At 33.9% G+C, this 57,671-nt stretch carries 58 protein-coding genes; 26 read left to right on the plus strand and 32 right to left on the minus strand.

Going from position 1 to position 57,671, the window contains the following annotated elements:
- Window positions 1-197 precede the first annotated feature (197 nt).
- The gene (locus tag AC1RRQ_RS22505) at window positions 198-512 is read right to left on the minus strand and encodes a GIY-YIG nuclease family protein (protein WP_493025251.1); all 315 of its coding nucleotides are present in this window, start codon (window positions 510-512) and stop codon (window positions 198-200) included.
- Window positions 513-606: 94 nt separating this feature from the next.
- On the opposite strand from AC1RRQ_RS22505, the gene AC1RRQ_RS22510 reads away from it, so the two are divergent.
- The gene (locus AC1RRQ_RS22510; RefSeq protein ID WP_493025252.1) at window positions 607-1,371 is read left to right on the plus strand and encodes an MBL fold metallo-hydrolase; all 765 of its coding nucleotides are present in this window, start codon (window positions 607-609) and stop codon (window positions 1,369-1,371) included.
- A 1-nt stretch (window position 1,372) separates the two neighbouring features.
- Here the strand turns inward: AC1RRQ_RS22510 and AC1RRQ_RS22515 are convergent, their stop codons facing one another.
- The 5 genes from AC1RRQ_RS22515 to AC1RRQ_RS22535 all read right to left on the minus strand — a co-directional run bounded on the left by AC1RRQ_RS22515 (window position 1,373) and on the right by AC1RRQ_RS22535 (window position 7,426).
- Window positions 1,373-3,577, minus strand: a complete 2,205-nt coding sequence (locus AC1RRQ_RS22515; RefSeq protein WP_493025253.1) for a B12-binding domain-containing radical SAM protein — start codon at window positions 3,575-3,577, stop codon at window positions 1,373-1,375.
- A gap of 161 nt (window positions 3,578-3,738) precedes the next feature.
- Window positions 3,739-5,103 carry an alpha/beta hydrolase family protein gene (locus tag AC1RRQ_RS22520; protein ID WP_493025255.1) on the minus strand — a complete coding sequence of 455 codons (1,365 nt, stop codon included), beginning with the start codon at window positions 5,101-5,103 and terminating at the stop codon, window positions 3,739-3,741.
- Between the two features lie 26 nt (window positions 5,104-5,129).
- Window positions 5,130-5,792: an SdpI family protein gene (locus tag AC1RRQ_RS22525; protein ID WP_493025257.1), complete on the minus strand. Its 663-nt coding sequence runs from the start codon at window positions 5,790-5,792 to the stop codon at window positions 5,130-5,132.
- A 2-nt stretch (window positions 5,793-5,794) separates the two neighbouring features.
- A complete protein-coding gene (locus AC1RRQ_RS22530) occupies window positions 5,795-6,049 on the minus strand; it encodes an autorepressor SdpR family transcription factor (RefSeq protein WP_026984867.1) in 255 nt (84 codons plus the stop codon).
- 99 nt (window positions 6,050-6,148) lie between these two features.
- Entirely contained in the window at window positions 6,149-7,426 is a 1,278-nt protein-coding gene (locus AC1RRQ_RS22535; protein WP_493025258.1) for an MFS transporter, read from the minus strand.
- A gap of 270 nt (window positions 7,427-7,696) precedes the next feature.
- Here AC1RRQ_RS22535 and bshC point away from each other — a divergent pair, with 270 nt between their 5' ends.
- The 3 genes from bshC (at window position 7,697) to AC1RRQ_RS22550 (ending at window position 11,358) form a co-directional block, all read left to right on the plus strand.
- Window positions 7,697-9,286 carry a bacillithiol biosynthesis cysteine-adding enzyme BshC gene (gene bshC, locus AC1RRQ_RS22540; protein WP_493025260.1) on the plus strand — a complete coding sequence of 530 codons (1,590 nt, stop codon included), beginning with the start codon at window positions 7,697-7,699 and terminating at the stop codon, window positions 9,284-9,286.
- A gap of 166 nt (window positions 9,287-9,452) precedes the next feature.
- The gene (locus AC1RRQ_RS22545) at window positions 9,453-10,724 is read left to right on the plus strand and encodes an acyltransferase family protein (protein ID WP_493025261.1); all 1,272 of its coding nucleotides are present in this window, start codon (window positions 9,453-9,455) and stop codon (window positions 10,722-10,724) included.
- 214 nt (window positions 10,725-10,938) lie between these two features.
- Complete coding sequence (locus AC1RRQ_RS22550; protein ID WP_031456090.1) at window positions 10,939-11,358, plus strand: nucleoside-diphosphate kinase; 420 nt, start codon at window positions 10,939-10,941, stop codon at window positions 11,356-11,358.
- Between the two features lie 171 nt (window positions 11,359-11,529).
- Here the strand turns inward: AC1RRQ_RS22550 and AC1RRQ_RS22555 are convergent, their stop codons facing one another.
- Both AC1RRQ_RS22555 and AC1RRQ_RS22560 read right to left on the minus strand, forming a co-directional pair.
- Window positions 11,530-11,826: a DciA family protein gene (locus AC1RRQ_RS22555; protein ID WP_493025263.1), complete on the minus strand. Its 297-nt coding sequence runs from the start codon at window positions 11,824-11,826 to the stop codon at window positions 11,530-11,532.
- Window positions 11,807-12,247, minus strand: a complete 441-nt coding sequence (locus AC1RRQ_RS22560; RefSeq protein WP_493025264.1) for a hypothetical protein — start codon at window positions 12,245-12,247, stop codon at window positions 11,807-11,809. The genes AC1RRQ_RS22555 and AC1RRQ_RS22560 overlap by 20 nt, the downstream gene beginning before the upstream one ends.
- Before the next feature lie 367 nt (window positions 12,248-12,614).
- Between AC1RRQ_RS22560 and AC1RRQ_RS22565 the strand changes: the two genes are divergently transcribed.
- Window positions 12,615-13,127 carry a hypothetical protein gene (locus tag AC1RRQ_RS22565; RefSeq protein WP_493025265.1) on the plus strand — a complete coding sequence of 171 codons (513 nt, stop codon included), beginning with the start codon at window positions 12,615-12,617 and terminating at the stop codon, window positions 13,125-13,127.
- A 262-nt stretch (window positions 13,128-13,389) separates the two neighbouring features.
- Here the strand turns inward: AC1RRQ_RS22565 and ftsY are convergent, their stop codons facing one another.
- From ftsY to AC1RRQ_RS22620, 11 genes are all read right to left on the minus strand, one after another.
- Entirely contained in the window at window positions 13,390-14,343 is a 954-nt protein-coding gene (ftsY, locus tag AC1RRQ_RS22570) for a signal recognition particle-docking protein FtsY (RefSeq protein ID WP_253788696.1), read from the minus strand.
- Between the two features lie 266 nt (window positions 14,344-14,609).
- On the minus strand, window positions 14,610-14,762 hold the full coding sequence (locus tag AC1RRQ_RS22575; RefSeq protein WP_071634818.1) for a DUF4295 domain-containing protein: 153 nt from the start codon (window positions 14,760-14,762) through the stop codon (window positions 14,610-14,612).
- Window positions 14,763-14,835: 73 nt separating this feature from the next.
- Window positions 14,836-15,018 (minus strand): 50S ribosomal protein L33, encoded by a 183-nt coding sequence (rpmG, locus tag AC1RRQ_RS22580; RefSeq protein WP_008253902.1) that lies wholly within the window; start codon window positions 15,016-15,018, stop codon window positions 14,836-14,838.
- 27 nt (window positions 15,019-15,045) lie between these two features.
- A complete protein-coding gene (rpmB, locus tag AC1RRQ_RS22585; RefSeq protein ID WP_008468080.1) occupies window positions 15,046-15,282 on the minus strand; it encodes a 50S ribosomal protein L28 in 237 nt (78 codons plus the stop codon).
- A gap of 71 nt (window positions 15,283-15,353) precedes the next feature.
- The gene (locus AC1RRQ_RS22590; protein ID WP_493025267.1) at window positions 15,354-16,607 is read right to left on the minus strand and encodes a competence/damage-inducible protein A; all 1,254 of its coding nucleotides are present in this window, start codon (window positions 16,605-16,607) and stop codon (window positions 15,354-15,356) included.
- A gap of 212 nt (window positions 16,608-16,819) precedes the next feature.
- Window positions 16,820-17,164, minus strand: a complete 345-nt coding sequence (locus tag AC1RRQ_RS22595; protein ID WP_012026948.1) for an Hpt domain-containing protein — start codon at window positions 17,162-17,164, stop codon at window positions 16,820-16,822.
- On the minus strand, window positions 17,164-17,775 hold the full coding sequence (locus AC1RRQ_RS22600) for a fumarylacetoacetate hydrolase family protein (RefSeq protein WP_493025268.1): 612 nt from the start codon (window positions 17,773-17,775) through the stop codon (window positions 17,164-17,166). Before AC1RRQ_RS22600 ends, AC1RRQ_RS22595 begins: the two co-directional genes overlap by 1 nt.
- A 78-nt stretch (window positions 17,776-17,853) precedes the next feature.
- Entirely contained in the window at window positions 17,854-18,624 is a 771-nt protein-coding gene (locus AC1RRQ_RS22605) for an exonuclease domain-containing protein (protein WP_483096718.1), read from the minus strand.
- A gap of 217 nt (window positions 18,625-18,841) precedes the next feature.
- Window positions 18,842-20,173, minus strand: coding sequence for a dihydrolipoamide acetyltransferase family protein (locus tag AC1RRQ_RS22610; protein WP_493025270.1), 1,332 nt, complete (start codon window positions 20,171-20,173; stop codon window positions 18,842-18,844).
- Window positions 20,174-20,257: 84 nt separating this feature from the next.
- Window positions 20,258-21,421, minus strand: coding sequence for a glycosyltransferase family 2 protein (locus tag AC1RRQ_RS22615; RefSeq protein WP_493025271.1), 1,164 nt, complete (start codon window positions 21,419-21,421; stop codon window positions 20,258-20,260).
- 31 nt (window positions 21,422-21,452) lie between these two features.
- Window positions 21,453-22,634, minus strand: coding sequence for a hypothetical protein (locus AC1RRQ_RS22620; protein WP_493025273.1), 1,182 nt, complete (start codon window positions 22,632-22,634; stop codon window positions 21,453-21,455).
- Between the two features lie 119 nt (window positions 22,635-22,753).
- Between AC1RRQ_RS22620 and AC1RRQ_RS22625 the strand changes: the two genes are divergently transcribed.
- On the plus strand, window positions 22,754-23,335 hold the full coding sequence (locus AC1RRQ_RS22625; RefSeq protein ID WP_493025274.1) for a hypothetical protein: 582 nt from the start codon (window positions 22,754-22,756) through the stop codon (window positions 23,333-23,335).
- 71 nt (window positions 23,336-23,406) lie between these two features.
- Here the strand turns inward: AC1RRQ_RS22625 and AC1RRQ_RS22630 are convergent, their stop codons facing one another.
- Window positions 23,407-24,594, minus strand: a complete 1,188-nt coding sequence (locus AC1RRQ_RS22630; protein ID WP_493025276.1) for a DUF5009 domain-containing protein — start codon at window positions 24,592-24,594, stop codon at window positions 23,407-23,409.
- Between the two features lie 125 nt (window positions 24,595-24,719).
- On the opposite strand from AC1RRQ_RS22630, the gene AC1RRQ_RS22635 reads away from it, so the two are divergent.
- Window positions 24,720-25,457 (plus strand): tyrosine-protein phosphatase, encoded by a 738-nt coding sequence (locus AC1RRQ_RS22635; RefSeq protein WP_493025277.1) that lies wholly within the window; start codon window positions 24,720-24,722, stop codon window positions 25,455-25,457.
- Between the two features lie 3 nt (window positions 25,458-25,460).
- Here AC1RRQ_RS22635 and AC1RRQ_RS22640 read toward each other — a convergent pair whose 3' ends face one another.
- A complete protein-coding gene (locus AC1RRQ_RS22640) occupies window positions 25,461-26,873 on the minus strand; it encodes an undecaprenyl-phosphate glucose phosphotransferase (protein WP_493025278.1) in 1,413 nt (470 codons plus the stop codon).
- 127 nt (window positions 26,874-27,000) lie between these two features.
- On the opposite strand from AC1RRQ_RS22640, the gene AC1RRQ_RS22645 reads away from it, so the two are divergent.
- The gene (locus tag AC1RRQ_RS22645; RefSeq protein ID WP_493025280.1) at window positions 27,001-27,972 is read left to right on the plus strand and encodes a T9SS C-terminal target domain-containing protein; all 972 of its coding nucleotides are present in this window, start codon (window positions 27,001-27,003) and stop codon (window positions 27,970-27,972) included.
- Here AC1RRQ_RS22645 and AC1RRQ_RS22650 read toward each other — a convergent pair.
- From AC1RRQ_RS22650 to AC1RRQ_RS22665, 4 genes are all read right to left on the minus strand, one after another.
- Window positions 27,956-28,645, minus strand: coding sequence for a DUF4386 domain-containing protein (locus tag AC1RRQ_RS22650; protein ID WP_493025281.1), 690 nt, complete (start codon window positions 28,643-28,645; stop codon window positions 27,956-27,958). The genes AC1RRQ_RS22645 and AC1RRQ_RS22650 overlap by 17 nt on opposite strands.
- A 17-nt stretch (window positions 28,646-28,662) precedes the next feature.
- Window positions 28,663-29,094, minus strand: coding sequence for a DUF6326 family protein (locus AC1RRQ_RS22655; RefSeq protein ID WP_493025282.1), 432 nt, complete (start codon window positions 29,092-29,094; stop codon window positions 28,663-28,665).
- Window positions 29,095-29,325: 231 nt separating this feature from the next.
- Window positions 29,326-30,162, minus strand: coding sequence for an alpha/beta fold hydrolase (locus AC1RRQ_RS22660; RefSeq protein ID WP_493025284.1), 837 nt, complete (start codon window positions 30,160-30,162; stop codon window positions 29,326-29,328).
- A gap of 60 nt (window positions 30,163-30,222) precedes the next feature.
- Entirely contained in the window at window positions 30,223-31,365 is a 1,143-nt protein-coding gene (locus AC1RRQ_RS22665; protein WP_493025286.1) for a helix-turn-helix domain-containing protein, read from the minus strand.
- A 158-nt stretch (window positions 31,366-31,523) separates the two neighbouring features.
- Between AC1RRQ_RS22665 and AC1RRQ_RS22670 the strand changes: the two genes are divergently transcribed.
- From AC1RRQ_RS22670 to AC1RRQ_RS22690, 5 genes are all read left to right on the plus strand, one after another.
- Window positions 31,524-33,386, plus strand: a complete 1,863-nt coding sequence (locus AC1RRQ_RS22670) for an ABC-F family ATP-binding cassette domain-containing protein (protein WP_493025287.1) — start codon at window positions 31,524-31,526, stop codon at window positions 33,384-33,386.
- A 107-nt stretch (window positions 33,387-33,493) separates the two neighbouring features.
- Window positions 33,494-33,859, plus strand: coding sequence for a four helix bundle protein (locus AC1RRQ_RS22675; protein WP_493025288.1), 366 nt, complete (start codon window positions 33,494-33,496; stop codon window positions 33,857-33,859).
- Between the two features lie 113 nt (window positions 33,860-33,972).
- Entirely contained in the window at window positions 33,973-34,428 is a 456-nt protein-coding gene (locus AC1RRQ_RS22680) for an FKBP-type peptidyl-prolyl cis-trans isomerase (protein ID WP_493025289.1), read from the plus strand.
- Between the two features lie 23 nt (window positions 34,429-34,451).
- Window positions 34,452-35,243 carry an O-methyltransferase gene (locus AC1RRQ_RS22685; RefSeq protein ID WP_493025290.1) on the plus strand — a complete coding sequence of 264 codons (792 nt, stop codon included), beginning with the start codon at window positions 34,452-34,454 and terminating at the stop codon, window positions 35,241-35,243.
- An 81-nt stretch (window positions 35,244-35,324) separates the two neighbouring features.
- On the plus strand, window positions 35,325-36,293 hold the full coding sequence (locus AC1RRQ_RS22690; RefSeq protein ID WP_493025291.1) for a pyocin knob domain-containing protein: 969 nt from the start codon (window positions 35,325-35,327) through the stop codon (window positions 36,291-36,293).
- A 72-nt stretch (window positions 36,294-36,365) separates the two neighbouring features.
- On the opposite strand, the gene AC1RRQ_RS22695 is transcribed toward AC1RRQ_RS22690, so the two are convergent.
- A complete protein-coding gene (locus AC1RRQ_RS22695; protein WP_493025292.1) occupies window positions 36,366-37,025 on the minus strand; it encodes a DUF6565 domain-containing protein in 660 nt (219 codons plus the stop codon).
- Window positions 37,026-37,315: 290 nt separating this feature from the next.
- On the opposite strand from AC1RRQ_RS22695, the gene AC1RRQ_RS22700 reads away from it, so the two are divergent.
- The 8 genes from AC1RRQ_RS22700 to AC1RRQ_RS22735 all read left to right on the plus strand — a co-directional run bounded on the left by AC1RRQ_RS22700 (window position 37,316) and on the right by AC1RRQ_RS22735 (window position 46,605).
- On the plus strand, window positions 37,316-38,002 hold the full coding sequence (locus AC1RRQ_RS22700) for an ABC transporter ATP-binding protein (protein WP_493025293.1): 687 nt from the start codon (window positions 37,316-37,318) through the stop codon (window positions 38,000-38,002).
- Window positions 38,003-38,103: 101 nt separating this feature from the next.
- Window positions 38,104-38,673 (plus strand): cob(I)yrinic acid a,c-diamide adenosyltransferase, encoded by a 570-nt coding sequence (locus AC1RRQ_RS22705; RefSeq protein ID WP_493025294.1) that lies wholly within the window; start codon window positions 38,104-38,106, stop codon window positions 38,671-38,673.
- A 218-nt stretch (window positions 38,674-38,891) separates the two neighbouring features.
- Entirely contained in the window at window positions 38,892-39,113 is a 222-nt protein-coding gene (locus AC1RRQ_RS22710; protein ID WP_007138072.1) for a DUF2795 domain-containing protein, read from the plus strand.
- An 85-nt stretch (window positions 39,114-39,198) separates the two neighbouring features.
- Window positions 39,199-42,543: a preprotein translocase subunit SecA gene (secA, locus tag AC1RRQ_RS22715; protein WP_493025295.1), complete on the plus strand. Its 3,345-nt coding sequence runs from the start codon at window positions 39,199-39,201 to the stop codon at window positions 42,541-42,543.
- Window positions 42,544-42,849: 306 nt separating this feature from the next.
- Complete coding sequence (locus AC1RRQ_RS22720; protein ID WP_493025296.1) at window positions 42,850-43,227, plus strand: hypothetical protein; 378 nt, start codon at window positions 42,850-42,852, stop codon at window positions 43,225-43,227.
- A 115-nt stretch (window positions 43,228-43,342) separates the two neighbouring features.
- The gene (locus AC1RRQ_RS22725) at window positions 43,343-44,146 is read left to right on the plus strand and encodes an MbnP family protein (protein WP_493025297.1); all 804 of its coding nucleotides are present in this window, start codon (window positions 43,343-43,345) and stop codon (window positions 44,144-44,146) included.
- A 171-nt stretch (window positions 44,147-44,317) separates the two neighbouring features.
- Window positions 44,318-45,367, plus strand: coding sequence for a cytochrome-c peroxidase (locus AC1RRQ_RS22730; RefSeq protein WP_493025298.1), 1,050 nt, complete (start codon window positions 44,318-44,320; stop codon window positions 45,365-45,367).
- 278 nt (window positions 45,368-45,645) lie between these two features.
- Window positions 45,646-46,605, plus strand: a complete 960-nt coding sequence (locus AC1RRQ_RS22735; RefSeq protein ID WP_493025299.1) for a transporter family protein — start codon at window positions 45,646-45,648, stop codon at window positions 46,603-46,605.
- Window positions 46,606-46,766: 161 nt separating this feature from the next.
- Here AC1RRQ_RS22735 and AC1RRQ_RS22740 read toward each other — a convergent pair whose 3' ends face one another.
- The 4 genes from AC1RRQ_RS22740 to cysC form a co-directional block, all read right to left on the minus strand.
- Window positions 46,767-47,429 carry a TrmH family RNA methyltransferase gene (locus AC1RRQ_RS22740; protein ID WP_493025301.1) on the minus strand — a complete coding sequence of 221 codons (663 nt, stop codon included), beginning with the start codon at window positions 47,427-47,429 and terminating at the stop codon, window positions 46,767-46,769.
- 62 nt (window positions 47,430-47,491) lie between these two features.
- Window positions 47,492-48,460: a sulfotransferase family protein gene (locus AC1RRQ_RS22745; protein ID WP_493025302.1), complete on the minus strand. Its 969-nt coding sequence runs from the start codon at window positions 48,458-48,460 to the stop codon at window positions 47,492-47,494.
- Between the two features lie 9 nt (window positions 48,461-48,469).
- A complete protein-coding gene (locus AC1RRQ_RS22750; RefSeq protein ID WP_493025304.1) occupies window positions 48,470-49,153 on the minus strand; it encodes an aspartyl/asparaginyl beta-hydroxylase domain-containing protein in 684 nt (227 codons plus the stop codon).
- A gap of 126 nt (window positions 49,154-49,279) precedes the next feature.
- A complete protein-coding gene (gene cysC / locus AC1RRQ_RS22755; RefSeq protein WP_493025305.1) occupies window positions 49,280-49,801 on the minus strand; it encodes an adenylyl-sulfate kinase in 522 nt (173 codons plus the stop codon).
- Window positions 49,802-49,966: 165 nt separating this feature from the next.
- Between cysC and AC1RRQ_RS22760 the strand changes: the two genes are divergently transcribed.
- The 3 genes from AC1RRQ_RS22760 to AC1RRQ_RS22770 all read left to right on the plus strand — a co-directional run bounded on the left by AC1RRQ_RS22760 (window position 49,967) and on the right by AC1RRQ_RS22770 (window position 54,523).
- Entirely contained in the window at window positions 49,967-50,668 is a 702-nt protein-coding gene (locus tag AC1RRQ_RS22760; RefSeq protein ID WP_493025306.1) for an SIR2 family NAD-dependent protein deacylase, read from the plus strand.
- A gap of 135 nt (window positions 50,669-50,803) precedes the next feature.
- On the plus strand, window positions 50,804-52,150 hold the full coding sequence (purB, locus tag AC1RRQ_RS22765; RefSeq protein WP_493025307.1) for an adenylosuccinate lyase: 1,347 nt from the start codon (window positions 50,804-50,806) through the stop codon (window positions 52,148-52,150).
- 132 nt (window positions 52,151-52,282) lie between these two features.
- The gene (locus AC1RRQ_RS22770; RefSeq protein WP_493025308.1) at window positions 52,283-54,523 is read left to right on the plus strand and encodes a cation:proton antiporter; all 2,241 of its coding nucleotides are present in this window, start codon (window positions 52,283-52,285) and stop codon (window positions 54,521-54,523) included.
- 163 nt (window positions 54,524-54,686) lie between these two features.
- On the opposite strand, the gene AC1RRQ_RS22775 is transcribed toward AC1RRQ_RS22770, so the two are convergent.
- Both AC1RRQ_RS22775 and AC1RRQ_RS22780 read right to left on the minus strand, forming a co-directional pair.
- Window positions 54,687-55,325: a peroxiredoxin gene (locus AC1RRQ_RS22775; protein ID WP_493025309.1), complete on the minus strand. Its 639-nt coding sequence runs from the start codon at window positions 55,323-55,325 to the stop codon at window positions 54,687-54,689.
- Between the two features lie 111 nt (window positions 55,326-55,436).
- Window positions 55,437-56,348: an AEC family transporter gene (locus AC1RRQ_RS22780; protein WP_493025310.1), complete on the minus strand. Its 912-nt coding sequence runs from the start codon at window positions 56,346-56,348 to the stop codon at window positions 55,437-55,439.
- Between the two features lie 105 nt (window positions 56,349-56,453).
- Between AC1RRQ_RS22780 and AC1RRQ_RS22785 the strand changes: the two genes are divergently transcribed.
- Both AC1RRQ_RS22785 and AC1RRQ_RS22790 read left to right on the plus strand, forming a co-directional pair.
- Complete coding sequence (locus AC1RRQ_RS22785; protein WP_493025311.1) at window positions 56,454-57,020, plus strand: Crp/Fnr family transcriptional regulator; 567 nt, start codon at window positions 56,454-56,456, stop codon at window positions 57,018-57,020.
- Window positions 57,021-57,073: 53 nt separating this feature from the next.
- Entirely contained in the window at window positions 57,074-57,538 is a 465-nt protein-coding gene (locus AC1RRQ_RS22790) for a DoxX family protein (RefSeq protein WP_493025312.1), read from the plus strand.
- The last annotated feature ends 133 nt before the right edge of the window (window positions 57,539-57,671 follow it).

Genomic DNA, 57,671 nt, shown 5'->3' on the forward strand with positions numbered 1-57,671 from the left:
AAAGGCCGCATCAGGGAATTGATGGAAAAAAACCAATCGAAATGATAAATCCGTTACCGAAATAAGTAACTTTTACACTTCCGACGGAGGAGGAATCTCCACAAGTAACTCTACAAAGTTTGGCTTTTATTTCTATGCGGAATATTGTCGCGGAGATTCCTCCTCCGTCGGAAGGACATACTAGACGCATAGCTAAGCTACACGAATAAATAATCCAAAAAATCTAAATCAGGATTTATCGTTTTTATAAGCGTTATTTTCTTCTCTCTTCTCCATCCTTTAATTTCTTTTTCTCTGGCAATCGCTTCCTGAATCCAATTGAACTTTTCGTAATAAAGTAAAAATTCAACATTATATTTTGAGGCAAAAGTTTGATTATCAATTATAATATTTTCCTTGTGCTGACTTAAGCGAACTTTTAAATTATTGGTAACTCCAGTGTATAGAACTGTTTTAGCTTTATTGGTAATAATATAAATATAATAACTGTGAAATCCATCTTGTAAGTGCATATAATAAATAATAACAATTCTGCTAAAAATAAAGAAAAATCTGTAAATAGATTGTCAAAAATCTTTGTATTTTTAATTTCTAATTTTCCCAGATATGAAAATACATCATTTGCGAAATGCCACTTTGGTGATTGAGACAGAAGAGCATGTTATTCTGATCGATCCCATGTTAGGAAAACGAAAAACAATTGCACCTTTTACTATTTTTCGCTACAAGCCGAAACGAAATCCTCTTGTGGCGCTGCCAAAAAACAGCCGGGAAATTTTAAGTCGTGTAACGCATTGTTTAATTACACATTTACACCCTGATCATATTGATAAAGCGGGTGAAGTTTATTTAAGACGAAAAAGCATTCCTGTAATTTGCAGCGAAAAAGACGAAAAAAAGTTACAGCAAAGAGGCCTTAACATCATTCAAACCCTTAATTATTGGGATCCGAAGCCTTTTTTAAACGGAAAAATTATTGGAATCCCAGCTCGTCATGGTTACGGATTTATTGCCAAATTAATGGGAGATGTAATGGGTTTTTACATTGAATTGCCAAATGAGAAATCGGTTTACATTAGTTCTGACACCATTTTTACAGACGATGTACAAAAGGCTTTAATTGAACTAAAACCAGATATTGCAACTGTGGCGTGCGGAACAGCCAGATTAGATTTTGGACAGCCTTTATTAATGCGAATGGAAGATATTTTAAGATTTACGGCTCTTGCTCCCGGAAAAGTTTTTGCAAACCATCTGGAAGCTTTAAATCACTGCCCAACAACTCGCGAGCAATTACGTAAAGCTTTGACCGAAAACCATTTATTATCTAAAGTTGCTATTCCGAGTGACGGAACGAGTGTCGATTATTAGTTTACAAAACCAATAATCCAAATTCTCTTAAAGTATTAACAGGCTTTGAATACCAAAACAATTCAAAATCTTCTAGAGAAGTTTCGAAATCATTTTTTACTTCCTGAAAAGTATAGTTTTTAGCATTTGAAATGGAGATTTTACTTAAAATTTCAGTCAGCCATTCTCCTTCGTCTTTACTGGTTTGGATTGTAAAACTTTGCTTTTTATCATGAAAAGTTAAAGTCATCATTTCCCAGCTTCTTCCTTTTTTTGATTTTGTAAAAATTTCTGCCGAAGGTTTTCCGCCAAGCCAAACTACTTTTGCATTTGGTTTTGTATTGAAATCATTCTGCTCTTCAAGTGCATTAAAAATAAAATAGGGATGAATTTTCGTTTTCGGTATTTTAAAATCAAACCAATCTTGCAATTCGTAATCAAAACAGATTCCATGCATGAAATTAAAAAGCGATTTCTTTAATCCAAAACTGAACTTATCGTGATTGATTCCCGTTGAATCCGTATATTCAATATCGTTATTGGCAAAAGTTCCAATCGTTTCTGTTTTTTTGGTTACGCCAAATTGTTCCGGGTATAATCCAACCGGACTATGAGCGGTCAAAGCAAACTGATGCCAAAACCCTGATTGTAAAATTCCGGCTTCAAACAACTGCCGAACCATTTCGAGACTATCAATTGTTTCCTGAATAGTCTGTGTTGGATATCCGTACATTAAATACGCATGAACCATAATTCCGGCTTCGGTAAAATTGCGGGTTACTTTTGCAACTTGTTCTACTGTTACGCCTTTGTCAATTAATTTCAACAATCTGTCCGAAGCAACTTCTAAACCACCAGAAACGGCAATACAGCCTGAGGCTTTTAATAATAAACACAAATCTTTTGAAAAGCTTTTTTCGAAACGAATGTTAGTCCACCACGTAACAGCTAGTTTTCTTTTTAAAATTTCAAGAGCCAAAGCACGCATTAAAGCCGGCGGTGCAGCTTCATCAACAAAATGAAACCCATTTTGACCTGTTTGCAGCATCAATTCTTCCATTCGGTCACAAAGTAAACTTGCAGCAACAGGTTCGTAAACTTTTATATAATCTAATGAAATATCGCAGAAAGTACATTTTCCCCAATAACAGCCGTGTGCCATTGTGAGTTTATTCCAGCGTCCGTCGCTCCACATTCTGTGCATTGGATTTACGATTTCGATTACCGAAATATATTTATCCAAAGGCAGATCTGAATAATCAGGAGTTCCTACATAAGCTTGTTTGTAATCGTGCTTTAAAGAATTATTTTTATAGACTACTTCTCCGTTTTCTAATAAAAATGTCCTTTTATAAGAATTGGAATTTGGATTTTCTAAATTGAAAATTAATTCTTCTATTGGAACTTCACCATCATCTAAAGTAATGAAATCGAAAAATTCGAAAACACGTTTATCCGAAAGCGAACGCAATTCGGTATTTGGGAAACCGCCCCCCATTGAAATTTTAATTTCGGGATGATTTTGTTTTACCCATTGTGCACATCGAAATGCGCTGTATAAATTCCCCGGAAAAGGAACCGAAATCAAGAAAAACGTGGGTGCTACAGCTTCGATTTTTTCTTTTAAAATCGAAATTAAAATCGAATCAATATAAGTTGGTTCTTGCTGTAAGGCTTCATACAATTCATCAAAAGAATTGGCGCTTCGGCCCAAACGTTCGGCATATCGGCTAAAACCAAAATTCTCATCGACACATTCCACAATAAAATCCGAAATATCTTCGAGATACAAAGTAGCCAAATGTTTGGCTTTATCCTGTGTTCCCATTGTACCAAAAGCCCAATCGAGTTCTTCAAGCTGTGCAAAACGAGAAGCTTCGGGCAGAAAATCTTCCTGACAAATCTGCAAAGCCAAAGTTGGATTTTTTCCTTGCAAAAACTGAATTACAGCATCAATCGTTTTGATGTATTCATCCTGCAAAGCAAAAATACGTCTTGAGTTATCAGAAACATCAGAACCTGAAACTTCAAACCTAAAACTTGAAACTTCAAACAAATCTAAAAGACCTTTCTTCGAAAACAATTCTAAAATAACATCAATACCCAAATCTGCCTGAACCGATTCGATGTTTTTAGTATTCAGAAAACCTTTTATATACGCCGTTGCCGGATACGGGGTATTCAGTTGTGTAAATGGAGGCGTAATTACAAAAAGTTTTGTTTTCAAGTCGGCTTTATTTTTTTGCAAAAATACGAGATATTTAGAGACTTTTACTGTAAAGATTCAGCTTAAAGCTTTAACTTTTTTTTTAAATTCCCTGAATGCAAAAAAAATGAAGAAATCATCAACCTCGATATTGGACAGCATACATAAATTAAGCCTAATTTCTATTTCGTCTGCAAAACCATCCAGCTTGATATTTCTTCTAAAGCTATAGGAGAAAATGTCTGCTCAATTGTATCATATTCCATAGGAGAACCTGTTTTACATTCTTGAAACAAATGATTTAAACCAGGAATCTCTTTTATGGTTACATTTTTATTTGCTGCTTTGATCAAAGCATTTTTTATCGTTTCTAAATTAACAGCTGCCGGAACTTGCAAATCTTTACTGCCATTAAGAGCTAAAACAGGGCATTTTACTTTTGCCAAAGCTATTGCGGGATCAAGTCTTAAAAAATTGTACCACCATACATTTGTAATTTGATCTACAAATGATTTTGCAGTTTTATCATCAAACTGTGACTGAGCGTAGTGACTTAAATTATTTTTTAACTCTTCATTGTTTGCAGAAGAAGCCAAAATAATTTCATAACCTCCTTTAAAAATTTCCTGACCTTTTTGAATGTCATTTTCAGGAACACCAAATTGTCTTTCAAGCACTTCTTTTTGAAGTAACAACAATTTATCCCCACGAAGACCCGGCGCGGCTAATAAAACGATAAAGTCAATGTCTTTTGAATTTGCTGCAATAATTGGAGCGATTACTCCTCCCTCACTGTGGCCTATTAATCCTATTTTGGTTTTATTAATTTCTTTTCTTGTTTTTAAATAGTCAACTCCTGCCTGAACATCTCTCGCAAGATCTATTGTTGATGCTTTTGTATAATCACCAGTAGATTCGCCCGCACCACGATCATCAAAACGTAAAACAGCGATTCCTTTTTTAGTCAAATAATCAGACAAAACTAGAAATGGTTTATGTCTTAGTATTTCTTCATCTCTATTTTGTTTACCGCTTCCGGTAATTAGAACTACAGCCGGAAAATTACCTTCTTTTTTAGGTAAAGACAAAGTTCCTGCTAAAGTTACATGATCTGTTTTATTTTCAAACTTTACGTCCTCAGTGTAATACGGAAAAGGTTTTTGAGGTTCTTGAGGCCTTGCATAGACCTGTTTTTGAATTACTTCTTTTGATAAATTCATCTCGAAAGATTGCCCGCCCTGCGTAAAAGTACCTACAATAATATTGTCTTTATTTAATGTTCCCAGATAAGAAATTTGGGCACTTGGCATTTCTAATTTTAAAACTGAGTTCTCAAAAGCCGCTTTCTCTAAAGGAATCCCGGTTACTTTCTGGTCAGGACTATCCATTGTTGCCTTATAGCCATTTTCTGTTGGAGTCACATTAAACGATATTCTTAATTGAGTGCCCTGAACTTTTAAAGCGCCATTCCATTTTCCTGAAATCTCTTGTCCCATCACTAAAAAAGAGCTTAAAACTGTTATTAAAATGAGTATTATTTTTGTCATTTGTTTTGAATGATTGTGTAATTAAATTAATTTGATTTACGATCCCTCTTTTGTATTTGTTTGAATTTTATAAAAGAATAAGCTACGGGAATTAAAGCTAAAGCTACAGTGATAAAAACAAATACTTTACCAAATACATTGTTTAAAACCAAGCCTCCCAGCACTAGAACGAACCCTCCAATAACCCAAATTTTGCCTGCAAATACATGAGTAGCTTTCCATACTTCAATATTTTCCAGTGTCCATGGCGTACGTATTCCTATAAAATAATTAGGCTGAATTACTTTAAAATAATTTCCAAAAATTATCAATAAAACGCCCAACAATGCGAAGACTAGATTAGGATTATTTACAGATCGTTCTTTGGTTGTATAAACAATTAATAAGGCAACTACAGACATGAACAGCACCAAAAAAAACTTAAGTTGATAGAATTTTCCTCCCATTAAAGAAATTCTGTTTTTAGGATCTATTTTCGGAATAAATGTCATCAAAACGTACATTAAAACAGGCAATAGAAACAACATCAAAATAAGCGAAAACTTGTCGCCCCAATTATCAATTTCTCCTTTATAATTCCAATGTATTGGAACACGCTGAGGAAGGCTGTCCCAAATAATAGCTAAATACACAAAAGGTGTTAAAACAATTCCAATTATTGGAAGCTCTTTTTTCAGTTCTAAATTCATTTTTATTTTTTAAAGGTTAGTATCCATTGTAAAACATCTTCCATTATGGTGGTATTGATGGAGTAAATGATGAATTGCCCATTTTTTTCAGAAGTAATTAAATCGGCGCGTTTCAAAATATCCAAATGATGCGAAATACTCGGTTTTGAAATATTAAAAGCATCAGCAATTTCTCCGGCAGACAAATCTTTCTCTTTTAAAAGTTCAAGAATTTCTCTTCGGGTTGCGTCGTTTAATGCTTTAAAGATATCATTCATCATTTATATATTTAGACAAATATCTAAATACTTTTTAAACTAGCAAAAAAAAGCAGTAATTTTTTACATTACTGCTTTTTCATATTTTTAAAATGATCTTTAAAATTTATGTTCCTCTTTACTTATCACTAAAAATGAAATTAAGGATATAAAGGCTGCAATTGTTAAATACAAGCCTACATAACTAACACTATAAGTAGAGGCTAACCAAATGGCAATCATAGGAGCAAAAGCCGCTCCAAGAATTCCTGCCATATTAAAAGTTAAGGATGCTCCGGAATAACGAACGTTTGTTGGAAACAACTCTGACAAAAAGGTTCCTAAAGGTCCATAAGTGAATCCCATTAAAGACATTCCGATACAAGCAAAAATGGTAACCAAAACAATGTTTCCAGTACTTAAAAAATAAGAAAAGAAAAATCCGAAAACTGCAATAGCCGCTGTAGCGATAATAAGCATTTTACGGCGTCCTATTTTATCTGCCACTACAGCCGAAACCGGAATAAAAGCAGCAAAAAACAATACCGAAAATAATTGTATTAACAATCCGTCTCGTTTCACGATCCCTAAATCTGAAGTTGCCCAGCTTAACGTAAAAACAGTCATTAAATAGAAAACCAAAAAAGTTGTAATAGCAGCAAACGTTCCAAAAATCAACTGGTTTTTATATGATTTTACCAATTCTAAAAAAGGAACTTTAACTTCTTCCTGTTCTTTTTTAGAATTTTCGAAAGAAGGCGTCTCGGTGATTTTTGTTCGGATATAAAAACCTACTATTACCAATAATGAACTGGCAATAAACGGAATTCTCCATCCATAATCCATAAAAGCTTCATTGCTCATAGAATCGGTTAACAATAGAAAAGTTCCTCCAGAAAGTAACAAGCCTATTGGAGCGCCCAATTGCGGAAACATTCCGTACCAGGCACGTTTATTTGGCGGTGCATTTTCTATAGCCAGTAAAACAGCTCCTCCCCACTCGCCTCCTAAACCTACGCCTTGTCCAAATCGACAAAGCATTAACAATAAAGGAGCCGCAACACCAATACTGGCGTAACTTGGTAAAAAGCCAATAGTAACAGTCGAAATACCCATCGTTAATAAAGCAGCGACTAAAGTAAATTTACGCCCAATTTTATCCCCATAATGTCCAAAAAAAGCAGAACCTAAAGGACGCGATAAAAAGGCTATTGAAAAAGTGGCTAAAGATTCCAGAGTAGCCATAGTCGAATCGGAACTCGGAAAAAATAATTGAGGAAAAACCAATACGGCTGCATTGGCATAAATATAAAAGTCAAAAAATTCAATTGTAGTTCCAATTAAAGAACCAAAAAGAACATGTTTTAAGGAGTTCTTTTTTTTCGGGTTATTTTCCATGTAAAATAGATATATCTTTTTTTGATTACAAAAATATAGTTTCGCTATTAATATTTCACATTTAGATTCATTAGTTTCAAAACAACACTGCATTTTTAACAAATTTGATGTGTTTTATATTTTAAAAATCATCAAATCGCTTAAAATTAAAAACCTGATTATAGGCCGTTTAAAATAAAAAATAAAAATCAAATCATAAGCAATAGTTAAAACCGTTTTTAACTGTATATTTTCATTAAATTTACAGCTGTCAAAAATAAATTTAAAATTATGCCTACCGACTGTATCAGCTATCAAACCTCTGGATATTTCTCTAAATTGATACAAGATTATTTAGATCAAAAATCAGAATTAAAGCCGCTGTACAACAATTTCCCAACATTGGAAAACTTCGAAAAGCAGATTGCCGAAAAAGCAGCCAACTTTGATAACCGTAACCGAATTCCTTTGACCGCCACTTTAAAGAAACAATATCAAAGCATCGAAATCTCGGATTCAACCAAACAAAACATTGAGCTTTTAGCACTCGAAAATACGTTTACCGTTACAACGGGCCATCAGTTAAATTTATTTAGCGGGCCTTTGTATTTCTTATATAAAATCATTTCGACCATTAATCTTACTAAGGAATTAAAATCGAAATATCCATCAAACAATTTTGTCCCGGTTTATTGGATGGCGACAGAAGATCATGATTTTGAAGAAATCAATTATTTTAATTTTAAAGGAAAAAAATTCAGATGGAACAAAGAAAGTAACGGTCCCGTTGGCCGGCTTTCAACCGAAGGTTTAGCTGAGTTTTTTGAGATTTATTCTTTAGAATTAGGTTCAAGTACCAATGCCAATACTTTAAAAAAGCTTTTTGAAGACGCTTATTTAAAACACGATAATCTGGCCGATGCAACCCGATTTTTAGCCAACAGTTTATTTGCTAATCATGGTTTAGTTATTATAGATGCTGACGATGCCGATTTAAAACGTGCTTTTGTTCCGTATGCAAAAGAAGAACTGGAAAAACAGACTTCATACAAAGCCGTTCAGGAAACGATTGAACAATTAAAAGAATATACCGTTCAGGTAAATCCGCGTGAGATTAATTTATTTTATATTGAAGATAATCTGCGCGAAAGAATCATTTTTGAAGAAGATAAATACTTCGTAAACAACACGAAAATCTCATTTTCTAAAGAACAAATTTTATCTGAATTAGAAAATCATCCTGAAAAATTCAGCCCAAACGTTATTATGCGTCCGCTTTATCAGGAAATTATTCTTCCGAATCTATGCTATATTGGCGGAGGCGGAGAAATTGCTTATTGGTTGGAATTAAAATCTTTTTTTGATGCTGTAAAAATTACTTTTCCAATGATTTTGGTTCGTAACTCTGTTCTCCTGGCAACCGAAAAACAAGCTAAAAAAGCAGATCAGTTACAATTAAGCTGGAAAGACCTTTTTACCAAACAAGAAAATTTAGTAAACGCGATTACACATAAAATTTCTGCATTTCCAATTGATTTAACGCCTCAAAAAGAAATATTGAAAACCCAATTTCAATATCTTTACGAATTAGCCAATCAAACGGATAAATCTTTTTCCGGAGCCGTAAAAGCACAAGAAGTAAAACAGACAAAAGGTCTTGAAAATTTAGAAAAACGTTTATTAAAAGCGCAAAAAAGAAAACTGAGCGATCAATTGCAGCGCGTAACAGATTTACAATGCGAACTATTCCCAAATAATAGTTTACAAGAACGCCAAAGCAATTTTTCAGAATTTTATCTGGAAAAAGGAGAGCAGTTAGTACCGCTTTTATTGCAAAAATTAAAACCTCTAGAAATGAATTTTAACATTATAACAATTTAAAAAAGTTCGCCATGAATTCACGAATTTTTATTTAATGAATTCCTGGCTAAAAAAAATAAAAGTAATAATTCAAGAGAACCAAATAACCACCTATCTTCTCAAAATTATTATTTCAAACCAAATAGCGATTTTTAAAATTATTAACTAACCAATTTACCCAAAACCAATGGTAAAAGAACGCTTAATTTCGCTAGATGTCTTTCGTGGACTAACAATTTTATTAATGACTATCGTAAACAACCCCGGAGACTGGGGCCATGTTTATCCGCCATTATTACACGCCGAATGGCACGGCTGCACCCCAACCGATTTAGTATTTCCGTTTTTCATTTTCATAATGGGAGTTGCTGTTCCGCTTGCCATGCCGTATAAATTTTACGACGGTACTACATTCAACAAAATTTTAGTTCGTTCTCTGCGAATGCTTTGTTTGGGTATTTTCTTCAATTTTTTTGGAAAAATCCAGTTATTCGGGCTTGAAGGAATTCCGCTTCTTATAGGCCGACTTGTCATTACTATTGCAGTAGGTTATGCTTTAATGGGAACTTTCAGTTCAAAAGTCAAAAACGTTTTAGCCTTTTCAATTCTGTTTATTTATCTGTTTCTGGCTTACAGCGGTATCGAAGCCTATAGCGACGTAAGACTTCCGGGAGTACTGCAGCGAATTGCAATTGTCTATTTTGTTGTTTCTCTTTTATATTTAAAAACATCACAAAGAACTCAAATCATAACCGGAATTGTTTTATTATTGAGTTATTGGGCCATTATGACTTTAATTCCCGTTCCAGGAATTGGTGAAGCTAATCTTGACAAAGGGACCAATTTAGCTTCCTGGCTGGACAGCGTTTTACTAAAAGGACACATGTACCGCGGCACCGTAACCTGGGATCCTGAAGGCATTTTAAGCACTATTCCGTCAATTGTAAACGGAATTATTGGTTTACTAATTGGACAAGTTTTACAAGCAGATACAATAAAGATTCAAAAAGCGCAAAGAATGGGTATCATTGGTACGATATTGATCTTTTTTGGCTTAATTTGGGATATTGTATTTCCTATCAACAAATCACTTTGGACAAGCAGCTATGTTTTATACACAACAGGATTAGCAACTGTATTTCTTACTATTTTATATTACACCATTGATATTGCCAATTATAAAAAAGGATTTAAACCATTTTTAATCTGGGGTGTAAACCCAATGATCGTTTTCTTTACCTCGCAGATAATTCCGCAGGCTTTAGTTATGATTCAGTTTAAAAACCCGCATAATCCTGAAGAACAAATTAATCTTTTAAGCTATTTGTACAACTTTGGTATTGCACCATTTTTCAGCAATCCAATGACTGCATCGCTTGCCGGAGCATTGGTTTACGTGTGTATCTGGACGTTTATTTTATGGATATTCTATAGAAACAAATTAATATTCAAAGTTTAAATTTATTAACCATATATGTAGAGACGCACAGCAGTGCGTCTTTTTTTTATTAAATATTTATTTTGTGTTAGATGCACAGCAGTGCATCTCTACATATATGGTTTAAAAAAACTTTTCTTGACAAAACATCATTCTACTATGTTTTAATTACGAATTAATTAAAATCAATTCACAAAAAAAGTCTACTTTTGCACAAAATTTAATAAAATATAAAATGGCAACAAATAGAACTTTTACAATGATTAAGCCAGATGCTGTTGCAAACGGACACATCGGGAATATCTTAGCAATGATCACTAATGGTGGTTTCAAAATCGTTTCATTAAAATTAACTCAATTAACTGTAGCTGATGCTAAAGCATTTTACGCAGTTCACGCAGAAAGACCTTTCTACGGAGAATTAGTTGAATTCATGTCACGCGGACCAATTGTTGCTGCAATTTTAGAAAAAGACAACGCAGTAGAAGATTTCAGAACTTTAATTGGAGCTACAAATCCAGCTGAAGCTGCTGAAGGAACTATTCGTAAAGCATACGCAACTTCTATTGGAGAAAATGCAGTTCACGGATCTGACAGCGACGAAAATGCCGCTATCGAAGGTGCATTTCACTTTGCTGGAAGAGAGCAGTTTTAATTTATGATTTTAGAGTTCAGATTTTAGATTGCTGAACTATACCCATAAAACAAAAAAAAAAATCCATTTCACTTGAAATGGATTTTTTTTATACCGTAAAATCTAAAATCTAAAATCTAAAATCTAAAATCTAAAATCTAAAATCTAAAATCTAAAATCTAAAATCTAAAATCAACGAAGCACTACATCCGTCACTACTTCGCGTCTCAGTTCTTCATTAATCATTTTAACAATTTTCGATTTTCCGTGACTTAATTCTTCCCTTAAAACCGCCGAACCCAGCTCTACATACAACGTACTTCCCTTCAATATAACATTTTTGGTATACGTGTTTACTCCATTCCCCATCAACTGCCTCCAGGCTTCTTTTACATCAATCTGATCCATTCCGGCACCTAGCTTATTCACCTGGATAATCTGTTGCAAAACATCCCCAATCGTACTTTGATTATTTAGTCTTTTTGCCATCGTTTAAAATATTTATTGGTCCTGCTTTTTTATAATGATATTCTTTATTCTGATCGTTTTTTACCACAAACTCGTCATCCGAAATTGAAATCAATTCCTCAGTCCATTTTGCATAATCTGTATTGTAATCTAGAAAAGTTCCTTTATCAGTAAATCGAACCGAAACATTTTCAAAAGTATCAGTCGTTAAAAAAGTTCCATCCAGCTGTGCCATAACTTTTGTACGCGTTCCTTTGGTTCCTTTAATTTTAAAAAAATCAAAATTCTCGTTCATACCGTACGCCTTCTCCTCACCTTTATCAAAAACCACTTTTTCAATTTCCCAATAACCATTTAGTTTTGCAATATCTGCCGGTTTTATTTCCTGTTTACAGCTTACAAGCAAAAGCGATAAAACCAAAATCATAAAAGTGTTTTTCATAGTAATTTATAATATTAATAAGGAGCTCATCCTGCTGTCCGCTATATCTTTTATGCCGAACACCGGCATAAAAGGATGCCGCTCCCATCAGGGCTAGGACTTCCGTTTTCAAAAAGAAATTTAGTGAATTACAAAGGTAACCTTATAAAATTCAAAAGAAATATTTATCTCTTAATTTTTAAAAGATTCCCATTCAAAAAAAAATACTCAAAAAAAAAAAAAAAAAAACTTATCCTGATTATAATTAAACTTATTGAGACCATTCTATATTTTAATTTAAAACAACTTTGCACCAAAATACGAGGATCTTTTTTTACCACATAAACACCTAATTTCAAACGTCCTAATGTCTAAATGACAACCAAAAATGAAAAATATATTAATATTACTTCTTGGTTCAATACTAATATTTTCTAATTGCAGTAAAGCAAAACAAACGAAACAGCAAAAAACAAGTCAATCAATTCCAATCACGATTGACACTGTTTCTATAGCAAAAGATTCTACAGATAATCAAATTATAGAGATTTCACCCATAAAAATTTCATCAATCAGAATATCAGAAAATCAATACTCAGACCATAAAGATATTCGATTTACTTACAAAAATTTAGGAAAAAAAAGTATCAAGGCAATTAAATTTGAGTGGTATTGTGTAAACTCATTTGAAGAACCTGCCGCTAATGGAAGAAATTTTTATGCAGAAGGAAGATTTACCCTAAACGTAGTAGCCTTAATAAAATCCGGTCATAGCAAAACAGAATACTGGGAAGATTTCTCTACAGATGCAGACAAAGTTGTTAAAATAAGAGCCTATTATATTGTTTATACCGATGGTTCAAAATGGAGAACAAGCGAAGAAGATCAAATCCGCTTATAATTAGAAAGCCGTAATGTTAATACGGCCTTATTACAACTTTGATAATTTCTAAGTGTACTCAAATACAGCAAATAAATTACTGTTTCGTACGCAGTCTTTTAAGAACTCCCATAAAGAAGAAACCTATCCCTAGAACTAATAATACATAATAAAAAGACAGACTGTTATCTCTCAAAACATTTGCTAATACAAAACAGATAACGCTGGCGAAATAAAAAACAACCGCCGATATATTTTTAAAAGAAGAAAAATTCATTATAAATTATTTAAAGAAACTGTCAACGAATTCGTATTTATTAAAGACTTGCAAATCTTCAATTCCTTCGCCAACACCAATATATTTTACAGGAATTTGAAACTGGTCAGAAATACCAATAACAACACCGCCTTTTGCTGTTCCGTCTAACTTTGTTACTGCTAACGAAGTTACCTCTGTTGCAGCAGTAAATTGTTTTGCCTGCTCAAAAGCATTTTGACCTGTAGAACCATCCAAAACCAAAAGTACATCATGAGGCGCATCGGCAACGACCTTCTGCATCACACGTTTTACTTTCGAAAGTTCGTTCATCAAATTGATTTTGTTATGCAAACGTCCGGCAGTATCGATAATTACAATATCGGCATTTTGAGCCACAGCTGACTGCAAAGTATCAAAAGCTACAGAAGCAGGGTCGCTTCCCATATTTTGTCTTACGATTGGCACATCTACACGATCTGCCCAAACCTGAAGCTGATCGATTGCTGCAGCACGAAAGGTATCAGCAGCTCCTAAAACCACTTTGTAACCTGCTTTTTTAAACTGATAAGCCAGTTTACCAATTGTAGTTGTTTTTCCAACTCCGTTAACACCAACCACCATTAAAACGTATGGTTTTTTATCTTTTGGAATATCAAATTCAGTTGCCTCGCCTGTATTGGTTTCAGATAATAATCCGCCAATTTCATCGCGAAGAATCTGGTTTAGTTCTTCTGTTCCTAAATATTTATCTTCGGCTACGCGCTTTTCGATTCTTTCGATAATTTTCAACGTTGTGTTTACCCCAACATCAGAAGCCACCAAAACTTCTTCAAGATTATCCAAAACATCGTCATCGACTTTAGATTTTCCTGCAACGGCTTTGCTTAACTTAGAGAAAAAAGTAGTTTTTGTTTTTTCAAGACCTTTATCTAAAGTCTCTTTTTTTTCGGTAGAGAATAATTTTTTAAAAAAACTCATTTTTTATTTATTGTTAGTTTTAGGTTGTTTCTTAAGCGTTTAGAAACAATCCTGATGTTTATAGAATGCCTTTTGTTTTAATTTAACCCCGACAGGATCGATATCCTTTATCTGGCTTCTTTAGACAGGTAAAGATAAAGAGTATGGCGGGAACAATGTTTAAAAAAAACACAAATTGCTTGGTTTCTACAAAATTTTAAACAAATATAAAAAATAAAAAAGCTACTTCCGAATGAAAGTAGCTTTTCTATATATTGTAATTGTAATTATTTCTTTTTCAAGAAATTATCAACTTCTTCGGGAGCCATAATAGATTCTACGAATGTATATGCACCTGTTTTAGGAGATTTTACCATTTTGATGGCTTTTGATAATCTCTTAGAAGATGTTTGTAACGATGCTACGGTTTTCTTTGCCATGATTCAAATGTTTTGGAATTCAATAAATCTTCAAATGAAAAACCATTTGAGATTTTATCAAAATCTCTAATTATTACTTAATTTCTTTGTGAACAGTTACTCTTTTTAAGATTGGATTAAATTTTTTAATCTCTAATCTATCTGGAGTATTTTTTTTGTTCTTAGTTGTAATATATCTAGAAGTTCCTGGAACACCAGAAGTCTTGTGCTCAGTACATTCTAAAATTACTTGGATTCTATTACCTTTCTTTGCCATCTTGCTATATATTTATTTAGGAAAAGATTATTTGATAAATCCTTCTGACTGAGCTTTTTTCAAAACCGCAGTGATTCCATTTTTATTAATTGTTTTTATCGTAGATGCTGCTACTCTAAGAGTAATCCATCTATCTTCTTCTGGAAGATAAAAACGCTTTTTAACTAAGTTTACAGAAAACTTTCTCTTAGTTTTGTTCATAGCGTGAGAAACGTTATTTCCTACCATCGCTCTTTTACCTGTAAGGTCACAAACTCTTGACATTATACTTATCTTTTATCGTTATTCAAAATCAGGGTGCAAAGAAAAGAAAAATAAACCATTGTAGCAAAAAATTATTGCACAATTTTTAAAATTTCTTTTTGTAATATTTCTAAACTCTTAATCGTCGCTCTATCTATCACTTTTTCACGTGGTTGGCCAAAGTTAAATTCTTCGACGATTACACCCTCCGGTGTAGCCAAAGCGATGAAAACAGTTCCAATTTCAGCATCTGAGTCACCTTTTGATGGTCCGGCGTTACCAGTTGTCGCAATTGCATAGTCGGTTTTAAGTATCCCTTTCACATTCAAAGCCATAGCCGATGCGACCTGAGCGCTTACTACCGAAAATTCATCGACTAAATCCTGCGAAACCCCAAGAACATTAACCTTAGCTTCGGTTGCATACGAAACGACACTTCCTTTAAAATATCTCGACGCTCCTGGAACAGCCGAAATAAGCGACGCAATTTTTCCTCCGGTAAAACTTTCTGCCGTTGAAAGAGTTTTATTTTGTTTGGCCAGCAGTTTTCCAACTACAGACTCAATCGTTTCGTTTTCTTCATAACCTACTATAATATCATGAATTATAGCATCTAATGATTGTACGTTTTCTTCAATCGCTGTTTCCAGTTCTTCTTTATTAGTACCTCGGGCTGTTAAACGCAGACGAACTCGTCCGGGATTTGGCAAATAAGCAAGCTTGATAAAATCAGGCAGATTATTTTCCCAGTTTTCGATACGTTCTGCAACTAGACTTTCGCCCTGACCATAGGTTAAAATGGTTTTATGAACAATATACGGACGTTTGTATTCTTTTACAATTTTTGGAATTATCTCGTTTTCTACCAAATATTTCATTTCGTACGGAACTCCCGGCAGCGAAATAAATACGGTATCTTCTTTTTTCATCCACATTCCCGGAGCTGTTCCAACTTTATTAGGCAGGACGGTACATTTTGAAGGAACGAGTGCCTGATCTTTATTTAACTGCGAAATAGGTCTTTTGTAAAATCCTTCGATCAACTCCGTAACATGTGCCAAAACTTCCGGATCGACAACTAACTCGTCATCAAAATATTCACAGAAAGTTTTTTTAGTAACATCGTCCTTCGTTGGGCCGAGACCTCCGGTTATAATTACGACATCAACTTTGTTTTGCAATTGCGCAAAAGCGCTTAAAATATGCTGCTTACTATCACTTATCGAAATCATTTCATAAGTTTCAACACCAATTCGGTCGAGCTCTTTAGCTATAAAAATAGAGTTTGTATCTACAATTTGACCAATTAAAATTTCATCTCCAATCGTAACAATAACTGCTTTCATGTCAATTTTATTTTTACTTACTTTATGTAAGTTATTAGTAGAAGTGGTTCTTTTGCCCGAATTTGCGTGAGGGATAGAAACGGCATCCTTTTGCGATAAAAGTCTGGTCTCGTTTTACAAATTTTTCTGGAGCAAAAGATATAGTGGATAGCCCGACCTATTTCTTGTCCTGATTTTTTAAAGGACAAGAAATGGGTCACGCCCAAAAAAAACTACAAATCGAAGTCTTTTTTGATTTCTTTAATCGCGTCTTTTACCTGTACTTTTATACTTTTAAAAGTCTCGATAATATCTTTTTTCTTTCCTTCGGCCTTTGTCCAGGCTTCGACTTGCAGAATTTCTTCAAATGCCACATTTAACCCCATTAAATCTAATGTAGGTTTAATTTTATGCGCATAAGAATAAGCATATTTATGATCCTTCTTTTTGATTCCTTCTTTGATTTGTTTCAAATCTTCAGGAACTTCCGTAACAAATAATTTTAGAATTTCGTTTACGAATTCGGGGTCATTATCTGAAAGCGCATACACTTTCGAAAGGTTGTACTTTAAAGCCATTATTTTACTTGTATTCTGAATAATTTTTTATCTTCCAAAAAGCCCTCTAAAATATCATTAGGCTTAACCGGTGCAACACCTGCTGGTGTTCCCGTAAAAATTATATCTCCGATTTTTAATGTAAAAAACTGCGATACATACGAAACAAGTTCATCTATTTTCCAAAGCATAAAGCTTGTGTTCCCTATTTGAACTGTTTCAGAATTATTTTTGAGCTCAAACGTAAGATTTTCTAACGAAACAAAATCACTTTTTGGTAAAAAATCTCCAATTACCGCAGAACCGTCAAATGCTTTTGCTTTTTCCCAAGGCAGTCCTTTTGCCTTTAATTTATCTTGTAAATCCCTGGCAGTAAAATCAATACCTACACTTATATCATCATAATATTTGTGTGCAAACTTGGGTTCGATATACTTCCCTACCTTATTAATTTTCACAATTATTTCTAATTCGTGATGAACTTCCTGAGAAAATTCCGGAATTACAAACGGATGCTGCTTTAACAAAACCGCCGAATCCGGTTTCATAAAAACTACCGGCTCGTCTGGACGTTCGTTTTTTAATTCTTCGATATGATTGGTATAATTTCTACCGATACAAATGATCTTCATTTTTTTTATAGCTTCTAAGTTGCTGAGATGCTAAGATACTAAGAACTTAGCGCCTTAGAATCTTAGCATCTTAGAACCTTATTTTGTGTTTAATTTTCTTAATTTAATTCCAGTCAATACTTTTTTGGTATACAACGGAAAATCAGCGTTTTGAATCCAGCTGAAATATCCAGGTTCTGTTTCTAATACTTTTTCCACTTTTGCACCTTTGTGTTTTCCGAAAGTAAAAATTTCCTCGTCATCTTTATCAAAAGCAATCATTCCGGCAAAATCGGCTATTTTTTTACGAGTTGTAAATTCAGATAATGATTTCATATCGTTTTCTAATTCCGGATAACGATCTAACTGCGCTTTCAGAATCTCGTAAGTCGCCATTGTATCTGCTTCTGCAGAATGCGCGTTTTCAAGGCTTTTTCCGCAATAGAACTTCAAAGCTGCACTTAAAGTACGTTCTTCCATTTTATGAAAAATAGTCTGAACGTCTACCGAAACCTTATTTTTCATATCAAAATCGACTCCCGCACGAAGCAGTTCTTCTGCGAGTAACGGAATATCAAAACGATCTGAATTAAATCCGCCCAAATCACTGTCTTTAATCATATTATGAATAAGCGGTGCCAATTCTGTAAAAGTAGGCTCATTAGCTACTTTTTCATCTGTAATACCATGTACAGCCGTTGTTTGTGGAGGAATTGGAATTGTTGGATTAACCAGCCAGGTTTTACTTTCTTTATTTCCGTTTGGAAAAACTTTAAATATTGAAATTTCTACAATTCGATCTTTACCGATATCAATTCCAGTTGTTTCAAGATCAAAAAAGCAAATTGGTTTGTTAAGTTTTAATTCCATTTTTAATTTTTATAAGATTACAAATGTAATTTTTAAAGCCGAATTTTCCTCTCCTAATTTTACTTTTTTTGTTCAAAATGAGTCTAAATTCACGATTTTAACTTTTAAAATCACTCAAAAACAACATTGCAGGAAATTAATTTTGAGATTTTCACGCAAACAAAAAACCCGGAAACTTTTTCAAATTTCCGGGTTTTAATTTTATTTATAAATGGATTTAGAAATCTCTGTCTACATCAAAAGCTTCTAAATATTCTGCTACTCTTTTTACAAAACTTCCTCCTAATGCTCCATCTACTACTCTATGGTCGTAAGAGTGTGATAAAAACATTTTTTGACGAATTCCGATAAAATCACCTTCCGGCGTTTCGATAACCGCAGGCACTTTACGAATTGCTCCAAGTGCTAAAATTCCAACTTGAGGCTGATTGATAATTGGCGTTCCAAAAACACTTCCAAAAGTTCCCACATTCGTAACCGTATAAGTTCCGCCTTGCGTATCGTCTGGTTTCAGTTTTCCGGCTTTTGCACGGTTTCCTAAATCGTTAACCGCTTTTGCCATACCTACAAGATTTAACTGATCTGCGTTTTTAATTACAGGAACAATTAAATTTCCATTTGGTAATGCAGCCGCCATTCCTAAATTGATGTTTTTCTTTTTGATGATGTAATCACCGTCAACAGAAATATTCATTCCAGGGAAATCTTTTAAAGCTTTTGCAACTGCTTCCATCATAATTGGAGTAAAAGTCAGTTTCTCGCCTTCTCTTTTTTCGAAAGCCGTTTTAACTTTATCTCTCCATTTTACAATATTTGTTACATCAACTTCGATAAACGATTGTACGTGAGCCGAAGTTTGTACAGAAGCCGTCATATAACCCGAAATCAGTTTACGCATTCTGTCCATTTCGATGATTTCATCACCGCCATTTACAGAAACCGGAACTGCCTGCTGGCTTTTTTGTACAACTGGTTCTGGTTTTGGAGCCTGAACTATTGCTTTTGGAGCTTCTTCGACTGCTTTTGGCGTTTGAACAGCACCAGATTTGCGGTCTTCAATATATTTTAAGATATCATCTTTTGTTACTCGGCCGTCTTTTCCTGAACCCTGAATATTATCCAGTTCAGCAACAGAAACACCTTCTTCTTTTGCAATATTTTTTACTAAAGGAGAAAAGAATTTTTCAGATCCCGCGAAGTCTTGCGGAGCCGAAACTGTTTCTTTTACAGATTCGATTGTTTGTTCGATCTCAACAGCTTCTGCAGGCGCAGAAACGACAGCTGCAGGAGTCGCCTGCGGCGCATCACCTTCTGTTTCGATAATCGCAATAGTCTGCCCAACCTGAACTAAATCATCTTTGCCAAATAATTGCTCAACCAAAATTCCTGATACTTCGCTTGGTACTTCGCTGTCAACTTTATCAGTTGCAATTTCGAGTACAGCCTCATCAGCTTCAATTTTGTCTCCAACTTCTTTCAACCAATTTGTAATGGTTGCTTCAGCGACGCTCTCTCCCATTTTAGGAAGCTTTAATTCAAATCTTGCCATATTGTTATTCTAAAGGGTGATTTTGATTTTCAGATTGCGAAATTACTGAAATTTTTAAATATAAATTACACTTAATATAATTTTTTACTCAATTTTCACGATTTGCCCTCTGTCATTTCTCGAATTACTTCCAATAATAAAATTGGTATTTTTGGGGAAAATCTTAAAAGTAATGTTCTTATCTTTAAGAGTTTCTATGATATTGATACATTTTTTGAATGAAACATACTGATTATCCAAAATTATCTCTGTCTTTTTACCCTTTAAAATCAGGCACGAATTTACCATTTTTTCTTTTTTGAATTCTAAAAAACTAACTTTATTTTCTAAAACAGAAGCCAACTTTTCCGACAAATTCTCATTTTGGGAGTAAAAAACATAACTTTCCGGCAATGGTTTTTCTTTTAGCTTTCCCTGAAACATTTTAACAAAAGAAAAAAACCAGGTTCCTACTTGAATAAAAAAACTAAAAAACCATGATTTCTTAAAATGCTTTTGATAGAAAAAATTCATGGCTTCCTGAAAACGTTTCATATACAATTCGTCTTTTATCGTGCTTTCGCCTTTGTAATGTAAAACGGTGGTTTCGTGAAAATAATAATTATATTTTTTCTGCAGAAGTGCCCTGTATGACAAATCGATATCATCTGCATACATAAAACAGTTTTCGTCGAAACCGTTTAATTCCTCATACAAATCTTTTTTCAGCAGCATAAAAGCGCCAACTAGAATCTCAACCTCTCCGGTTTGGTTTTCGTTTAAATGTTGAGCATAATACCGATTAAAGAGTTTCGATTTTGGAAATATTTTATACAATCCGAAAATTTTCGTAAAAGCAACCCAGGGTGTTGGAATCCCTCGTTTGCTTTCGGGCAGAAAATCTCCTGTTCCGTCAATTAATTTACAGCCAATGATTCCGAGATTTTGTTTTTCTTCGGCGAAAGCCAAAATCTTTTTAAAAGTATCTTCGGCAACGACGGTATCTGGATTTAGAATACAAAGGTATTTGCCTTGGGCTTGTTCAACGCCAATGTTATTTCCTTTTGGGAAACCAAAATTCTCTGAGTTTTGAATGAGTTTTACTTCCGGAAATCGGGTTTTCATCATCAAACAACTGTCATCAGACGAATTATTATCGACTACAATAATTTCGGCATCAAGACCGGCAATTGCTTCCTGAACACTTAAAACACATTGTTCCAGAAAGTAACGCACATTATAATTAAGGATGACAACCGATAATTGCATGAAAAATTAGGAAATTTGATTTTTGGGGAAGTTAGAAATTTTCAGCCAAACCTAATCGCAAAGACCAGTCGTTTTTACTAATTCCGTAATCGAGAACAAGATTGCTGTTGTTTTTCTTATTCCATTTAATGCGCAATCCGGTTCCAATAGCGGGATTCCACTTTTTAAAGTCATACGTTTCTAACTTAGAAACCGAAGAAACATTGCTAAAAAAGACCAAACCCCAGAATCCGTTTTTAGAAATATCGGTTCGGTATTCGGCTTCAAAATAAATAAGTGCATTACTGCGGAATCTGTTTCGGGTAAAACCGCGTCCTGTTTTACCGTCTCGGTCCCAGCCAATACTCGGCAGATCTAAATAATGTGGTTTTCCTCCAAAAGTAGACCAATAAAAAGCCCGATAAGCCAAAATCCGGTGTTTGTATTTATGAAAAGAATGATATTTTCGGGCATCAAAATAAATAGAATTCCATCTTCTGCCGTCGACACCGCTTGTGTTCATTCGGTAATCAGCTTCCACGTATATTCCTTGTTCCGGATTTACGTTATTTTCCCGCGAATCATACAATCCCTGAATGGCAACTCCAAAGGAAGTTTCATCTGAAAAATCACCATTCATATATTTAAAATAATCTGTTTCGTCGTCGATATAGGAGTCTTCGGAAATATTTTGGTAATTATCAAATAATAGTCCAAGTCCAAGTCGGTAATTACCAATTACTTTTCGGGTTGCAAATTGATAAAAACGCCATTGCTGATAATCCAAAGTCGACATTTTTTTATCCGTATTATGTCCGCCCAAACCGTAAGTATCCTGCGGATAAATCATGTAGCGGTAATCGCCAATAAAATTCCAATTATTGTCTCTTGTATAAATATAGGACTGAACCGGAAAAACATATTGCTTGGTAAAACTAAAATAGGGTGAAAATGAAACCTGAGACATTTTGGTCGTTTCACTGTCGCCCAGATAAAAAGTAGTTAAAAATGAAACCACTAATCCTGCACTTTTATTTGCATCGAGCGGAACGGGAAGCAGAGAAAAAGCGATTTTTTTATCTTGATTTTTCCTTAAAGAATCATTTTTATTGAAAAGCTTATACAATACATCGAGAATATCTTTTTTGTCGTTATAAATAGAATCGTTCTGGCAATAGCAAAGATGCATTTGAAAAAAGAAAAACAATCCAAATAGTAACTTTGCATCTCTCATAACGTAAGCTTTTCAAAAACAATGTCTTACAAATTTAAAATTTTATTCAGAATAGACGTTCTTTTTAAATAATAAAAAAGAAAACTCTATTTTTGAATTGAACAAAAACATCTTTTTTAATGAAAGCAGCATCATTCTATTTAATTGGTTTTCTATTTCTTGTGTTTGCAACGTTAAGTTTCGCTTCCGCGGAACAACTTCTAAACGCAGATATTGACCTCATAAAAACTTCGACCTGGTATATTGCCGGACCAGCCAAGGAAAACCAAGAAACAATAAATACTATTCGAAAAGAAAAAAGAATTGTAAAAGTTACGGCAAAAGATAATCCCGTTGGAGAAATCGAACTCAATGTGATGGTTACTGAATCAACTTCTAATGATGGTAAGCCAACGAATTTATCTAAATATTCAAAATACCTCAGCATTACCTACAAATCATCGCATCTAATAAAATTACAGGCACGAGAAGGAAATGCAGACGGAACTGGCTGCGTTCACGGCAGCTCACATCCAAGGGTTGATTTACCTGTTTCAGCTAAAAAATTTTCCACAATAAAAATTCCGTGGACGGCTTTCAAACAAGACGGAGATCCAAACGGGAAAACATTGAATATCCATAACCTCTGTAAGTTTAATTTCGTGAATTACAATCCGATTGCAGGAGCTGTTTTAGAAATAAAATCTGTTGTTATTGAATAGTCATCAGTCGCAGTTTTCTGTCGCAGTTTGCGGTACGTTTAACTGAAAACTGCAACTGAAAACTGAGACTATTACAAATGCAGCTGAATTTTAAATCTGTTGAAGATTTTCATTACGTACAGCATTATAATCGAGAATACTAATGCCCATAAAATTCCGGGAACGCCTTCTCTAAAATACCCCGGAATGATATGAATATTAAAAGCTTTATAGAAATAGTAAATAACGCCCGGCAAAATATAAATCAATAACGGATTTGCTGCAGCCGGCATAAAAAATTCACTCCACTTGGTTTGTTTTTTAACTTCCATCAGCCAATACAAAAAGTAAAACAAGATTGTACAAATTCCGGCTGATAACATAGTCCAAGACGGTGTTCCGTGTATTTTTGAAATTCCGTAATACGGACGAAGGTAAAATCCAACGGCAAAAAATAAAATGATAAACCCTATTACCGACCAATTGATTTTATTTTCGATTTTTCGGTCAAAAAATAATAATGAAATTACGATTCCGGCAGAGACTAACGATGCGTGAGTTAAATGTCCGGTAATAAAACGAAGCCATTCCGGAATCGCTAAACCTTCGGTTAAATTAGCTGAATTTGCTGCTACACAAACTACCAAAAATGCAATCATAGCCCATAACCTGCCCGAAACCAGCCAGTAATAAATTACCGAAATTAGGTATGCCCAACCAATTAAACCCAGAATTCCCCACCATTTTGGCGTAATTCCTGTTGCTCCGGTTTCTTCCTGAACGTATAAGAAGTAAAGCGCAATTAAAACCAGGATTCCTCCATACTGAAGTATATTTTTTAATAAAACTGAAAAGTCTTTAGGATATTTATTCCAGATAGGAATTGGCATTGAATACGCTAAAAGTCCCCAAAAAGCAGGTGCAATTATCATTTTTGAAGCATCATAACCGTATTCGGAATTTACCATATAAACTCCAATAATGATTAAGGCCAATGCACGTTTTAAGGTATGTGCCCAGATTACTTTTGGACTGTCGCCTTTTATTAATCTGGCATTAAAAGCAAACGGAACCGACATTCCTACAATAAACAAAAAAGCAGGGAAAACTAAATCTACAAAGGTCATTGCATCAGCGTCCGCGGGCATGTGTTTCATCCACTGGGGTACATTTTGGATACTTGCCAATTCATTTACAAATATCATTACAAAAATGGTAATTCCGCGTAAAGCGTCAATCGAAATAATCCTTTGATTATATAAATTCTCTTTAATTTTCATAAAATACTACTTTTTTATCAAATATAATATATTTATAAAAAGCAGGTTACATTGTTACATTTTTTATTTTGAAGTAATTTTTTCAAGCATAAATAAAAACAAGATCAATTCTTTACTTTTGCAGCATGTTAGCATTCTTTAAATCAAAACCATTTTTAAAAGATCTTTTGGCGGGCGATTATGTGGATATTCATTCGCATTTGCTTCCGGGAATTGACGACGGCGCCAAGACTATTAAAAAAACAGCAAAACTGGCAAAATCTTTTCAAGAATTGGGAATTTCTCAATTTGTTACTACTCCGCATATAAGTCATTATGTCTGGAACAATTCTGAGCAGGATATTTTGAGTAAATTAAATGAAACGCAGTTTTTATTAAAAGAAGAAAACATTACTATTCCGTTTAAGGCTGCAGCCGAGTACTTTATGGATGACTGGTTTGAAAATCATATAAAAACCGAGAAACTCCTGACTTTAAAAGACAATTATGTTTTAGTTGAAATCTCGTATTTAAGCCCGCCCCTGAACTTATATAAAATTATTTTTGATGTACAACTGGCAGGATATATTCCGGTTTTGGCACATCCGGAAAGGTATTTGTATTTTCACAAAAACTTTGGTGAATACGAAAAATTAAAAAAAGCCGGCTGTTTATTTCAGCTCAATTTGCTGGCTGCAGTTGGTTATTATGGCAGCGAAATCACTAAAAATGCGGCGCTTTTACTAAAAAAAGGAATGTATGATTTTACAGGAACAGATGTTCATCATAACAATCATATTGAGTCTTTGCATCAAAAAATTAAAATTGACGAAATGGTTAATTTAAAAGAGGTTATTTCCAATAATCACTTCTTTAAATTTTAATCATTAATACGCATTCTCTTCGCCTTTAAGGACATTTATTATGGTTCTTACAATGATTTTGATGTCGAGCAGTAAACTCCAGTTTTCGATGTACCAAATATCGTATTCTACTCTATTTTCCATATCAACGAGTTCTTTAGTCTCCCCACGGAAACCATTTACCTGCGCCCAGCCCGTTATTCCGGGTTTAGCAAATTGGCGTACTAAATAATTATTAATCAATTCGCTGTATTCATTTGCGAGATTAACCATGTGCGGTCTTGGTCCAACCACTGACATATTGCCCCAAAAAACATTAAAAAACTGAGGCAGTTCATCAATACTAGTTTTGCGCATAAAAGCACCAAACTTCGTTATGCGGCTATCTCCTTTTCCGGCTTGTTTGTTATCTGCCAGGTCATTAATGTACATGCTTCTAAATTTCAGACATGTAAAAGGTATATTATCGCGGCCTGCACGTTTTTGCTTAAAGAAAACCGGACCTGGTGATTCTATTTTAATGAGCACCATTACAATTGGAAACAGCCACGGAAAAATCAATACAATTACCAAAGCCGAAAAACAAACATCAAATGCTTTTTTAAGAAGTTTGTTTACCGCAAATTCCAGAGGTTCCCTGCGAAGCATTAATACGGGAGTGTTTTCGTAAAAAGTAATTTCGACTTTACTTGATTTTGTATACAACTGAAAATCAGGGATAAATTTAATCCTAACCATATTTTGATCGCAGACTTTTACGAGTCTGTTTATAATTTCGATATTATCAATATGCAGTGCAACGTACATTTCGTCGACTTCTTTTTCTACAATAAAATCTTCAATTGCATCAAAACCTCCCAAAACCTGATCGGCAAAAACAGGATCGGCATTTTCATCAAAAAAACCTAAAAATTTATAACCGTAAGTCAGATCTTTGGCTAAAATTTTTCGCATTCTTTCGCCCGTTTCATTGGCTCCAACAATGATTATTTTTCTGAAATTATAGCCTTTTGACCGAATTTCTTTTAAGAGCTTCATCGATATGTATCGCGAAATCAACAATATGACGAAAAAGAAAAAGTAAAAATACAGCAAGCGAAGCCTGGAAATATCTGCAAATTTTAGATATACAACAAATATAGAAACTAAAGAAGCATGAATAACCAGCTTTCTAATCGTTCTGGCTAAAATCGATTCTATACGTTCAATTCGAATCATTCGGTAAGAATCTTTATTTAAAAGCAATCCTATCCAGATTAAATTTGCCAGAAGTGAAACTGTTTTTTCTTCTTTTATAAAAAGCTCGTCTAAACTGCCAAATCTCGCCAAAGCCGAAAGTACGATAGCGGTATTTAACAAAATAATATCCCAGCACACAAACAAAAGCTTGAAATATCGGGACATTCTAAAACGAGACAGTTCTTGTAAAATTTTCATATTTGAGGGCTCAGCTTAGCTTAAACTTCTGGCTGCAAATTAACATTTTAATTATATTAAAAATCTTATTTTTTTCTATTCTTTTAAAAATTTACTTTTGTCTTAACCAAAATTTAAAGTTGAGTAAATGCTGCGGATTCTATTGTTTTTCCTTTTATCTATTTTTTCGGTACAGGCACAAATTTCGGGCTGTACAGATCCGCTTTCGAAAAACTACAATCCAAATGCAACACAAAATGACGGCACTTGTGTTTATAAAGACCTAAAAATAAGGCCTGAATATTCGATTAAGCTGAGTGATTCTATTAAAGAAACTTCGGGTTTAATTGCTTTTGATCATTTGTTGTGGACGCATAACGACGATCACGATAAAACGATTTACGGTTTGGATTCTTTAGGAAAAATTAAAAAGAAAATAATTCTCGAACAAGCTATCAATCACGACTGGGAAGAGATTTCGCAAGACAGTTCGTATTTATACATTGGCGATTTCGGAAATAATTTAAGCGGTAACCGAGAGGATTTAAACATCTTAAAAATCGAAAAAAAATCCTTTTTAGAACAAAATCCAATTATTGAGAAAATTTCATTCCGCTATTCTGATCAAGCTGATTTATTGGCACAAAAAACCAATACAGCCAATTTTGACTGCGAAGCTTTTATCGTTGTAAAAGACAGTATTTATTTGTTTACCAAACAATGGAAGTTATCTAAAACCAATATTTATGTTTTACCCAATAAGCCCGGAAATTATACGGCAGAATTAAAAGGCACTTTAGAAACCAAAGGTTTGGTAACGGGCGCGACTTATTTTGAAGATAAAAAAATTATTGTTCTCTGTGGCTATTCAAAAACCGGAAAAACCTTTTTATATCTTTTATACGATTTTAAAAACCAAGATTTTTTATCGGGTAATAAACGTAAAATCGATCTTAAACTTCCTTTTCATCAAGTAGAAGGAATTGCAACAAAAGATGGGCTGCATTATTTTATTACAAATGAATCTTTGGTTCGAAAACCCATTATAAACAATCCGCAGCAAATTCATTATTTAGATTTGAGTTCGGTTTTAAGCCCATATTTTAATCAACGGCCGTAGTTGTATTTTTTGCTCCCATAATTAAAAGCCACAAACAGGTTCCGATTTCGCCAAGACTTGCAGGAAGTCTTACATAAGAAGAGATTCCTAGTTCTGCATAGTTAGAAAATAATGCGTTTCCGAAGAAATTAATCAAATAACTCAAACATCCCAACATCAATAAAACGCCTAAAAATTTCGGAATTATGCCGGATTTAAAAACCAAATAGCCAAAAGGAAACAGCCAAAGTCCCCAGAAAATCTGAACAATTAAATTCCCGAAATCATATTGATTGAGATAAAACATTACTTCATCTGCCTGCTGATGCCCTGAACTAATAATAGAAAGCACAGCAAATTTATTGAGCATATTTAAAAATGAAATAGGAACGCTTACAATCGCTAAAACAACCATATACGTCGCATAGGTTTTATTAAAAGATTGAAGCAGTTTGTACAAAACCAAAGGCAGAAATAAAAAGAAAGTATAGCAGATTAAACCGCCTACAATGCCGAGTCTAAAAAGAAATTCAGCATTTACAATATTAGTAAAAGTGAATGATGGATTATCCCAGACAATTAATTTTGAAGGAACATAACCCAAACTAAAAATTCCGGTTATTACCACTGCCAGATACAACAAACCTGCAATTCTGCCTGTATTTCTATACGATATTTTCGATTCCTGATTCATGCGCTTATCTTTTAAAATTAAACTTGTTTTGGCCATTTAACTGCAAACCAAACAATCGCAGCCGTAAGTATACTTTCTATTAAAGCCAAAAACACATAAAAACTCCACCAAAGCGATACCGTTGTAAAGGCAATTAAAAGCATTATTGAAGTATAAAATATTCCGAAAATGATATTGAGCCATCTGTTTATTTTGGGTTCTAAAACAACCGATGCAAAAATCATTAAAGCCGGAATGGTCATTAAAATTGCAGCGAGAAATAATTTGACAGGAGAATCAAGAAGTGTTTCTCCATTTATAAATTCCTCGACTTTCTTTGGAACATAAAGCGAAAAATAATCTCCGTAGATATAACAAAACATGACCGAAGTCCATAATGCCGAAAGTTTGATTTTTGTATTTACTTTAAAATCTTCGAAGCCACCGGTATTTTTCTCTTTTACGCTCATATTTAAAGAATTAAATTTATAAATATGTCGGAGAAAATCTTAAAATGTTACAATTCATGCATAACCTTTCTCTCTTCTTACCTTCAACTTCATTGTCTTTATGACACTTTCAGTAGGAATATCCGCAGCAAATTCATTATTTAGATTTGAGTTCTTTATTGAACACATATATTCATAAATAAGCTTTTGCGGAATTTGATTTTGTACTAAACCAAATTCCGCAAAAGCTTATTATTTTATTTTAGACAACAGTAAATTAAAATTATCGATCACCAAATTGGGTTCATCATTCATAATGTAATGTCCGGATTTTTTAGTTGTAATATGCGTGAAATCAGAAACTCCTTCTTTCAATAATTCATGCGCCTTAAACCATATTTGCTTATCTGATTCAGAAGTAGATGCGTCGACTTTTAAGCTCGAAATTACAATTACAGGAATATTGGGCAAATCCGGAAGTGTCGCCATATACTGAGAATCTTCTATTATTTCTCTGGCTTCGAGCGCTACTCCAGAATTAGCACCATAATTGGTTTTAAAAAGATTATAAAGCATATCCTCTTCCTCTTGCGAAGGCTGATTATAATATTCATGCGATGGATCTATAAATAATAATCCGGCCACTTTAGAAGCATTTTTAACAGCATAATCTCTAATAATCATACCGCCAAGCGAATGCCCGATAAGAATAACTTTTCTGCCATTCGAGAAATTATTAATTACAGTTTCAAGTTCACTTCTTAATTGATTTATATTTCTTGGTTTTGAATCTTTTTCAGATTTTTCATAACCGGCTCTGTCGTATGTTACAACATCTAATTGGGCACTTAGTTTTATTGGTATTTTTTTCTCGTTCCAAACAGAATGTCCGTCTCCGAGTCCAGATTCAAAAACTACTAAATATTTTGAATTGTGAATAATGGAGTAAGCTGCCAGTTTATGAGTTCCAACATCTACTTTTGTTTCTTGTAAAGTTTCAGTATTATTATCACTGTCTTTGTCGCATGAAACGAATGTAAAGAATAAACTTAGTCCAATTTTTGCAATAATGTTTTTTGCTGATTTCATTTCTTTAAGATTAAAATTTTCAGCAAAAATCCCTTAAAAACAAAGGCTGGTCGTTCTGATTTATAAATTAGAACCTATTTGTTTCTTATATTCTGACGGAGTTTGTCCCGTGACTTTTTTAAATGTAGTATTAAAAACCGTTTTGGAATTAAAACCTACAGAAAATCCAATTCCTAATAAACTTAAACGATCCGTTTCAGAATCAATCATTAATTTTTTAGCTTCTTCAATTCGGTATCTGTTTATAAACTGATAGAAATTTTCACCAAATCCATTATTGATTACGTACGAAAGTATATGTGTAGAAATTTTCATCGAACCAGCCAGTTTTACCAAGCTTAAACCAAATTCTAAAAAAGGTTTTTCGGTTTCCATTAACTGTACTAATCTGATTTTTTGTTCTTCTAATTCTTCGCTGGTCAGCAATTGTTTTCGTTTACCTTCCGGCAGAGAAGTTTCAGCAATAATAGTTTCTATTTCTTCTTTCTCTTTTAAACTATATGGAAAGATTTCTTTTTGTTTCTGCCAATAATAAGTTATGTAGAGAATACTTAAAAAGTAAATCAAACTTGTCAGGACATCGAAGTTTTTGTTTCCTTCGGATATTTGAAATACAATATCAAGAATCCAAAAAATCGTGATAAAAATAACGCCGGCAATAATATTTTTCAGCCATTTTAAATCCAGATTCTCAGAAGTAGAATTTAAAAGTTTAATTGTTTTTTCATGTTTAACAATTTTTCGGTAAGCCAGAAAACAATAAATGAAAACGTATAGGCTGAAAATAAAATTAAATACTGCTATTGTTTTCTGTACAATTTCCGGACTTATATCTTCGGGTTTATCATTGCCGTCTATTATCCAGGAAATAATAAGAAGAATAAAGATTAGGAAAGCGAAACTAAAATGCAAGTAATCAATTGCTTTCCATTTTCTAACTGGCTCGATATAATAACACACACTTAGATAAAATATCGGAGCAACAACAAAACTGGAGATGTTTATTAATTCATTCAGAATATCCTCTTCGCCGAGTATTTTGCTGTCTACAATAACATTTTCAAGTAAGATTAAAAAAATACATCCTATAAAAGAACCAAACCAGCGATTAGCTTTTATATTGATCTTATTTTGATTTACAAAAATTATAAATGCCAGTAAAAATGCTGCACCGCAAATTATTGCATTGAATATTGAGTACATAAAACAATTTTGATCACAAATCTAAGTAATTAAGTTTGTCTTAGTCAACTTAAATAAGATTAACAATTCGCAAATCGTAAGATAAAAGTTTACTTTTGCAAAAAGTTATGTTTTCCAAAACATTCATAACTCATAATTTATAACTTACAATTTACAAAGTGAATTACTTATCTGTAGAAAATATATCAAAGTCATTTGGCGAAAGAGTCCTTTTTGACAACATTTCTTTTGGAATTAACAAAGACCAAAAAATCGCTTTTATTGCCAAAAATGGTTCGGGTAAAACCACCATCATGAGCATCATTAATGGCTTAGACGAGCCTGATACCGGACAAGTTGTTTTGAGAAAAGGAATTAGAATGGCTTTTCTTTCGCAAGACAATAATCTGCAGGATGAACTTACGATTGAAGAAAGTATTTTCGCTTCAGACAATGAAACGCTTAAAATAATTGAAGCTTATGAAAAAGCACTTGAAAATCCAGATGATGAAGAAGCCTACCAAAAGGCTTTCGACGGAATGGATCAGCACAATGCATGGGATTTTGAAACGCAGTACAAACAAATTCTGTTTAAGCTAAAACTGGAAGATTTTAAACTTAAAGTGAAGAATCTTTCGGGAGGACAAAAAAAACGTCTTTCATTGGCTATCATATTAATTAATCGTCCTGATTTATTGATTCTGGATGAGCCAACCAACCATTTAGATTTAGAAATGATCGAATGGCTTGAAAGTTATTTTGCAAAAGAAAACATTACGTTGTTTATGGTAACGCACGACCGTTTCTTTTTAGAACGTGTCTGCAACGAAATTATCGAGCTTGACAACGGAAAATTATACCAATACAAAGGAAATTACTCTTATTATTTAGAGAAAAAAGAAGAAAGAATTACTTCTGAAAATTCCAGTATTGACAAAGCCAAAAACTTATTTGTAAAAGAATTAGAATGGATGCGCCGCCAGCCAAAAGCGAGAACAACCAAATCTAAATCGCGTCAGGATGACTTTTATGTAATTAAGGAAAAAGCACAAAGCCGACGTAAAGAAAACAAAGTCGAACTTGAAATTAACATGGAAAGAATGGGAAGCAAAATTATTGAGCTTCATAAACTTTCTAAAAAATTCAAGGACAAGGTTATTCTGGATAACTTTAGTTTTGATTTTCAGCGTGGCGAAAGAATTGGAATTATTGGTAAAAACGGAACAGGAAAATCAACTTTCCTGAATCTCCTTACAGGAACAATTCCGCCGGACAGCGGCCGAGTTGTAAAAGGAGACACTATTAAAATTGGTTATTACACTCAATCTGGTATTAACCCAAAACCAGGACAGCGTGTTATTGATATTATTAAGGAATACGGAGAATATATTCCGCTTGCAAAAGGGAAAATTATTTCGGCTTCACAATTATTAGAGCGTTTTCTTTTTGATGCGAAAAAACAATACGATTATGTCGAAAAATTAAGCGGTGGCGAATTAAAACGTTTGTATTTATGTACCGTTTTAATTCAGAATCCTAACTTTTTGATTCTGGATGAGCCAACAAACGATTTGGATATTGTAACGCTTAACGTTCTGGAAAGTTTCCTTTTAGATTATCCGGGATGTTTATTGGTAGTATCGCACGACCGTTACTTTATGGATAAAATTGTCGATCATTTATTTGTTTTTAGAGGAAGCGGCGAAATAGAGAATTTCCCAGGAAACTATTCTGATTTCCGTGCTTATGAAGATAGTGCCGATGTAGCTCAAAAAGAAGAAAACAAAGCTGAAAAGAAAGACTGGAAACAAAATAACCCAACCGGAAATTTAAGCTTTAACGAGCAAAAAGAATATCAAAAAATCGAAAGAGAAATCAAAGATTTAGAAATCGAAAAAACTAAAATCGAACAATTATTCTCTGACGGAAAAGTAGCGGATGCTGATATTGAGAAAAAAGCAAATGAACTTCAAAATATCATAAACAAAATCGAAGCAAAAGAAGAACGCTGGTTTGAACTTTCTGCTAAAATCGAAGGATAATTTTTTAGTGTTCAGTCGCAGTTTTCAGTCTCTGTCTTCAGTCACAGCTCTCTATATAAAAATAAGTTTTTTCTTTCTTTTTAGTTATTTTTGCAAAAAAATAATCAATGGATTTTAAAGAATTACTGGCTTATAAAAAGTCATTTGAATTGGCGATGGAAATTTTTGAAATTTCGAAAACATTTCCAAGAGAAGAAACGTATTCATTAACTGATCAAATTCGTCGTTCGTCAAGAAGTGTTACTGCAAACATTGCAGAATCTTACAGAAAGAGAAGATATGTAAATCATTTTATAAGCAAATTAACAGACAGTGATGCCGAAAACTCAGAAACAAATACCTGGCTGGAATTTTCTTTAAGATGTAAATATATAACACAAGAATCATTTGATCGATTGAACATTAAAAACATTGAAATTGGAAAACTTATTAATTACATGATTAATAATCCAAGTAAATTCGGCTGCAATTAAACGCAAAAACCGAGACTAACACTGATCCCGATAGCTATCGGGAGAGACTGAAAACTGAAAACCGAGACTGAAAACTAAATTTATTATATTAGCGCCTCTTAAAAAATACAAACATGAAACACATTTTAGCATCATTATTAGCATTAACATTATTCATTTCTTGTTCAAAAGACGATAAAGTCAAAGATTATACGGCACAAAACGAAAAAGAGATTGTAGATTATTTAGCTAAAAACAATTTGACAGCACAAAGAACTGCTTCTGGTTTATACTACATTATTACTAAGGAAGGTGAAGGAGAAGAAAAACCAACAATAAAATCAACGGTAACAGTAAAATATAGAGGAACTTTTACAGACGGAAAAGTTTTTGATCAAAGTACTGATCCGGTTGCATTTCCTTTAAGCAGACTTATACCAGGCTGGAAAGAAGGAATTCCTTTTCTAAAAGCTGGAGGCGAGTGCAAACTTTTTGTTCCTTCTCATTTAGGATACGGAAGCACGGGAAACCAAAACATTCCCGGAGGCGCTGTTCTTATATTTGATATAACCTTAGTTTCTTTTAATTAAGAGTATTTATTTCAAAATTCAGCATGCTGTTTCAAATTAAATCTTATTTAAAATTTCTGTGGAATTCTAAAAACGAACACGGTGTTCATTCGCCGTTTGTTTTTAGTTTACTAACAAAATGTTTCTATGATAAGAAGCCAAAACCAGAATACCAAATTCTAAAAAACTATAGAAAATCGCTTCTGGAGAATAAAAACTTTATTGAAGTAACAGATTTTGGCGCGGGTTCAAAGGTCTTTAAATCAAATAAAAGACAAATTTCTAAAATCGCATCGACAGCAGGAATTTCACCTAAACGTGCTGAATTGTTATTTCGCGTTACGAATTATTTTCAACCAAAGAACATTTTAGAAATAGGAACTTCATTAGGTTTGGCCACTTCTGCCCTAGCTCTTGCAAACACAAAAGCAAAAGTAATTACTTTAGAAGGATGCCCGCAAACTGCAAATCAATGTCAGTTACAATTGCAAAAATTCAATCTCGACAATGTAAATTCTGTTGTAACTGAATTTGACAGTTATCTGCAGGATATCAAACTGAGACTGAATACTGAGACTAAAAACTTCGATTTAATATACTTCGACGGAAATCATTCAAAAAATGCAACTTTATCTTATTTTGAACTTTTACTGCCAACAATCAACAACGATTCGGTTTGGATTTTTGATGATATTCATTGGTCACCAGAAATGGAAGAAGCCTGGGAGATTATCAAAAATCATCCAAAAGTAAAAGTCACCATCGACACCTTTCAATGGGGATTTGTCTTTTTTAGATATGAACAGGAAAAAGAGCATTTTACAATTCGAGCCTAGAACCCTTTCTTTTATTTAACACATAAAATCATTCTTTTTTATATTTTTGGAATCATAAACCTTAATATAAAAATACCACCAATGATTTTCAACATTAAAAAAAGCCATTTAGTACTACTTATTTCGTTCTTAGCAACGCTTACGACATATGGACAATTTATGACACAAACTGGAGTAGACGATTTAAATGCATTCCCAAATGATTTAGCGATCTATATGCCGCATACTCTTAATAGCCCTTCCACCTATGGTACTGTATTAGGTCTTAGACACTGGGGAGGACCTGGCGGATCTGATTGGAGAACTCAACTAGCTTTTAGTACTGAAAATAATTTTTATTATCGCCAATCGACAAACAATGGCGGAACTTCATGGTCAGCCTGGAATAAAATTTACCACTCTGGAAATTTAAACAACAACACTGTCGATTTTCATGCTAATCATTTAACAGCAAAAGAACTAGCCATATATAGTAATGAAAGTCTTAATGGATGGGGAATTTCGCATTTCTATTGGCAGGGCCACTCTTTAATTATGGGATCTCCAAAAGGAGCTTACGCCCATAATAGTATAATATTGAGACCTGGCGGAGCAGCAAATGGTGTTTTAGAAAACACATTTGAAATTGATGCCGCTAACGGAATAGATAATTATGAAACTCGAGTGCGTTTAACAACAACAGGGAATTCCTTTATAAATGCAGGTAATGTTGGAATTGGCACAAAAAATCCTCAAAACAAATTAGATGTTAATGGTACTATTCGTTCAAAAGAAGTAAAAGTTGAAATAAAAGACTGGTCGGATTTTGTTTTTAAAGAAGATTATAATCTGCCTACTCTTTTAGAAGTAGAAAATCAAATTAAACAAAACGGTCATTTAGAAAATATTCCGAGTGAAAAAGAAGTGCTGAAAAATGGAATCAATTTAGGTGAAATGGACGCTAAACTTTTACAAAAAATTGAAGAATTAACTTTATATATTATTGATTTGAATAAAAAGCTTGATCTTCAAAATCAGGAAATAACTGAAATGAAAAAGAAACTTAAATAGTTTATCATCAAAGCATAAAAAAAGACGATCATTAAATGATCGTCTTTTTTATCTAATTCAAAATTTTAAAATCTATTTTTTAGCTTCTTTGTTCTCTTCAGATTTAGCACCCATTCTGTTAACAGTATACATTGGTGCAAATTTGATTTTTAAACCAGCAATTTTTCTGTTATCTTCAGAGGTAAGACCTTCTTTTTCAACTGTGTTTTTACGGCTGTCAAGCGCTTCATACATCAATTTAACTTCATCCCAGTCTTCTCTAGAATATTTGTCTTTGTTATCTTCAACAGTATGAACGAATTGTTGGTAAACACTATGAATATTTTTAGCGTTAACCCAGTCAAAGTTCATATCGTCGCCAATTTTTCCTTCACCAAACAAGGCGTTTCTTAATTGCTGCTTCGGACTCGGAGCTGGAGGGGCAAAAACGGTGGTCATTTGATTTTTAAACTCTTCATATTTAATTTTGCTCGTATTTATTTTTTCAGTCGCTGCAGTATTATCTTTTAAATCTGCTAACGCTGCCTGAGCTTCTTGAGATTTTCTATCATATTCAGATTCAACAGATTTCCAATTTTCTTTTAAATTATCTGCTGAGACATTTTTAACTGAATCGACATAGGCTACATAAGAGTCAATTGTTTTTTGAGCTTTTTCTTGTTTTTCATCCTTACACGATGTAAAACCTAATGCAATTAATGCGATTCCTAATACTAGTTGTATGTTTTTCATAATTTCGATGTTTTAATTAATTGATAATCAAATTTACCTAATATTCAACCGAACAAATTACATTATTATCACTTTTGAAAATTTAAAAACATCTTAAATCTATAAAACTCATAAAATAATGATAATTATGCAAAATCAATCCGGAATGATATAACCGTTTTCAACTTTAAAAAATATATTTCTTTTGATACCTACTATCAAAAAGCTTTTGTAACAAAAACGAATTCTCGGCTACTCATTCTTTTATTGAAAAGTGTTTTGTACTTTTAAATCCAAAATTGTAAAAAGAAATGGCAAATCCATTAATTAAAATAACCGACATAAAACGAAATTTTGTATTAGGTAATGAAATCGTTTATGTTCTTAAAGGCATTAATTTAGAAATCAATAAAGGCGAATATGTCGCTTTAATGGGACCTTCGGGATCAGGAAAATCAACTTTAATGAATTTATTAGGCTGTTTGGATACGCCAACTTCCGGAAGATATATTTTAAACGGGAAAGATGTCAGCAAAATGCGCGATGATGAACTGGCCGGAATTAGAAATACAGAAATAGGATTTGTTTTTCAAACTTTTAATCTTTTACCCAGAACAACGGCTTTAGATAACGTAGCATTACCTATGATTTATGCCGGATACTCAAAATCCGAAAGAAATGCCCGCGCTACAGAAGTTTTAAAACAAGTAAATCTGGCCGACAGAATGGATCATCAGCCAAATCAATTATCAGGAGGACAACGCCAGCGTGTGGCTATTGCCCGTGCTTTGGTAAACAAACCTTCGATTATTTTAGCCGATGAACCAACAGGAAACTTGGACAGTAAAACTTCTGTAGAAATCATGAAACTTTTTGGAGACATTCATGCACAAGGAAATACTGTAATTCTGGTAACTCACGAAGAAGATATTGCTGCATACGCCCATCGAGTTATTCGTTTAAGAGACGGATTAATTGAAAGCGACACAACGAAATAATTTTAGAATTCAAATAGTTTAACCGTTTATTTGGTTAATTGTTTAACCGCAAAGGAAACTTAGAATCTTAGTATCTCAGAACCTTAGCAACTCAGTAAAAAATGAAAGTATACACCAAAACAGGCGATAAAGGAACAACGGCTCTTTTTGGAGGCACACGTGTTCCTAAAGATCATATTAGAATTGACAGTTACGGTACGGTCGACGAATTAAATTCTTATATAGGATTAATTCGCGATCAGGAAATCGATTCTCATTACAAAACTATTTTAATAGAAATTCAGGATCGTCTTTTTACAGTAGGCGCCATTTTGGCAACACCGCAGGAAAAAGAAGTTTTGAAAAACGGCGAATTGAGATTAAAAAATCTCGGAATAATCGATTCTGATATCGAATTATTGGAAAACGAAATAGATAAAATGGAAGAAAGCCTTCCTCAAATGACTCATTTTGTTGTACCGGGCGGCCACCCAACCGTGTCACATTGTCATATAGCACGCTGTATTTGCCGTCGTGCAGAACGTTTGGCAGTACATTTAAGCCATAATGAACACGTTCCGGAAATCGCAATTATGTACTTAAACCGACTTTCTGACTACCTTTTTGTATTGGCACGAAAGTTGTCCTCAGACCTTAACGCGGAGGAAGTGAAATGGATACCGAGAAAGTAAACAGTCACAGTTTTCAGTTTTTCAGACTGCAGACTCAAACAAAAAACTGAATACAAAAAAACACAGTAATTAGCAGCAAATTTCAGTTTTAAGACTGAAAAATGGCACTGAAAACTGAATACTAGCAAAGACGTTCTTAAATTTTATTAAAATAAATCAAATTTTACTTGTCTTTTTCAGTAAAAAATTTATTTTTGCACAAACTAAACAGATAACAGATGTATTGGACATTAGAATTAGCATCTTATTTAAGTGATGCGCCATGGCCTGCTAACAAAGACGAACTTATTGACTACGCTATTAGAGCTGGTGCTCCATTAGAAGTAGTAGAAAACCTTCAGTCAATAGAAGACGAAGGCGAGATATATGAATCAATGGAAGAAATTTGGCCTGATTATCCAACAGACGAAGATTATCTTTGGAATGAGGATGAATATTAAAAAATAAACCAAAGGAAAAAGTCTCATCATAGAGGCTTTTTTTTTGGTTCAAATTACATTATATAATAAAGAAATACAATAAATTATGAGTTTCATAAACAGCATCATTAAGGTCTTTGTAGGTGATAAATCTCAAAAAGATGTCAAAGCTTTACAACCTTACTTAAACAAAATTAAAACTTTCGAAACTAGTTTAATGAGTTTATCTCATGACGAACTAAGAGGTAGAACCGTTTATTTTAAAGAAAGAATTAAAGAAGCGAGAGCAGATAAAGATGCTAAAATCGCTTCACTTAAAGCCGAGGTTGAGAAAATCGAAGACATCGACAAAAGAGAAGACATTTATGATGCAATAGACGCTCTTGAAAAAGAAGCTTATGAAATCTCTGAAAAAACTTTATTGGAAATTCTTCCAGAGGCGTTTTCTGTAGTTAAAGAAACGGCTCGTCGTTTCAAAGAAAACTCTCATATTGAAGTTACTGCAACAGCAAAAGACCGCGAATTTTCTGCAACAAAACCATATATTGTTATTGACGGCGAAAAATCTGTTTGGGCAAACAAATGGAATGCTGCCGGAAAAGACATTACTTGGGACATGATTCACTATGATGTTCAGTTAATTGGTGGTATGGTACTACACGAAGGTAAAGTTGCCGAAATGCAAACGGGTGAAGGTAAAACATTAGTTGCTACACTTCCTCTTTACTTAAATGCCTTAACTGGAAACGGAGTTCACTTAGTAACCGTGAATGACTACTTAGCAAAACGTGACAGCACGTGGAAAGCACCTTTATTTGAATTCCACGGTTTAACTGTTGATTGTATCGATAATCACCAGCCAAGTACAGAACAAAGAAAGAAAGCATACGACGCCGATATCACTTACGGAACCAACAACGAATTTGGTTTTGACTACTTAAGAGATAACATGGCGCACTCACCTAGCGATTTAGTGCAGAGAAAACATAATTATGCAATTGTCGACGAGGTCGATTCTGTATTAATTGATGATGCAAGAACACCGCTTATTATTTCAGGACCAGTTCCTCAGGGAGATCGTCATGAATTCAACGAGTTGAAACCAAAAATTGAAAACCTAGTTGCACAACAACGTCAGTTAGCAAATGGTTTCTTAGCTGAAGCTAAAAAATTAATCAAAGAAGGTAATACTAAAGAAGGTGGTTTCTTATTGTTAAGAGCTTACAGAAGTTTACCTAAAAATAAAGCATTAATTAAATTTTTAAGTGAAGAAGGAATTAAACAATTACTTCAAAAAACTGAAAATCAATACATGCAGGACAACAATCGCGAAATGCATAAAGTTGACGAAGCTTTATATTTTGTGATTGAAGAAAAAAACAATCAGGTAGAATTGACAGATAACGGTATCAAATACCTTTCTGGAGATACTGATGCTGACTTTTTCGTACTTCCGGATATTGGAACAGAAATCGCAGCTATCGAAAAACAAAAACTGGATAAAGATGCTGAAGCAGAAGCTAAAGAAAGATTATTCCAGGATTTTGGAGTAAAAAGCGAGCGTATCCATACTTTAACACAGCTTTTAAAAGCGTATGCTCTTTTTGAAAAAGATGTAGAATACGTTATCATGGACAACAAAATTATGATTGTCGATGAGCAGACAGGTCGTATCATGGACGGTCGTCGTTATTCTGACGGTTTACACCAAGCGATCGAAGCTAAAGAAAATGTAAAAATCGAAGCTGCTACACAAACTTTTGCTACTGTTACATTACAGAATTATTTCAGAATGTACAGCAAATTAGGTGGTATGACAGGTACAGCAGTTACAGAAGCTGGAGAGTTATGGCAGATTTATAAATTGGATGTTGTTGAAATTCCAACCAACCGTCCAATCGCAAGACACGATAAAGAAGATTACATCTATAAAACAACACGTGAAAAATTCAACGCTGTTATCGAAGACGTTACCGAATTATCAAACGCTGGAAGACCAGTATTGATTGGAACAACTTCTGTAGAGATATCTGAATTATTAAGCCGAATGTTAAAAATGAGAGGCGTTACACATAACGTTTTGAATGCTAAAATGCACAAACAAGAGGCACAAATCGTAGAAGAAGCGGGTAAAGCCGGAGTTGTAACTATTGCAACAAACATGGCTGGTCGTGGTACCGATATTAAATTATCTCCAGAAGTAAAGGCTGCCGGAGGTTTAGCAATCGTGGGTACAGAACGTCATGATTCTCGTCGTGTAGACAGACAGTTACGTGGTCGTGCAGGACGTCAGGGAGATCCGGGAAGTTCTCAATTTTATGTTTCTCTTGAAGATAACCTAATGCGTTTATTTGGTTCTGAAAGAGTAGCAAAAGTAATGGACAGAATGGGATTGAAAGAAGGTGAAGTTATTCAGCATTCTATGATGACTAAATCTATCGAACGTGCTCAGAAAAAAGTAGAAGAAAACAACTTTGGTGTTCGTAAACGTTTATTAGAATATGATGACGTAATGAACTCACAGCGTGAAGTAGTTTACAAACGTCGTCGCCACGCTTTATTTGGTGAGCGTTTGAAACTGGATATCGCTAATATGCTTTATGATACTTGCGAATTAATCGTAAGCAGTAATAAAGTAACAAATGATTTCAAAGGATTTGATTTTGATTTAATTCGTTATTTCGGAATTACTTCTCCAATTTCAGAAGCTGATTTCGTAAAATTATCAGACATTGAAATTACAGGAAAAGTATACAAAGAAGCTTTAGCATTCTATACAGAAAAAACAGAAAGAAGCGCCAGAGAAGCTTTCCCAATTATCAAAGGAGTTTACGAAGAGCCAAACAATCATTTCGAAAGAATTGTAGTTCCATTTACTGACGGAATCAAAACTTTGAATGTAGTAACAGATCTTAAAAAAGCTTACGATAGCGAAGGAGCTCAATTAATTGCTGATTTCGAGAAAAACATTACACTTTCTATTGTTGATGAAGCTTGGAAAAAACACTTACGCAAAATGGACGAATTGAAACAATCTGTTCAATTAGCTGTCCATGAGCAAAAAGATCCATTGCTTATTTACAAATTAGAAGCTTTCAACTTGTTTAGAGGAATGTTAGACAACGTTAACAAAGAAGTTATCTCATTCTTATTCAAAGGTGATTTACCAGCTCAAAACGTTCCTGAAATTCACGAAGCAAGAGAAGTTCGTCAAAAAGAAAACTTCAAATTAAGCAAAGACGAAATTCCAAGCAGCGAAGATATTAATCGCGAAGCTGGAGAAACGCAGCAGCGTCAGGTTACAGAAACCATTGTGAGAGATAATCCAAAAATCAATCGTAATGACAATGTAACTGTTCAGGAAGTTGCAACTGGTAAAACAGAAACAATGAAATACAAAAAAGCAGAAACTCTTTTAGCTTCAGGAGCTTGGGTTATTGTTAAAGAATAATTTCTTAGTATTCAGTTTACAGTCTCAGTATTTAGTCGCAGTGGACAGTTTTCAGACTGATACTTAAATTACATATCAAACCCGACAGGTTTTAAAAACCTGTCGGGTTTTTAGTTTTAAATAGTTTGCAGTTGCAGTCTCAGTTTACAGTTTACAGTTTACAAACCAAAACTGTGAATACTGAGACTGAACACTGAGACTGAACACTGAGACTGCGACTGAAAAACTGAAAACTTTTTTTAAAGAAAAGTTAAAAACAAAACGAATTAAGTGTATTTTTGCATTCGAAAACAATGAAACCTACTCTTGAAGAAGTTTTTTATCATATTACTTTCTTGTATCCTGCTAGTGCCATCTTTTGGCAATTTCTTTGTTTATGCTTCTTTCAAAATAAATCAGGACGAAATTGTAAAAACCATTTGTGTGCAGCGCAAGCAGGTTTTCAATACATGTAATGGTCGATGCGAACTTCAAAAAAGCCTGAAAAAATACGCCGATAACGAAAAGAAAATGCAAGACAATCTAAAAGAGAAATCAGAGATTGTTTACATTCAAAATACAATTACTGCACAATACAAATTGATCGCTCCAATTGAAACTAAAACAAAAAACTTTGCTGTTTTAGACCAAAAACCTATTTCGGTTTCAATTGTAGGTTTTCGTCCGCCTTCCGTTTTTATATAATTTTTTAAATCCGATTTCATTTCAAAACTGAAATCAATTTTCGTTGTTCAAAAAACAATGAAAAAGCGTTTACGCATTCTCAAAATTTAAATCAAATTATATAAAAATTCATAAAATGAAAAATATTTTATACAAAGCATTTGCTATTGTAGCACTATCTATATCTCTAGTTTCTTGTTCAAGCGATGATAATAACGAAACAGCTCAAGGAAACGGAAAAATCACTTTAAAATTCGATAACGCTTACGGAACTAACGATTTAATTTTAAACACACAGGGAAACACAACTTCTAACAGCGAAGTATTAAAAATCTCTCTTGTAAAATATATCGTGAGCAACGTTGTTTTTACAAAAGCCGACGGATCTACTTTTGTATACCCAAAAAGCAAAAGTTATTTTATTGCTGACGAAGCTACTGCTGCCGGACAACAATTTCAATTAACAGATATTCCTGCCGGAGATTATGTAAAAGTAAAATTTGGAATTGGAGTTGACGAAGAACAATGGAAACTAGGCGCTGCTGGTCAAGGAGATTTTCTTGCAAAAGCTAATGATGCCGGAATGTTATGGTCTTGGGCTGCGGGTTACAAATTCTTTGCTTTAGAAGGTAACTTTACTTCTCCAACCGTAACAACTGCTGCTCCATTTATGATTCATACCGGAAAAACCGGAACAGATTACAACTATACTGATGTAACATTAGACTTACCTACAAAAGCTTTGGTTCGTACTAACATTACTCCTGCTGTTCACATCATTACAGATCTTTCTAAAATCATTGACGGAAAAAACAAAATCAAACTTTCAGACAACAACATGGGCGGCATGGGCGCGATGATTATGGGTGGTGCAAATTTACCATTGATTACTCAAAACATCAGCACAATGTTTAGAGTAGATCACGTACATAACGATTAAATTTATTTTCAGGAGCACAAAAGCTAAGGTTCCACAGACGTAACGTCCCGTTATCCGCTAAATCTTTTATGGTCTCGTTAAAGAAACGAGACCATAAAAGGATATCGTGTATCCCGATAGCCATCGGGAGGGCTAAACAACAACTTTTGTGCTTCTTAAAACCCAAAAATCATGTTGAAAATAAAATATTTTCTATGGCTGCTAGTTCCGTTATTATGGAGCTGTTCAGATCAGGATGACAACGATGCAGCTTATGTAAACATTCCGCTGGAATTTAAAGTCCCGTCAAATTTTCCTGATCTTGCTTATAATATTGCCTTAAATCCTCCAACAGAAAAAGGATTTGAACTAGGAAAAAAACTTTTTTACGACGGCCGTTTAGCCTCAGACGGAGTAGTTTCATGCGGATTCTGCCATATACAAGCCAACGCCTTTACGCATCACGGACACACCGTAAGTCACGGAGTTGACAATGCACAGGGAACGAGAAATACACCGCCAATTCAGAATTTAGCTTTCCAAAGCATTTTTATGTACGACGGAGCAGCAGATCATTTAGATTTACAGCCTATTATTCCGCTTACGAGTATTATCGAAATGAATGGCGATTTGACTGCGATTCTAAAAATGATGAAAGGCGACAAAGAGTATCAAAAACTATTTGGACAGGCTTTTGGCGATAACGCCATTACAACTGAAAACATGCTGAAAGCACTTTCGCAATTTATGGTTATGGTGGTTTCATCTAATTCTAAGTTTGACAAATACCGACGCAATGAATCCGGTGGTACGTTTACCTCCGATGAATTGGCAGGTTACGATTTGTTTAAATCTAAATGTGCTTCGTGCCACGCAACAGATTTACAAACCGATAATTCGTTCCGAAATAATGGCTTAGCTGTAAACCCGGCCGTTAACGATGTGGGTAGATATAAAGTAACAGAACTGGCAAGTGATTACTACAAGTTTAAAGTACCAAGTTTACGAAATGTAGAAGTTTCGGGACCATATATGCACGACGGAAGATTTGGAACTCTCGAAGGTGTTCTGGATCATTATGCAAGCGGTATTGAGGATTCTCAAACATTAGATCCTATTTTAAAACAGAATGGGAAATTCGGAATCGCTCTTAATGCAACAGAGAAAAAACAAATAATTGCTTTTCTAAAAACGTTGACGGATACACAGTATTTAACAGATAAGCGTTTTGCAGAATTTTAAGAACGTAGAGACGCACAGCAGTGCGTCTGCGCAAAGATTGTCTACAACGTGTTAGACGCACTGCAGTGCGTCTCTACAAATACACTTTGTGGCAAAAAAATAAACGAATAAAAACAGGTGTCCTAGCCCCGATTGCAGTGGAAAGCCTTTTTGAAAAAAGACCAAATTTTTCTTGAGTTTATGAAGCGACCAACGGAAGCTTTATAAACTTTTAGAAAAATGGGATTTTGAAAAAAGCTTGAAACGAAAAGCGGGATTAGCTCCTAAAAATAATTAAAATGAAAAAATTAATAGTAATATGTGTTCTTCTGGCTGGTTTTTCGGCTTTTAGTTTTACTGTAAAAGATAGTATTTCGGCCTTCACTTTTCACCGTTTAGAAATGATGGAAGATTTTGACTGCGACGCCTGCGGTTGTTCTGCAAGCGGCGGAAGCATGGGTTTTAGTTCGATGCTGAACAATAATTTTGTTGGTTTGAGGTATTTTAAACAAAGTTATACGAGCCGTGACGGAATCTTCGCCAATTCTCCGTGGATTGATGAAAACTTCAACACCATTCAGGCTTGGGCAAGAATTCCGGTTACAGAGAAAATTCAGATTTCGGCTTTGGTTCCGTATCATTTTCATGAAAGAGAATTAACGGCCGGAACGCAAAGTATTGAAGGTCTTGGCGATATTACCATTATGGGACTTTATACGGTTTTTGAAACTAAAAAAGACAGCGCGGTTTTTACACATAAAGTAAATATTGGCGGGGGAGTTAAGATTCCTACCGGAAAATTCAAGGAAATTAACAACTTAGGAAGTATCAATCAGAGTTTTCAATTAGGAACCGGAAGCTGGGATTTTCCATTGGTGACTGAATATGTTATTAAAAGAAATAATCTAGGTTTAAACGCAACGGCAAATTATATTTTTAAAACTGAAAACAGTAAAAATTACCAGTACGGCGATCAGTTTAATTATGGAGGTACTTTTTTCTATTTATTTAATGCAAAAGAGTTTCAGATTGTACCGCAAGCGGGTCTGGCAGGCGAAGTATATCAAACTAATAAGCAGCATTCTCTAGATTTACCAAATACTGCAGGAGATATTTTGTTTAGCAAATTTGGTATTGAAGCAGGAAAAAATAAATTCTCGATTGGTGTAAATGCGATGCTTCCTATCAAACAAAATCTTTCGAATGGAAATATGGAGGCAAATTACAGATGGAGTGTTAATTTGAATTATACTTTATAAAGGTGCTAAGGCTCTAAGGGACTAAGGTTCTAAGTTTTTTTTATCTGCAATTCACAATTTTATCTGCGATAAAATTGTGAATTTCCGGCTTATTTTTATCCTGAAAAATCCTAAGAGAAAAACTTAGAACCTTAGTATCTTAGCATCTTAGAAACTTAATTTTACAATGGATTTTCCTGATAATAACGTGCTTCTATTCTTTTGATATCTTTTATTGAATTTTTAGCCCAAGCCAAACGTTTTTCCAGAATTTCCTGATCGGTTAACTGCCAGTCAATATCTGAATTTCGTAATCTGTTGGTTAGGTTTTGGATGATGATGGCAGCTGAAACGGAAATATTTAAACTTTCTGTAAAACCAACCATGGGGATTTTTAAGAAACCATCGGCATTTTGAAGAATTTCTTCTGACAATCCGTCTCTTTCTGTACCAAAAAATAAGGCACTGGGTTTTGAAATATCGAAATCTTCAAGCAGACAATCGTTTTCATGAGGCGTTGTTGCTATAATTTGATATCCTTGATTTTTTAAAGTCGAAAGGCAGTTTGAAACCGAATCAAATTTATTAATGTCAACCCATTTTTGAGCTCCCATTGCAATTTCTTTATCGATTCGTTTTCCGTAACGCTGCTCGATAACATTTAATTCCTGAATTCCAAAAACCTCACAGCTGCGCATTACCGCGCTTGTGTTATGCATTTGAAAAACATCTTCGACCGCAATAGTAAAATGTTTGGTACGATTTGCTAATACTTTAAGAAATTTTTCTTTTCGGTTGTCCGTTAATATATTTTCAAGAAATGCCAGGTAATCTAAATCAATCATTTTGTATGTGTTTGGCACAAAAATACATTAGAAATAAACAAAACAAAAATTCATTTGTATTTTCAGTGTTCTAAATGCTCGAGTAATGTATTGTTTAGTTTTTCGTGCAAAGTATTGAGTTTAGAAAAATCTACCTGAAGCGCTTCTTCTTTAAACGAATCACCTTCAAAAACAACATTTTTATTTTTAGAATGCGTAATTAAACGTTCAAAAATTTTTTCAAGTTCATCATTAGAATAATGAACATTAATAAAGGCCATTAATTTTTCAAGCGCATTTCTCATTCCTTCATTATAATTTAAAAGCACAGTATTTTGATCTGTTTTGTAAAAATTCAGAAATCCCTGAAAATATTTCTCCAAAACTAAAGCTCCATACTGCTGAAAACTTGTTTTTTTTATTTCCTGAGGCGAAATCCCAAAAACACTTGGCGGAATTAAATTAGGCACCATGTGCATTCCCATCATTTTTTGGTGCGATTTTAAAATCTCAGTCGGATTTCTGTACAATAATCCAAAAGGGATTTCAGGAAAAATTGATCTAAGATAACCTGCGTTGAAAATATGCCAGGCATCGAGTTTTACAATTAAATATTTTTGTTCAGGAAATCTTTTTTGGCCTAAAAATTTAAGTACCGATTTTATAAGACGCGTTTTTTTATCTAGCCCAAAATAATCACTTCTTAAAATTTGATCAATAATAGGTGCTTCAGCAATCATGATATTTTCAGAAGAAGCAGCAAAACACTGACTCAGCATAGTAGAACCACATCTTGAAACATGAAAAACCAGCGATTTTAACTCGACAGATTCTAATTCTTGCGACCATTCTATCACATTTTCGGCTGTACTTACAACTTTATTTCTTTTTGAATTAAAATCATGAACTTTACATTTCGAAATAGTTTCTTCAAAAAAGGGTTCAGTAATTTTTTTATCTGAGAGATAAATCCATTCAAAATAAACTTCATTATCATTTTCGATTAATTTATACGGAATCCAATTAGAGAGAGAATGGCTTATATTTTTCATTTTTGGAGTTTATTTGGATTGAAGATCTGCAATAATTTTGGCATTTATTTCTGATGGGTTTCGAGAAAGTTCCTCGATAATACGTTGTTTAATTTCGTCTGAATATTCAATTTCCTTAGGGGCATAACTAACATCAAATCCCATTTCGGCAAATAGTTTATCAGACCATTCGTTTCTTATACAGTCAATTGTGAGATGAATTCTAGGTTCGGTGCTTTTATTTTCTACACTGTGCGGTAACTGAAAATTAGCATACCAGCACTCTCCCATTTCCATTTGAATGCGTTTTTTGTCGACATAAAAATAAACCTCAGAATTGGTTATAATAGGAACATGAATTCTAAAAAATCCATCTTCATACGAAGTATCATTGTCAACATGCTCTTTTATTTCGCTGTTTGGTCCTAATCGCAATAAACGAACGGCTTCTTTTTCGCATTGAAACCAATCCATAATTTCTTTAAAATAATTACAGCGGTCAAGGAGAGCAGTATTTTTATACTCTTTATTTGGGAAAGAAGTAATATCACTTATAGATCCTGACTGCGATCGTAAAGAAACACTGGTCCAATTTCCTTCATAACGACCGGTATTAAAGTGCGGTGTCCATAACTCACTTTCGCATAAAGCAAGTTCTTCTTGTAATTTATCTATCGAAAAAGTAATAGAAAGTCTGCTTGACGAAGGATTCATACATTACTAAGATTAAATTTGACATGATTTGTTTGGGTACGTAAATATATAATTTATAAGAACTTGATCATCTCATAAATAGGCAAAATTTTACAAATTCAGAAAAGCCCAAAATTCGAATTTGTTTTACAGATTGGAAACAATAAAATGATACAGTTTATTGGTCGAAAAAGTCACCGATTCAGAATCGGTTTTTAAAATTAAATCTGCTTTTACAGGAATTTCAAAAACATCGCTTATTCCGGTAAAATTTTTAATTTTATCATTGTCATGATCCGGCAGCAACGCTTTTTTATACAATCCTTTTGGGTCTCTTTCGATTAAATTTTCTACCGGACAATCTAAAAATACAGTCCTGACAAATTGATACTGTCTTAATTCATTTCGTACACTTTCATAAGGATTGATTACTGACATCAATACAATGGTATTATCCTCAACAAAGTTTCTTCCAACATCAAAAAGACGTCTCACATTTTCGCATCTGTCTTCTTTAGAAAATCCCAGATCTTTACAAATCGTTTTTCGGTATACATCGCCGTCAATTATTTCGACTTTATAATTATTTTGAATTAATAATTGTCGAACATTTTCGGCCAGTGTCGTTTTTCCCGAACCAGATAATCCTGTAAATTGTATTAAAAGCATTTCAATTTTCTATTTCTTAATTGAACATTAAAACTAGATAATTTGCAAAGTCAAAACAATAAGTATAAGTACGGTTTATTTCTCTCAAAATTATTTAAAAAAGAACCTTGTAAGTAAGCCTTCCATTTTTGAAATTGCTATTTTTATCTTTTAATTGAAATAAGAATGAAAAAGAAACTTGTGGTTTTAACCGGCGCAGGAATTAGTGCCGAAAGCGGTATTAAAACATTTCGTGACAGCGATGGTTTATGGGAAGGACATGATGTAATGGAAGTGGCAACTCCCGAAGGCTGGCACAAAAACCAGGAACTGGTTTTGGATTTTTACAATAAAAGACGCCAGCAGCTGAAAGAAGTAAGTCCAAATTTGGGACACCAGATTTTGGCCGAATTAGAAAAAGATTTTGATGTTTATATTATTACTCAAAATGTAGACGATTTGCATGAACGTGCAGGAAGTACCAACGTTTTGCATTTGCACGGCGAATTGTTAAAAGTTCGAAGCACCCAAAATCACAACTTAATTTTAGATTGGACAGATGATTTGTTCACTGGGGATTTAGATGAAAACGGACACCAATTACGCCCGCATATTGTTTGGTTTGGAGAACAGGTTCCAGCCCTTGAAGAAGCTATTCCTCTGGTAGAAAATGCCGATTATTTTGCCGTTATCGGGACTTCGCTTCAGGTTTATCCTGCTGCAGGATTGGTTTCGTATACTTACAGTATTACCCCTATTTTTTATATTGATCCAAAACCTATTTCAATTCCTAATAGCAGCAACAAAGTAGAAGTGATTGCCAAAACGGCTACCGAAGGTGTTGCAGAAATGAGACAAAAATTATTTGAATTAGAAAACATATCATAAATCCAGCAATGGTTTTTGGGGTAAAATCTTCAAAACCATTATTTAAATTGAAAGTTAGTCCATAATAAAGCTTCAGTAATTTTCAGAAGTTTTAACAATCACCTATATTTGCACCTTTCGAAAAACAACATAACAATGACTACTCTAAACAAATTGAATGCTATATCACCAATTGATGGAAGATATAGAAATAAAACTCAAAATTTAGCACCTTTCTTTTCAGAAGAAGCTTTAATAAAATATCGCGTATTAGTTGAAATTGAATATTTCATCGCTTTATGCGAAATTCCATTACCACAGCTTTCTGGCGTAAATTCAGATTTATTCGAGAGCTTAAGAAATATCTACAAAAATTTCTCTACCGAGGATGCACTTTGGATTAAAGAAACAGAAAAAGTAACCAACCACGACGTAAAAGCAGTTGAATACTTTATTAAAGATGCTTTTGAAAAACTGGGTTTATCTCAATACAAAGAGTTTATTCACTTCGGATTAACATCTCAGGATATTAATAATACGGCTATTCCGCTTTCTACAAAAGACGCTTTCGAGCAGGTTTACATGCCATCTTTAATTGCTTTAATTTCTAAATTAAAAGAATTAAGCGTAGAATGGGCAGCCATTCCAATGCTGGCTCGTACGCACGGACAACCAGCTTCTCCTACTCGTTTAGGAAAAGAAATCCTGGTTTTTGTAGAGCGTTTAGAAGAGCAGATGCGTTTGTTGTTCAACGTTCCGTTTGCAGCTAAATTTGGCGGTGCAACAGGAAACTTCAATGCACACCATGTAGCGTATCCGCAAATTGACTGGAAACAATTCGGAAATAAATTTGTTGAATCTGATTTAGGGTTACACCATTCATTTCCAACAACTCAAATCGAGCATTACGACCATTTCGCAGCCTTTTTTGATGGTTTAAAAAGAATCAACAATATCATTATCGATTTAGATCGTGATATCTGGACGTATGTTTCTATGGATTACTTTAAACAAAAAATCAAAGCAGGCGAAATTGGTTCATCTGCAATGCCGCATAAAGTAAACCCTATTGATTTTGAAAATTCAGAAGGAAATTTAGGAATTGCAAATGCTATTTTTGAACATCTGGCTGCTAAACTTCCAATTTCGAGATTACAGCGTGATTTAACTGACAGTACTGTTTTACGTAATATTGGCGTTCCAATGGGGCACACTATTATTGCTTTTGAAGCTTCTTTAAAAGGTTTAAACAAATTGCTTTTAAACGAAGGTAAATTTGCTGAAGATTTAGAGAAAAACTGGGCGGTTGTGGCAGAAGCTATTCAGACCATTTTGCGTCGTGAAGCATATCCAAATCCGTATGAAGCATTAAAAGGCTTGACAAGAACGAATGAAGCAATTGATAAAAATGCGATTCATAATTTCATTGCAACTTTAGAAGTTTCTGACGCTGTTAGAGCTGAATTAATGCAGATAACTCCTAGCAATTACACAGGAATTTAAAGAAAAACTAAAATATTTTGTCAAAAAAAGCTATCTTTATCGAGATAGCTTTTTTTATTTAACCGGAGCAGTTTAGTGGATTTCATTTGGAATTGAAAAGCTGGGCTTTGCTCCTGAAAACGATACCACTTTATGATTGCCTTAAATGCCGCTGCCGAAACTACACACCACCTACAACCCTTAATCAGCGACTTGGGATTAATTTTGATGACTGCCGGAATTGCAGTTCTCTTATTTAAAAAAATGAAGCAGCCTTTGGTTTTAGGATACCTGATTGCAGGATTCCTCGCCGGAAACCACTTTGATTTCTTCCCTTCTATAACCGACATGAAAAGTGTTGAAGTCTGGGCTGAAATTGGGGTTATCTTTTTATTATTTAGTTTAGGACTCGAATTTAGTTTTAAGAAACTAATGAAAGTAGGCGGTACTTCCTCCGTCACCGCAATAACCCAGATTTTGTTCATGACCATAATTGGTTATTGTGTCGGGCAATGGATGGACTGGGGAAAAATGGATAGTATTTTTCTGGGTGCAACGCTTTCGATTTCCTCCACAACCATTATTATCAGAGCTTTTGATGAATTGGGTGTAAAAGGAAAAAAGTTCGTTGGGATTGTATTTGGAGCCCTTATTGTTGAAGATATTGTAGCGATCTTAATGCTCGTTTTATTATCGACAATTGCAGTAAGCGATCAGGTTTCTGGGGGCGAATTATTGCAATCCGTTTTAAAACTGGTTTTCTTTTTAATTATCTGGTTCTTGGGTGGCATCTTTATTATTCCAACCATCTTCAAAAAAGCCAAACATCTTTTAACTGACGAGATGCTTTTGATCATTTCATTAGCATTATGTTTAATGATGGTCGTTTTCGCTGCAAAAGTTGGTTTCTCTCCAGCTTTAGGAGCTTTTATCATGGGTTCTATTATTGCTGAAACCACAATGGCCGAAAAAATAGAACATTTAATTCAGCCCGTAAAAGATTTATTTGGAGCCGTTTTCTTTGTATCTGTGGGAATGCTAATTAATCCGGAAACTTTGGTTACGTATGCACTTCCGGTTGCTTTAATTACACTTTTAACCATTTTCGGAAAAGCATTTAGCTCTTCTATAGGCGCTTTAATTTCTGGTCAGCCTTTAAAACAATCTGTTCAAACCGGAATGAGTTTAGCACAAATTGGGGAATTCTCTTTTATTATTGCCACATTGGGTATGACATTAAAAGTGACAAGCGATTTTTTATATCCTATAATTGTTGCCGTTTCTGCCATTACAACCTTTACCACTCCGTTTTTAATTAAATATTCCGAAACTTTTGCGCAGTTTTTAGAACAAAAAATGCCTAAACGATGGGTTAAAAATATTAATCGATACAGTGTCAATGCACAAGCCATTAAATCTGTTAGTACCTGGCAGATTGTACTGAGATCTTCTATCACACAAATTGTACTGCATACCATCATTATTATGGCAATTGTTTTATTGTCATCAAAATTTGTAGCGCCTTTAGTGGCTGATACCCGATTTGGAAACACTTTAGCTGCACTTATCACTTTAGTTGTAATTGCTCCGTTTTTATGGGCGCTTTCACTGCGTCGTGTTAAGGTTGATGAAGTAGAAGCACTCTGGGAAGAACGTAAATATAGAGGCGCTCTTTTGATGCTTATTTTAATCAGAATGAGCCTTGGATTGTTTTTTATTGGTTTCTTACTGAATATCTTCTTCTCGCCTTTAGTCGCATTTGTGGCCCTGATTATTGCCATTGGAGCTTATCAGCTTTTCCCTAAAAAATTAAACGAACAATACCATAGAATCGAAAGTCACTTTTTAAAGAATCTAAACGATCGTGAAAACAAAAAAATCGACAGAAGATATGCCAACTTAATGCCATGGGACGGTCACATGTCGTTTTTTGATATAGGAAAAGAATCGAATTTAGTGGGTAAAACATTAGAAGAATTAAGGATTCGGGAACAATTAGGAATTAATATTGCCTACATTAAAAGAGGCGAAGTAATAATCCCGATTCCTACCAAAACCGAACGTTTATTTCCCGGAGACGAAATCTGCGTAATTGGTACCGATGCTCAAATTACGGAGTTTACAAAGTTTTTAAACCAAAACGAAACCGAAGCGCCGCAAAAAGTAGAAGAAACAGATATTGTTCTTCGCCAGCTTGAAGTTTCTCAAGAAGAATTTATTCAAAAAAGTATTGGACAATTTAGAGGAAAAACCGGCGGACTGGTTGTGGGAATTGAAAGAAACGGAAATCGTATTCTAAATCCTGAATCCAGCTTAATTCTACAGCCAAACGATATTATCTGGGTCGTTGGAGATAAAAAGAAAATGACGGAGTTAATTCGAGCGAATAGATAGTTTTTTTTTAGCTTCTAAGTTACTAAGCGACTTAGATGCTAAGATTTTTTTTAAGAGCTGAGTTGCTAAAGTTTTTAAAAAATTAAGGCGCTAAGCTGTTAAGTTTTCAAATAGAATTCTTAGCATCTTAGCGCCTTAGTATCTTAGACCCTTCAAAAAAAAATTACTTATTTGGCTGTGGAGTCAAGCGTAAGTAAGGTTTGATTGGAGTATGTCCTTTTGGGAATTTAGCAGGAATATCACTATCTGGAATGGCAGGAGCAATTACTACATCTTCACCATCTTTCCAGTTTGCCGGAGTGGCAACGCTGTAATTTGCTGTTAATTGCAAACTGTCGATTACACGAAGCAATTCGTCAAAATTTCTTCCTGTTGAAGCTGGATAAGTTAAAGTTAATTTGATTTTTTTATCTGGTCCGATAACAAAAACAGAACGAACTGTAAACTTATCACTAGCATTGGGATGAAGCATATCGTATAAATTAGCTACTTTTTTATCTTCATCGGCAATAATTGGAAAATTAACTACTGTATTTTGAGTTTCGTTAATGTCTTTGATCCATTCTTTATGTGATTCCAAACCATCAACACTCAAAGCAATCACTTTAGTATTTCTTTTGGTAAATTCAGGAACATAATTCGCTACAGTTCCTAATTCAGTTGTACAAACGGGAGTAAAATCTGCTGGATGCGAAAATAAAACACCCCATGAATCTCCTAACCACTCATGAAAATTAATTGGCCCTTGTGTGGTTTCTGCATGAAAATCCGGAGCTATATCGCCTAATCTTAATGTTGACATAATTTATATTTTTTAGTTCCTCTAAAATTAACTAAAAAATGCATTTAGAAAACATTCAATTTCTAAAAAAAAGTTAAAATTCTATTTAACCTGTATAATTAGTATTCTAAGTTAAATAAAACTTACGACAAAGTACCAAATGGCAAGGGTTACAAACGAAATAGGAATTCCAAAACCAATCATCATACTGCTTAATTTTGGTTTTAAACCATAAGTCGAAGCGAGGATTGCGCCTGTGATCATGGGCGCCATTGCAATTTCTATAATGGTGATTTTTATAGCTTCGGATCGCTGGTTAAAAATAAACACATATAAAATAAAAATGATCAGAGGCGTTATGATAAGACGGAAGAAAAGCCCGAGTCTTAGAAACTTCCAATGACGGCTTCTTCGATTAAAAGTAAGCTGCAAACCAACGGAGAATAAAGCCAAAGGTGTAACCAAACTTCCTAATTTTAGTAATATCGATTGAATATTTACATCCAGATCATAATCTAAAATATTCATTAAACAAGAAACTACAAAAGTGATAAAAGGCGGAAATAGAATTATTTTCTTGAAAATGCTCAAGGCATCCGGACTTCCTTTTGAATAAAAAGCCGCTACAAAAACGCCCAGAGTTGAAACCACAACAAAAGTGCCCGGCTGATCGACCAAAACAGCCGTTTCTAAACCTTTTTTCCCAAATAAAGCTTCAATAATTGGATAACCCAAAAAAGACGAATTGCTTAATCCTGCTGTTAAAACCAAACATCCAATAAGTTTATTAGACCAGCCTAATCTTCTTCCTAAAAAATGAAAAAATACAAAAGCCAATAAAAAACTAATCCACCCTGCTCCTATTGGAAATAACAATTCATTGCTCCATTTTATTTTCGGAATATGATATAAGGTAATGGCCGGGAGGCATAAATAAATGACAATTTTATTTATGCTTTTGTAAATATGGGTTGGAAACCGCTTTACATTTTGCAAAAGCAATCCTAAAAATAAAAAGAAGAATATTATAATAAAGTTGTTCATATCAAGGCTTCAACGCAAAAATAGGTATTTATAAACAGATGTATAAAACAAATTACACCTTCTCTGAGATTTTTGTTATTTTTAATCTATTAATTTAAAAAATCAATGCAGCAGATAAGAGACAATATGGAGCGAATGGCGAAACTTTCAGATGAAGAATGGACTATTTTTTCGTCTAAGCTCATACGCCGTGAATTTTCAAAAAAAATGCCTTTACTCAAAATAGGTCAAATTGAAAATTATTTGTCTTTTATAGAAAAAGGATTGGTAAGATATTATATTCCCAGAGAAGATAATGATCTCACTTTTGCGTTTGTTTTTGACGGCGAATTTACAAGTGCTTACGATTCGTTTATTACCAGATTACCCGCAAATTATACCGTTGAAGCACTTGCTGATACGATACTTTGGCAAATATCGTATACTGATTTACAAGATATTTATGCCAAAACAAAAATTGGAAATACCATTGGCCGTTATGCAAGCGAAGGATTATTTCTAAAAAAATCAAAACGGGAACTTTCGCTCCTTAATGATTCTGCAGAACAGCGATATCGCAATTTGTTTACAGAACGACCTGAACTCATTCAAAAAATTCCTCAAAAATATCTGGCCTCTTATATTGGCATTACGCCACAGGCTTTAAGCAGGATAAGAAAACGAATTTATTAACCCAGGTTCATTGTTTCGGGTTCCATTACAGTGCAACTTTGCATAAAAAAGATATGGAAACTTTAATTGTGTTATTAGGGACTTTTACAATTTCGCTGCTTATTATAAAGCTTATAACCAAAAGATTTGAAATTTCTCTGGCAGGCAGAATTGCCATGTCAGTCATGCTTGTATTTACTGCCATAAGTCATTTTGTATTTGTCAAAGGAATGGCCATGATGATTTCATTTCTGCCTTGGCCAACAGCAATTGTATACATTACCGGAATAATCGAAATTATAGGCGCTCTGGCGCTCTTGATTCCGAAAACGAGATTACTTGCAGGAAAGCTTCTTATACTATTTTTTATATTGCTGCTTCCTGCCAATATTTACGCTGCCTGTCATAATATAAATTTACAAAGTGCTGACTATACCGGAAAAGGAATCTCTTACTTATGGTTTAGAATTCCGTTGCAGTTACTTTTTATAACCTGGGTTTATTTTTCTTCTATCAGAAATCAATCAAAAACCAAATAGTTCATCCCGAAAATGCACATCATTTATTTGAATGTTGTGCATTTTCTTCTGCCTCGCTTTTACCACATACTGAAACAAAAGGAATTAATTTTTAGTTAAAAATATTTTTTATTCCAAAAAACTGCTTACATTT

It is taken from the genome of Flavobacterium sp. GW821-FHT12A05, assembly GCF_058807735.1.

Excerpts from the sequence above, each read along its gene's own strand:
- AC1RRQ_RS22785 (WP_493025311.1), top strand. The coding sequence starts at position 56,454 with ATGCAGCAGATAAGAGACAATATGGAGCGAATGGCGAAACTTTCAGAT.
- AC1RRQ_RS22610 (WP_493025270.1), bottom strand. The coding sequence starts at position 20,173 with ATGGCAAGATTTGAATTAAAGCTTCCTAAAATGGGAGAGAGCGTCGCT.
- AC1RRQ_RS22710 (WP_007138072.1), top strand. The coding sequence starts at position 38,892 with ATGTATTGGACATTAGAATTAGCATCTTATTTAAGTGATGCGCCATGG.
- AC1RRQ_RS22605 (WP_483096718.1), bottom strand. The coding sequence starts at position 18,624 with ATGGAATTAAAACTTAACAAACCAATTTGCTTTTTTGATCTTGAAACA.
- AC1RRQ_RS22635 (WP_493025277.1), top strand. The coding sequence starts at position 24,720 with ATGTTAGCATTCTTTAAATCAAAACCATTTTTAAAAGATCTTTTGGCG.
- AC1RRQ_RS22675 (WP_493025288.1), top strand. The coding sequence starts at position 33,494 with ATGGATTTTAAAGAATTACTGGCTTATAAAAAGTCATTTGAATTGGCG.
- bshC (WP_493025260.1), top strand. The coding sequence starts at position 7,697 with ATGCCTACCGACTGTATCAGCTATCAAACCTCTGGATATTTCTCTAAA.
- AC1RRQ_RS22505 (WP_493025251.1), bottom strand. The coding sequence starts at position 512 with ATGCACTTACAAGATGGATTTCACAGTTATTATATTTATATTATTACC.
- AC1RRQ_RS22625 (WP_493025274.1), top strand. The coding sequence starts at position 22,754 with ATGAAAGCAGCATCATTCTATTTAATTGGTTTTCTATTTCTTGTGTTT.
- AC1RRQ_RS22530 (WP_026984867.1), bottom strand. The coding sequence starts at position 6,049 with ATGAATGATATCTTTAAAGCATTAAACGACGCAACCCGAAGAGAAATT.
- AC1RRQ_RS22525 (WP_493025257.1), bottom strand. The coding sequence starts at position 5,792 with ATGAATTTAGAACTGAAAAAAGAGCTTCCAATAATTGGAATTGTTTTA.
- AC1RRQ_RS22730 (WP_493025298.1), top strand. The coding sequence starts at position 44,318 with ATGTTGAAAATAAAATATTTTCTATGGCTGCTAGTTCCGTTATTATGG.
- AC1RRQ_RS22645 (WP_493025280.1), top strand. The coding sequence starts at position 27,001 with ATGCTGCGGATTCTATTGTTTTTCCTTTTATCTATTTTTTCGGTACAG.
- AC1RRQ_RS22640 (WP_493025278.1), bottom strand. The coding sequence starts at position 26,873 with ATGAAAATTTTACAAGAACTGTCTCGTTTTAGAATGTCCCGATATTTC.
- AC1RRQ_RS22630 (WP_493025276.1), bottom strand. The coding sequence starts at position 24,594 with ATGAAAATTAAAGAGAATTTATATAATCAAAGGATTATTTCGATTGAC.
- AC1RRQ_RS22740 (WP_493025301.1), bottom strand. The coding sequence starts at position 47,429 with ATGATTGATTTAGATTACCTGGCATTTCTTGAAAATATATTAACGGAC.
- AC1RRQ_RS22705 (WP_493025294.1), top strand. The coding sequence starts at position 38,104 with ATGAAAGTATACACCAAAACAGGCGATAAAGGAACAACGGCTCTTTTT.
- purB (WP_493025307.1), top strand. The coding sequence starts at position 50,804 with ATGACTACTCTAAACAAATTGAATGCTATATCACCAATTGATGGAAGA.
- AC1RRQ_RS22665 (WP_493025286.1), bottom strand. The coding sequence starts at position 31,365 with ATGTACTCAATATTCAATGCAATAATTTGCGGTGCAGCATTTTTACTG.
- AC1RRQ_RS22565 (WP_493025265.1), top strand. The coding sequence starts at position 12,615 with ATGAAAAATATATTAATATTACTTCTTGGTTCAATACTAATATTTTCT.
- secA (WP_493025295.1), top strand. The coding sequence starts at position 39,199 with ATGAGTTTCATAAACAGCATCATTAAGGTCTTTGTAGGTGATAAATCT.
- AC1RRQ_RS22520 (WP_493025255.1), bottom strand. The coding sequence starts at position 5,103 with ATGACAAAAATAATACTCATTTTAATAACAGTTTTAAGCTCTTTTTTA.
- AC1RRQ_RS22575 (WP_071634818.1), bottom strand. The coding sequence starts at position 14,762 with ATGGCAAAGAAAACCGTAGCATCGTTACAAACATCTTCTAAGAGATTA.
- AC1RRQ_RS22560 (WP_493025264.1), bottom strand. The coding sequence starts at position 12,247 with ATGAAAAACACTTTTATGATTTTGGTTTTATCGCTTTTGCTTGTAAGC.
- AC1RRQ_RS22680 (WP_493025289.1), top strand. The coding sequence starts at position 33,973 with ATGAAACACATTTTAGCATCATTATTAGCATTAACATTATTCATTTCT.
- AC1RRQ_RS22745 (WP_493025302.1), bottom strand. The coding sequence starts at position 48,460 with ATGAAAAATATAAGCCATTCTCTCTCTAATTGGATTCCGTATAAATTA.
- AC1RRQ_RS22790 (WP_493025312.1), top strand. The coding sequence starts at position 57,074 with ATGGAAACTTTAATTGTGTTATTAGGGACTTTTACAATTTCGCTGCTT.
- AC1RRQ_RS22690 (WP_493025291.1), top strand. The coding sequence starts at position 35,325 with ATGATTTTCAACATTAAAAAAAGCCATTTAGTACTACTTATTTCGTTC.
- AC1RRQ_RS22770 (WP_493025308.1), top strand. The coding sequence starts at position 52,283 with ATGATTGCCTTAAATGCCGCTGCCGAAACTACACACCACCTACAACCC.
- AC1RRQ_RS22600 (WP_493025268.1), bottom strand. The coding sequence starts at position 17,775 with ATGAAGATCATTTGTATCGGTAGAAATTATACCAATCATATCGAAGAA.
- AC1RRQ_RS22735 (WP_493025299.1), top strand. The coding sequence starts at position 45,646 with ATGAAAAAATTAATAGTAATATGTGTTCTTCTGGCTGGTTTTTCGGCT.
- cysC (WP_493025305.1), bottom strand. The coding sequence starts at position 49,801 with ATGCTTTTAATACAATTTACAGGATTATCTGGTTCGGGAAAAACGACA.
- AC1RRQ_RS22550 (WP_031456090.1), top strand. The coding sequence starts at position 10,939 with ATGGCAACAAATAGAACTTTTACAATGATTAAGCCAGATGCTGTTGCA.
- AC1RRQ_RS22700 (WP_493025293.1), top strand. The coding sequence starts at position 37,316 with ATGGCAAATCCATTAATTAAAATAACCGACATAAAACGAAATTTTGTA.
- AC1RRQ_RS22725 (WP_493025297.1), top strand. The coding sequence starts at position 43,343 with ATGAAAAATATTTTATACAAAGCATTTGCTATTGTAGCACTATCTATA.
- AC1RRQ_RS22655 (WP_493025282.1), bottom strand. The coding sequence starts at position 29,094 with ATGAGCGTAAAAGAGAAAAATACCGGTGGCTTCGAAGATTTTAAAGTA.
- AC1RRQ_RS22620 (WP_493025273.1), bottom strand. The coding sequence starts at position 22,634 with ATGAGAGATGCAAAGTTACTATTTGGATTGTTTTTCTTTTTTCAAATG.
- AC1RRQ_RS22750 (WP_493025304.1), bottom strand. The coding sequence starts at position 49,153 with ATGAATCCTTCGTCAAGCAGACTTTCTATTACTTTTTCGATAGATAAA.
- AC1RRQ_RS22510 (WP_493025252.1), top strand. The coding sequence starts at position 607 with ATGAAAATACATCATTTGCGAAATGCCACTTTGGTGATTGAGACAGAA.
- ftsY (WP_253788696.1), bottom strand. The coding sequence starts at position 14,343 with ATGAGTTTTTTTAAAAAATTATTCTCTACCGAAAAAAAAGAGACTTTA.
- rpmB (WP_008468080.1), bottom strand. The coding sequence starts at position 15,282 with ATGTCAAGAGTTTGTGACCTTACAGGTAAAAGAGCGATGGTAGGAAAT.
- AC1RRQ_RS22760 (WP_493025306.1), top strand. The coding sequence starts at position 49,967 with ATGAAAAAGAAACTTGTGGTTTTAACCGGCGCAGGAATTAGTGCCGAA.
- AC1RRQ_RS22555 (WP_493025263.1), bottom strand. The coding sequence starts at position 11,826 with ATGGCAAAAAGACTAAATAATCAAAGTACGATTGGGGATGTTTTGCAA.
- AC1RRQ_RS22775 (WP_493025309.1), bottom strand. The coding sequence starts at position 55,325 with ATGTCAACATTAAGATTAGGCGATATAGCTCCGGATTTTCATGCAGAA.
- AC1RRQ_RS22545 (WP_493025261.1), top strand. The coding sequence starts at position 9,453 with ATGGTAAAAGAACGCTTAATTTCGCTAGATGTCTTTCGTGGACTAACA.
- AC1RRQ_RS22595 (WP_012026948.1), bottom strand. The coding sequence starts at position 17,164 with ATGGCTTTAAAGTACAACCTTTCGAAAGTGTATGCGCTTTCAGATAAT.
- rpmG (WP_008253902.1), bottom strand. The coding sequence starts at position 15,018 with ATGGCAAAGAAAGGTAATAGAATCCAAGTAATTTTAGAATGTACTGAG.
- AC1RRQ_RS22650 (WP_493025281.1), bottom strand. The coding sequence starts at position 28,645 with ATGAATCAGGAATCGAAAATATCGTATAGAAATACAGGCAGAATTGCA.
- AC1RRQ_RS22660 (WP_493025284.1), bottom strand. The coding sequence starts at position 30,162 with ATGAAATCAGCAAAAAACATTATTGCAAAAATTGGACTAAGTTTATTC.
- AC1RRQ_RS22615 (WP_493025271.1), bottom strand. The coding sequence starts at position 21,421 with ATGCAATTATCGGTTGTCATCCTTAATTATAATGTGCGTTACTTTCTG.
- AC1RRQ_RS22535 (WP_493025258.1), bottom strand. The coding sequence starts at position 7,426 with ATGGAAAATAACCCGAAAAAAAAGAACTCCTTAAAACATGTTCTTTTT.
- AC1RRQ_RS22590 (WP_493025267.1), bottom strand. The coding sequence starts at position 16,607 with ATGAAAGCAGTTATTGTTACGATTGGAGATGAAATTTTAATTGGTCAA.
- AC1RRQ_RS22695 (WP_493025292.1), bottom strand. The coding sequence starts at position 37,025 with ATGAAAAACATACAACTAGTATTAGGAATCGCATTAATTGCATTAGGT.
- AC1RRQ_RS22685 (WP_493025290.1), top strand. The coding sequence starts at position 34,452 with ATGCTGTTTCAAATTAAATCTTATTTAAAATTTCTGTGGAATTCTAAA.
- AC1RRQ_RS22780 (WP_493025310.1), bottom strand. The coding sequence starts at position 56,348 with ATGAACAACTTTATTATAATATTCTTCTTTTTATTTTTAGGATTGCTT.